Here is a 55,184-nt window from a genome sequence, read left to right as displayed (position 1 = left end):
CACGACGTCGCCGGCCGTCGGCATGCCGGCGCGCCGCAGGCCTTCGTACGCCGTCACGAACGGCACGCCGACGCCGGCCGCTTCGTCGAGCGTCAGCGCGGCGGGCTTGCGGCGCACCAGCGCGGCATCGAGCAGCAGCAGTTCCGCGTGCGAGCCGTCGCGGTGCACGCCGAGGTCGCCGCCCGACCCCCACACGTGCGCGCCGACCCAGTCGGCGGGGCCGCTGCGCACGACGCCGGCCCAGTCGCGTCCCGGCGTGCGCGGCCACACCGCGTGCGGCATGCGGCCGAGCGCGGCTTTCACGTCGCTCGGGTTCACGCCGGCCGCGCGTACTTCGATCAGCATTTGGCCATCGGTCGGCACGGGGTCGGCGATATCGCGGATGCGGGCATCGAGCGACTCGATGTCGGCGGCGGGGGCTTCCAGACGAAGGCTGCGCATGATCGGCTCCTGAGGCGGGGCGCCGGCCCGGCGGGCGGCGGCGCGTGAAAGGAATGCCTGCAGTCTAGTCGCGCGGGATTGACGCGGAAACATGCAAAGGCGCACGATTGTTTTGCAATCAACGCACAGGCAACCCCGCCCTCGCCGATGGACGACTTCCTTTCCCCGCATCTGGCGCTGTTCGTCGACGTGGTCGAACAGCAGAGCTTCTCGGCGGCCGCGCGCCGGCTCGGCGTCGCCGCGTCGTCGGTCACGCGGCGCATCGACCGGCTGGAGGCGCAACTCGGCCTGCGCCTGCTGCATCGCACGACGCACGCGCTACGGCCGACCGAGGCCGGGCAGCTGCTGTATGAGCGCGCGACGCGGATGCTCGCCGAACTGCGCGGGCTGCAGGAGGATCTGCACAGCCAGCACGACGAGCCGAGCGGGCTGCTGCGCGTCGACTGTCCGGCGCCGTTCGGCCGGCTGCACCTGATGGCCGCGCTGGTCGCATTCATGCAGCGTCATCCGGCGCTGCAGGTCGAGCTGGTGCTCACCGACAGCATGGTCGACCTGCAGGGCGCGCGGCTCGGCACCGACGTCGATCTCGCGGTGCGCATCGGCCCGCTCGAGGACACGCGTCTCGTCGCCACCGTGCTGGCGCCGCAGCGGCGCGTGCTGTGCGCGAGCCCGGCCTATCTTGCGCGGCGCGGCGAACCCGCGTCGCCCGATGCGCTGAGCGAACACGACTGCGTCGGGTGGCACGGCGCGCCGCCGCCGGGCGCGTGGCGCTTCGACGGCCGCCGCCTGATTCCCGCGCAGCCGCGGTTTCGCAGCAATCATTCGGAAGCGTTGCTGGAGGCGGCGATCGAGGGGCTCGGCATCGCGCACCTGCCGACCTGGCTCGTCGCGGATGCGCTGCGCGCGGGGCGGCTGCGCACGATCCTGCCGCGCTACGCGGCGGCGCCCGAAGCGGCGACGATCCACGTGCTGCGCCAGCAGGCGCGCGGCAGCGCACGCGCGTCGCGGCTGGTCGCGTTTCTCTCCACGTGGTTCGCGCAGCCGGCGTGGGACGCCGCGTGGGCGTGACGGCGCGACGCGGCATCGCGCCATACCGTGTCGTGCCAAAGAAAACGGGCCTCGCTCGCGAGGCCCGTCGAAGAATGAAGAAACCGTCCACCGGCCGGCCCGGCGCCGCGGTTGCGCGGCGTCGGCCGGCCGTACGCCGTTACTGCGCGACCGTCTTGCGCGGCTTGAACGCGCCCTGGTAGCGCAGCGCCGGGCGTTCCTTCGTGGTCGGCAGGATGCCGCCGAAGCTCGGCGTCTGGCGCAGCTTGATCGCGGCCGGCGAGGCGACCGAACCGATCGACGTCGAGCGCGAGGCCGGCGCGAGGTTGTTCGCGACCAGCAGCGCCGCCTCGCTCTTCAGGTTCGCGAGCAGCACCGGATCGGTCGAGCTGTTGATCTGCGTGAGCAGCCCGCTCCATGCCGCGTCGCTGTAGTTCACGACGTAGTAGTCGAGACCGGTCGGGTCCGCGACCACGCCCGTGCAGCCTTCGAGCCGAGTCTGCGTCTGCGTGTCCTTCAGCGCGAGCGTCGTGCGGTTCGCAAGGCCCTGGCCGTACGCGAGCGTGATCGGCACCGTCCATTGCAGACCCGGATACGCGTTCTTGTTCGGGAACGGCTGCTGTTTCAGCGTGACGACCGTCTGGTTCTTCGTCAGGTCGCACTGCGTGTCGAGCGAGATCAGCGGCACACCGGTCTGGCGCACGTAGCTGTCGCCGATCGGGCCGACCGGCTGGCCGCTCGCCTTCGACAGCGCGTCCCACAGGCGCTTCGGCGTGCCGTTGCCGAACGAGTAGTCGGTCAGGTACTGCTGCAGGCCCTTGCGCAGCGTCTGCTCGCCGAGATAGTTCTCGAGCGTCTTCAGCACATGACCGCCCTTGTCGTACGTAAACGCGCTCGCGCTCAGCACGAAGTCGTTCGATGCCCAGTCGTTGAAGTTCGGCGCGACCGGGAACGCGTTCGGGCCGATATCGCGATTGATCACGCGGTACTTGTTCGTCACCTGGTCGAGCCAGCTGAACTCGTCGGGGAAGAACTGGATCGTCGTCTTCGTCTCGAAGAAGGTCGCGAACGACTCGTTGAGCCACACGTCGTCCCACCAGTCGGTCGTCACGAGATCGCCGAACCACTGGTGCGCGACTTCATGCGTGAGCACCTCGTTGCCGTACTGCGACATCGGCTGGCCCGGCTGCGGCAGGATGTCGTCGGCGAATTCGAGGATCGAGCCCCAGTTCTCCATGCCGCCGAAGTTCAGGTCCTTCTCTTCCTTGAACGCGTCGTTCGCGGCGACCGTGTCGAACTTCTTCAGCGGCAGCGGGATGCCCGTGTAGCGGTAGTAGAAGTCGAGCGCCTGCTTGGTGCGGTCCATCGCCGGCTTCGCCCAGTCGCGCATGCCCGGCGGCGTGAACACGCGCAGGTGCAGGCCGCCCTTGCCGCCCGGCAGCGGGCTCGTGAAGTCGTCCTCGTAGGTGTCGAACAGGCCGCCGCCGAAGAACAGCAGGTACGACGGCATCGGCGGGGTCTTCTCGAACTGCACGAGCTTGTAGCCGCCGCCGACGTTGGTCGACGGCTTCTCGGCCGCGTTCGACACGACGCGCCAGTTCGACGGCACTTCGGCCGTCACTTCATAGGTCGGGCGGAATGCCGGCTCGTCCCAGCCGGGGAACCACTGGCGCGCGAGGTTGGTTTCGCCCTGCGTGAGAATCGCGCCGCTGGTCGTGCCGTCGGTGCTCTTCAGGTCCACGCGGAACACGCCTTCGGCGGCCGAGCAGCCCGGATACGGATCGTCGCCGCAGCTGCCGCCGGTCTTCTTGACCGGATCGTCGTACGACTTGAAGTTGATGATGCCCGACCACTCCATGTGCAGCGAATAGTTGCCCGGCGAGATCGAGCCGCTGACCGGGCGCAGCTGGTAGTAGTCGCCCTTGTCCTGCGGCGTCGCGATCAGTTGGATGTTGCCGGGCTGCAGCGTGATGCGGCCGTTGGTGAACTTGATCCGGTGGCCCGCGATCACGATGTTGTTGACCGGCTTCAGCACCTTGATCTCGACGTCGGCGCGGCCGTCGAACGCGTTCAGTGCTTCGTTCGGGCGGAACCACAGCCGGTAGTTCACCGGCACGACGGTGTCGGGCAGCTCGACGGGCGGCACGCTCTTGTCGACGTTGGAAGCGGCCGGCGGCGTGGTGACGGCGGGCGACGAGCCCGCGTTCGGTGCGGCGGCCGAGCTGAGCGCGGACGCGGAGCCGACGCCGCCGTCGTCGCCGCCGCAGCCGGCGAGCGCGAGTGCGGCGACGAGCGGCAGGTAACGCATCTTGCGAATCTGGATCGACATGACTGAAAACCTCGATTATTGAAAGAGTGGTCCAGTGCTGCGAAATCGCCGGCAAAAGCAGTCCCCCGCCGTTAATCAACAGCGACGAGAAATGCTAATGACGGATTATTCGAAAAGACGGTCGGCCGGCTACGTGAAGGTAATCATGGTGTGCTGCCCCCTCTCAATTTCCGGATATCGGTTGACTTGCCGGTTCAAAAGCGCCGGGCGCGGGTTGTACTGAGTGTGGATTTCGCGCGCACGACGGCAGGCGGCACGCCCGGCGCGGGCGCGCAACGCTTTGAACCAACGACCTACGGGGCTGGCCGGGCCAGGCCGCGGACGGAAGGACGGCGCGGGTGTCGCCGTTCCGTAAAAGCGCCGTCATGCGGCTTCAAGGTTTGTCGGCCTGCTCGAAGGATGCGTCAATATACTTGATGGTTTTGAGTAAAGGAAACGAAAAAATTAGAAAGTGCGTCTATTGAAGTTTTTGCGATTCATTGAATGACGGGAAGCATTAATTCGCGTTTTCGTCCGGCTGTGGAATTCGTAGTTTTAATCTATTAACGATCTCGGGGCGGCGCAAAAACTACGAAAGCCGGCGGGCGCGGGTGCGCTCTGTACAATGCATCGACTAACCGACCATCGATTGCCGCGAGGAGGCCTGCCCCATGTCACGTGCCCTGTTCCGTATCGCGCCGTTGCGCGCCGTGCTGCCGATGCTCGCCGCCGCGTTCCTGCTCGGCGGCTGCGCGGGCCTGACGCGCGACCCGGTGAGCGTGTCGGTCGCGGGGCTCGATCCGCTCGTCGGGCAGGGGCTCGAAATGCGTTTCAGCCTGAAGCTGCGCGTGCAGAACCCGAACGACACGCCGATCGAATACGACGGCGTGTCGGTCGCGCTCGACCTGAACGGCACGCCGTTCGCGAGCGGCGTCAGCGATCGCTCGGGCGTCGTGCCGCGCTTCGGCGAGACCGTGCTGGACGTGCCCGTGTCGGTGTCCGCGTTCGCCGCCGCGCGACAGGCGTGGAACCTGCCGGGCGCGGCTGCGAACGGCGAACTGCCGTATGCGCTGCGCGGTCGCCTCGCGGGCGGCGTGCTCGGCACCGTGCGCTTCAACGATGCGGGTACGCTGCGGATGCCGGCAATGCCGGGGTGGGGCGGGTGATGTTCGTGACGCACGCGAAAAATTCGTCCAAGTGTTGCCATTTTTCGTCACTTGACGCCGATTGACGGTTAATGCTCCGGATCGTCGATCTCGCACGATCGGCGAGTGCGCGGCGGCTTCCATTGCCGGGCGGGCGTCGCGGCGCCTGCTTTGCCGCGCCGGTCAAAGCGCGGTATGGTGTCGTCCGCGCGGCGAATTCCCGCCGCCTGTCGAAGCCAACCGTAGCCGAACTCGCGTGACCGATTTCCCCGTTTTCCACTGGACCGACGCCGACGGCGTCGATCATGCCGTGCGCTGGCGTTCCGAAGCCGGCATGCCGCCGCCGAAGCGCGCGGTGCCCGCCGACGACCGCCTGAATGCCGATGCGGCCTACCGCCTTGCATGCGAAGGCAGCGCGCTCGTGTGGCAGGGCGATTTCCAGAATGCCCGCCAGCTCGTGCAGGCGATCGCGCGCCGCGTCGACCGCAAGCCGAAGAAGGCGAAGGCCGCGGCCGGCGTCGACGCGTTCAACCTGCACCGGCTCGCGCAGTCGCAGCGCGCGCGCACGCTCGGCATGCTGCTGATCCCGCTCGACGCCGACTACACGATCCCGCTGCGCCGCGCACCCGACGTGCGCGCCGCGTGCGAGGAGGCGTACGGGCCGGGCGGCGAGCCGTCGGTCGTGTCGCTGCGCGAGCTGCTCGGCCTCGTCGGCGCGCACGAATGGCGCAAGAAAGGCGTGCCGATCCCCGCGCTCGGCGGCGCGGCGATTCATCCGCACTACGGCGTGTTTTCGCCGGTGCGCGGCGAATACGTCGAGCTCGTCGCGCGTGCGCCGCTGCCCGCGACGTCGCTCGCGTTCGATATCGGCACCGGTACCGGCGTGCTGGCGGCGGTGCTGGCGTCGCGCGGCGTCGAGCGCGTCGTCGCGACCGACCAGGATGCGCGGGCGCTCGCGTGCGCGCGCGCGAACCTCGAGCGGCTCGGTTACGCGCAGCGCGTCGACGTCGTCGAGGCCGACCTGTTTCCGGCCGGCCGCGCGCCGCTGATCGTCTGCAACCCGCCGTGGGTGCCGGCTCGGCCGAGCGCGCCGATCGAATATGCGGTCTACGATCCCGACAGCCGCATGCTGCGCGGTTTCCTCGACGGGCTCGCCGCGCATCTCGAACCGGGCGGCGAGGGCTGGCTGATCCTGTCCGATTTCGCCGAGCATCTCGGCCTGCGGCCGCGCGACACGCTGCTGCAGTGGATCGACGCAGCGGGCCTCGTCGTGCTCGGCCGCGACGACATCCGCCCCGCGCACCCGAAATCCGCCGACGCCGACGATCCGCTGCACGCGGCGCGCCGCGCCGAAGTCACGTCGCTGTGGCGGCTCGGCGCGCGCGCCTGAGCGCGCGTTTCGGTAAACTGTCGCCATTCCTCACGAATTCCCGCCGCCGGGCCGTGGTCGACCGACCGCGGCCCGGCCGCGCTTCACGATGTCGAACAAGACCTACGAAATCCGCCCGGAGCAGTCCGTCGAGCTGCTGAAGGAACTGCACATCCTCACCCGCGACGGCAAGATGAACCAGGACAGCCGCCGCAAGCTGAAGCAGGTCTATCACCTGTTCCAGTTCATCGAGCCGCTGCTCGCGAGCGTGCAGGCCGACCAGGGCAGCGTGACGCTGGTCGATCACGGTGCGGGCAAGTCGTACCTCGGTTTCATCCTGTACGACCTGTTCTTCAAGCAGCAGCCGGGGCACGGCACGCCGGCGTTCGCGTCGCACGTGTACGGGATCGAGACGCGCGAGGAGCTCGTCGCGCGCTCGACCGAGCTGGCCGCGCGGCTCGGCTTCGGCGGCATGTCGTTCCTGAACCTGTCGGTCGCCGATTCGATCACGTCGCCGAAACTGCCCGATGCGATCGACGTCGTGACCGCGCTGCACGCGTGCGACACGGCCACCGACGACGCGATCCGTTTCGCGCTCGCGAAGCGCGCGCGGCACATCGTGCTGGTGCCGTGCTGCCAGGCGGAAGTCGCGGGCGTGCTGCGCCGGAACAAGGGCAAGTCGCTCGCGAGTGCGCTGACCGAAGTGTGGCGGCATCCGCTGCATACGCGCGAATTCGGCAGCCAGATCACCAACGTGCTGCGCTGCCTGCAGCTCGAAGCGCATGGCTACCAGGTGAGCGTGACCGAGCTGGTCGGCTGGGAGCATTCGATGAAGAACGAGCTGATCGTCGCGCAGTACAAGAACCTGCCGCGCCGGCGGCCGAGCGAGCGGCTCAACGAGATTCTCGACATGTTCGGGCTGGCCGAGCTGCACGAGCGCTTCTTCGTGCCGACGCCTGCGGCAGCGGCCGGTGCGGCCGTCGAGGCGGACGCCGGCTGACGGGCGGCGCGCCCGGCGCCCCCGGCGCGGCGTTCAGACGTCGTCGCCCGGCCGGCGCATCCAGTCGCGCCAGCCGTCGTGGCCGAGGCGGCGCAGCGTTTCCTGGTTTTTCTCGTAGATCGCGGACGCGTCCGGGAACGCGTCGACCGCGCGCGCGATGCTGTCCTCGCGCAGCAGGTGCAGGATCGGGTACGGCGCGCGATTCGTGTAGTTCTCGATGTCGTCGGCTTCGCTGCCCTCGAACCGGTATTGCGGATGGAAGCTCGCGATCTGCAGCACGCCGTCGAGCTTCAGCTGATGCACGAGCCGGTCGGCGAAGAACAGCGCGTCGTTGTAGTCGATGAAGTCCGCGAACGCGCGCGGGTAGACCACCAGCGTCGTGTCGAGCTGCTGCGGATCGGCCGCTTCGAGCGTGCGCAGCTCGGTTTCGAGATCGGCGAGCGCGTCCTCGAGCGTCGTGGCGTCGCTGATCGCATAGCGCACCTGTTCCTTCACGTAGACGCTTTTCGCGAACGGGCACAGATTGAGCCCGATCACCGCGCGCGCGAGCCAGTGCCGCGTGGCGGCGAGAATGTCGTCGTGGGATTCGGGGCGGGTGTCGGTCATGGCGGAGCGGAACGGGCGAAGGCGCGGCAAGGGCCGCATTGTAGCGGCGCGCGGCCGGTCACGCGCACGCGGCGTCGACCAGCATCGTGACGAGCGCCGGCGCGGTGCCGATCGGCGTTTCGCCGTGCCGGTACGTCTGGCTCGCCGCGTAAATCCCTTCGATCACGAGCGCGAGCGAATCGGCGAGCGCCTGCGGCTCGCGCGCGCCGGCGCCTTCGCAGAGCTCGACCAGCCGTTTCATCAACTGCGCCTTGTTCCGCGCGACGCGTTCGCGGGCCGGATGCGTCGCGTCCGGGAATTCGGCGGCGACGTTGACGAACGGGCAGCCGCGGTAGTCCTTCTGCGTCGCGCGCTCGGCGAGGTCGACGAAATACTGGATCAGTTGCGCCCTCGGCTGGCCCGGATGCTTCGCGACGCTCGCATCGAAGCGCTCGAAGAAGCACGCATCCATCCGCTCCAGATACGCGAGAATCAGCTCGTCCTTCGACGAGAACTGGCGATACAGGCTCATCTTGTTGACGCCCGCCCGCTCCACGACCGCTTCGACGCCGACCGTGCGTACGCCTTCCTTGTAAAACAGCTCCTCGGCGGCGCGCAGCAGATGCTCGTGCGCGGTGGCGCCGGCGACCGGCCGGCGTGTGCGGCGTGCCGGCGGTTTGGCGACCTCGATCCCCGACATGATGACCCTCGACTGCGTGATGGAATGCTTGACATGTTACCGACTGGTCACTACGATCGCAACACCGTTGTGACCGATCGGTAACAATCGCGGCCGGTTCGACAGACAAATGCCATGCGTCGGCCCGGGTCAGCCGATGCGGTGTGCGGCGGAGGTGGCCTGGCGGGGCTGGGGCGGGCGCTGAAGCGCCGGGTCCGGCCGACAGCTTTGCATGGGGTGCGACTAGGCGCTGAAGCGCCCAGTCTCGCCGACAGGAGAACGACACATGAACTGGGCAGTGAGACGAATCGGCGGGCGCTTCCATTACGGGTGGCTCGCGGCAGCCGTGGTATTCCTGATCCTGCTCGCCGCGGCCGGCACGCGCGCGACGCCGAGCGTGCTGATGGTGCCGCTCGAACGCGAACTCGGCTGGAGCCGCGCGACGATCTCGCTGGCGATTTCGGTGAACATCGCGCTGTACGGGCTGACCGGGCCGTTCGCCGCCGCCGCGATGCAGCGCTTCGGGCTGCGGCCGACGATCCTCGTCGCGCTCGCGACGATGGGCGCGGGCGTCGCGCTGTCGTCGACGATGACGCAGAGCTGGCAGATGGTGCTGATCTGGGGCCTGATGGTCGGCTGCTCGACGGGCGTCGTCGCGCTGACGCTGTCCGCGACCTTCGTCACGCGCTGGTTCCATGCACGGCGCGGTCTCGTGATGGGCATCCTGACCGCCAGTACCGCCACCGGCCAGCTCGTGTTCCTGCCGATGCTCGCGGCGATCGCGCAGCGCCACGGCTGGCGCCCGGTCGTGCTGGTCGTCGCGCTGGCGGCGGCGATCGTGATTCCGCTGGTTGCGCTGCTGCTGCCCGAGCGGCCGTCCGACGTGCAGCTGCGCCCGTACGGCGAGCCGCACGATGCGCCGCCGGCCGCTGACGCGACGAAGGAGAATCCGCTCGCGGTCGCGTTCCGCACGCTGCTGACCGCGAGCCGTTCGCGCGACTTCTGGCTGCTGTTCTTCAGCTTCTTCATCTGCGGCGCGAGCACCAACGGCTACGTCGGCACGCACCTGATCGCGATGTGCAGCGATTACGGCATGACCGAAGTGCAGGGCGCGTCGCTGCTCGCCGCGATGGGCGTGTTCGACCTGTTCGGCACGACGCTGTCGGGCTGGCTGTCCGATCGCTACGACAACCGCGTGCTGCTGTTCTGGTACTACGGGCTGCGCGGGCTGTCGCTGATCTACCTGCCGCATGCGTTCGGGATCGATTTCTTCGGGCTGCCGCTGTTCGCGATGTTCTACGGACTCGACTGGATCGCGACCGTGCCGCCCACCGTGCGGCTCGCGACCGACGTGTTCGGCAAGGCGGCCGCGCCGGTCGTGTTCGGCTGGATCGTCGCCGGCCACCAGCTCGGCGCGGCGTTCGCGGCGCTCGGCGCCGGGATGCTGCGGGCGAGCCTCGGCACCTATACGGTCGCGTCGATGATCTCGGGCGGGCTGTGCATCGTCGGTGCGCTGATCGTGCTGCGCATCAACCGCGGCCCGTCCCGCGCCGCCGCGCAGGCGGCTTGAGCGCGCCGCCCGCCGCTGCCGCTCACCGGCGTCGGCCGGGCCGCCCATTGCAGGTTCCGCGATTTGCATTGGCGGGGATGGCCGGGCGCACGCGCGCGCAAGCGGTTATGCTTGCGTTTCGCCGGGCGTTCGCGCCCCTTCATCGATGTCAGCGAGGATCCGCATGTCCGTTAAACCTGCTCCCACCACTGTTTCGATTCACGACCTGATCGCGGGCCGCTGGAGCCCGCGCGCGTATTCGGATGCTCCCGTCGGCGCCGACGACCTGCACGCGGTACTCGAAGCCGCGCGCTGGGCGCCGTCCGCGTACAACGCGCAACCGTGGCGTTTCATCGTGTTCGACCGCGCGCAGGACGAAGCGGCGTTCAAGCGCGCGTTCGCGACGCTGGTGCCGTTCAACCAAGGCTGGAACGCGCCGGCGCCGGTACTGATCGCGGTGACCGCGCATACGCTCACGCCGAAGGGCGAACCGGCGCCGACCGCGCTGTACGATGCGGGCGCGGCCGCGATGTCGCTGGTGCTGCAGGCGCATGCGCTCGGCCTCGCCGCGCACCAGATGAGCGGCTTCGATGCGAACGCGTTCCGCGAAGCGTTCGAGATTCCGGCCGACGTCGCGATTCCGGCGATCATCTCGCTGGGCCACTACGGCAACGTCGACAAGCTCGACCCGGTGCTGCGCGATCGCGAGAAGGCGCCGCGCACGCGTCATGCGCTCGGCGAGGTCGTGTACGCAGGGGCGTGGAAGAAGAGCTTCGACGCGGCTGCGTAACGCGATACGTTGACGCGGGGTCGCGCGCGGCCCCGTCCCGAGGCGAGGTGCGGCCGCCGCACGGGTTGGCAGTCATCCGCAGCGTCGGCGGTGCCGCGCCATGCCGGATCGCGCTTCGCCGCAGGCTCGCCGGCCGCCGGCGCAGCCCGTCGACACCCGATTCACGCACACCGCCGAACCGGCACGGCCCGCTCGGCGGCCGCCCCGGTTGTGATCCCGCGGGCTTCATGTTAAAAAGCCCGTCCTTTCCGTTTTCGCGCCGGCCATGCGACGGCACCTTCCCATGACTTACTGCGCGATCGATTTCGGCACGTCCAATTCCGCCGTGGCCTTGCCCGACGGCGACGGCATGCGCCTCGCGCCCGTCGAGGGCGACCACCTGACGCTGCCCACCGCGATTTTCTTCAACAACGACGAGGAGACGGTCGAATACGGCCGCGCGGCGCTGGCGTCGTATATCGACGGCTTCGACGGCCGCCTGATGCGCTCGATGAAGAGCATCCTCGGCTCGCCGCTCGCCGAGACGACGACCGACCTCGGCGACGGCAGCGCGATCGCGTACACCGAGGTCATCGCGCGCTTCCTCACGCACCTGAAGCGCAAGGCCGAGGCGCGCGCGGGCGCACCGATCGGCCGCGCGGTGCTGGGCCGGCCGGTGTTCTTCGTCGACGACGACCCGCGCGCCGACCGCCTCGCGCAGGCTCAGCTCGAAGCGGCCGCACGCTCGGTCGGCTTCGCGGACGTGCAGTTCCAGTACGAGCCGATCGCGGCCGCGTTCGACTACGAGTCGCGCCAGCAGGCCGAGCGGCTCGTGCTCGTCGCCGACATCGGCGGCGGTACGTCGGACTTCTCGCTGGTGCGCGTCGGACCCGAGCGGATGGCGCGCCTCGAGCGCAAGGACGACGTGCTCGCGCATCACGGCGTGCACGTCGCGGGCACCGACTACGACCGGCGCGTCGAGCTGTCGGCGATCATGCCGGCGTTCGGCTACCGTTCGCTCGATCCCGAAGGCCGCGAACTGCCGAACCGCATCTACTTCGATCTGGCCACCTGGCACCTGATCAACACGGTCTACACGCCGAAGCGGCTCGGCGAACTGACGCTGATGAAGCACCTGTACCGGGACGCGCGGCAGCACGAGCGACTCGTGAGCGTGGTCGAGCGGCGGCTCGGGCATGCGCTGATGGCGCGCGCGGAAGAGGCGAAGATCGGCGTCGCGGCGGGCGGGGACACGGTGATCGACCTGAACGACGTCGAAGAGGATTTGCAGATCGCGTTCGACGCGCAGCGCCTGGTCGACGCGAGCCGCGACGACACCGCGCGCATCGTCGAGGCCGCGCGCGAAACGGTGCGGCTTGCCGGCATCGCACCGCGCGAGGTCGGCGCGCTGTACTTCACCGGCGGCTCGACCGGGCTCGCGTTCCTGTCGGGCGCGCTGGCCGATGCGTTTCCGGACGCACAGCCGGTGTTCGGCGACCGGCTCGCGAGCGTCGCGACCGGGCTCGGGATTCACGCGCAGCGGCTGTTCGGCTGAACGAAGGGGGCGGCCCGCCGGGCCGCGCCGCACCGAATTCGCCGGTCGAAAGCGGCCGAAAACAAAAAGCCCCGCCGAAGCGGGGCTTTTTTACACGAAATCTCGCGCAGTACTTACAGCGGGCGGATGTTCGCAGCTTGCAGACCCTTCGGGCCCGTCTTCACTTCGAATTCAACCTTCTGGTTTTCTTGCAGCGTCTTGAAGCCTTCGACGCGGATTTCCGAGAAGTGCGCGAACAGATCGTCGCCGCCGCCTTCCGGGGTGATGAAGCCGAAGCCCTTTGCGTCATTGAACCACTTGACGGTACCGGTTGCCATGTTACTTGTTCCTAAAAAGATAAAACGGGGCCGAAGCCCATGGGTGCGGAAGATCAAGGAAGGGGGTAATGGGACCAACCGGAGTACCGTTGATGGGCGAACTACGAAAGAACCAATTCACTCGCCGCTTGAAATCCTGCGAGGTTCTTTATACGGATAATTGGCCGCGCGGTCAACCGTATTTCCATGCACTCAGGGTTATTGCGTAGATTTGGCTTACAAATATTGCAGAAGCGTCCGATTTTTTGTAGGGGCTGATCGATTTTGGCGCCAACTTCAAGGTGCAACCGTTAAACTACGCGCCGCGTGGACCAGGTTGCCCCGATCGGGCGGCTTGTCCCCCCAAGAATGCGTGCGCGGCGCAGTCCGAGCCGATCCCGGGTTGCGGGCCGACCATGCTTTTTGAGACACAGGAGAGGATGTGAAGAGTTCTATTCAACGGAACATCGGCCCGTTTGCACTGATGCTGACGGGGCTGGGTTCGATTATCGGCTCGGGCTGGCTGTTCGGCGCCTGGAAAGCCGCGAAGATTGCCGGTCCGGCGGCGATCTGCGCATGGATTATCGGCGCCGTCGTGATTCTCGCGATTGCGCTGACGTATGCCGAACTGGGCGCGATGTTCCCCGAGTCGGGCGGCATGGTGCGCTACGCGCGCTATTCGCACGGTTCGCTGGTGGGCTTCATCAGCGCATGGGCGAACTGGATTGCGATCGTGTCGGTGATCCCGATCGAGGCCGAGGCGTCGATCCAGTACATGAGCACGTGGCCGTATCCGTGGGCGCACGCGCTGTTCGTCAACGGGGAACTGACCACGCCGGGCCTGTTGTTGTCGGCCGTGCTCGTGGTCATCTACTTCATGCTGAACTACTGGGGCGTGAAGGCGTTTGCCCGCGCGAACACCACGATCACGATCTTCAAGTTCCTGATCCCGGGCCTGACGATCCTCGGCCTGATGCTGACGAGCTTCCATTCGGAGAACCTCGGCACCGCATCGAACGCGAGCTTCGCGCCGTACGGCTGGTCGGCCGTGCTGACCGCGGTCGCGACGAGCGGCATCGTGTTCGCGTTCAACGGCTTCCAGAGCCCGGTGAACCTGGCCGGCGAGGCGCGCAACCCGTCGCGCAGCGTGCCGTTCGCGGTGATCACCTCGATCCTGCTCGCGCTGGTGATCTACGTGCTGCTGCAGATGGCGTACATCGGCGCGGTGAACCCGGCCGACATCGCCCAGGGCTGGTCGCACTTCAACTTCAAGTCGCCGTTCGCCGAGCTGGCGATCGCGCTGAACCTGAACTGGCTCGCGATCCTGCTGTACGTCGACGCGTTCGTCAGCCCGAGCGGCACCGGCACGACCTACATGGCGACGACGACGCGGATGATCTACGCGATGGAGCGCAACAACACGATGCCGAAGATGTTCGGCAACGTGCACCCGCTCTACGGCGTGCCGCGCCAGGCGATGTGGTTCAACCTGTTCGTGTCGTTCCTGTTCCTGTTCTTCTTCCGCGGCTGGAGCTCGCTCGCGGCGGTGATTTCGGTCGCGACCGTGATCTCGTACCTGACCGGCCCGATCAGCCTGATGGCGCTGCGCCGCGCGGCGACCGACATCGAGCGTCCGCTGTCGATTCCGCTGATGAAGCTGATCGCACCGTTCGCGTTCGTCTGCGCGTCGCTGATCCTGTACTGGGCGAAGTGGCCGCTGACCGGCGAAATCATCCTGCTGATGATCGTCGCGCTGCCGGTGTATTTCTACTTCCAGGGCAAGGCGGGCTGGAGCGGCTGGGGCGCCGACCTGAAGGCCGCGTGGTGGCTGGTCGCGTACCTGCCGACGATGGCCGTGCTGTCGCTGATCGGCAGCAAGGAGTTCGGCGGCTACGGCTACCTGCCGTACGGCTGGGACATGCTGGTCGTTGCCGCGATCTCGCTGGTGTTCTACTTCTGGGGCGTGAGCACCGGCTATCGCACCAAGTACCTCGACGAGCGCGAGACGCACGACGAGATCCTTGAAGGGATCGGTGCCTGACGTCGCCTGATCTGCCGCCGGAATCGGCGGCGGCAGCAGGCGCCAAAAACCCGCCCGGGCGATGTCCGGGCGGGTTTTTTATTGCGCGTTCGCCGGCCGCGGCTTCAGGCCGCCGCGCTCGCGAACACGTAGTTCGTCATCGCGAGCACGCGCTGGAAGGTGCCGAGCGACTGGATGCCGAGCCGATAGTCGTCGTCGGCCGCGCCGAGCGCCGCGAACACCGGCAGCAGATGCTCGTCGGTCGGGTGCATCAGCACCGCATGCGGCGCCTGGCGGCGGTAGTCGAGCAGCGCGTCGACGTCGCGCGCGGCGAGCTTCGCCTCGAACCAGTCGGTGAATTCCGCGACGCGCGGATCCGCATCCTCGGGCGCGGCGCCGAAATCGGCGGCACGCAGATTGTGCGTGATCTGGCCCGAGCCGATCACCATCACGCCTTCGTCGCGCAGCGGACGCAGCGCGCGGCCGAGCGCGAAGTGATGGGCCGCGTCCGCGCGCGGCTGGATCGACAATTGCGCGACCGGCACGTCGGCTTGCGGGAACATCAGCAGCATCGGCACCCATGCGCCGTGATCGAGGCCGTGCTCGTGCGTCGCGGTCGCGATGCCGGCCGCGTTCAGCAGCGCAGCCGCGCGTTCGGCGACGTCCGGCGCGCCCGGCGCCGGGTAGCGGAGCTCGTACAGCGCGCGCGGAAAGCCGTAGAAGTCGTGGATCGTTTCCGGCTGCGCGGCGATGCTCGCGACCGGCTGCTGCGTGCCCCAGTGCGCGGACAGCATCAGCACCGCGCGCGGGCGCGGCAGTTCGGCGCCGAGGTGCGTGAAGGCGCCGGACGGCATCGTCGGGTCGATCGGCAGCGTCGGCGCGCCGTGGGACAGGTAGAGCGAAGGCAAGCGGTTCATGAGGGTGGCCTGCGAAAGGGGTTGCCGACGACTATAAGCGCGCACCGGGAATTGATAAACGGGCACATGGGAATTTTATTGAAGCCTGTTTGTTGATAATGACGGCGGCGGCTTGCCGGGTGCGGCGCGACAGCGCTTGCCGGCGAGAAATCAGCTGAAAAAGACGGGAGATGCGCGAAGAACGGCGCCGTTGCGCCGTATCGCGAACGCTACTGCGCGTGCCGGATGCCGGCCCACGGCGTCGTCAGCGGCGCGCTGAGCGCGAACAGGTCGAGCACGCGCGTGACGGTCTGGTCGACCAGTTCCTCGATCGTCTTCGGCATCGCGTAGAACGCCGGCAGCGGCGGGAACACGATGCCGCCCATTTCGGTGACGGCCGTCATATTGCGCAGATGCGCGAGATTGAACGGCGTTTCGCGCACCATCAGCACCAGACGGCGGCGTTCCTTCAGCGTGACGTCGGCGGCGCGCGTGATCAGGTTGTCCGACAGCCCGTGCGCGACGCTCGCGAGTGTCTTCATCGAGCAGGGCGCGATCACCATCCCGTCGGTCGCGAACGAACCGGACGCGATCGTCGCGCCGACGTCGCGCACCGAGTGCACGACATCCGCGCGGCCTTCGACATCGGCCTTCGACAGCTTCAGTTCATGCTGGATGTTGAGCCAGCCGGCGTTCGAAATCAGCAGGTGCGTTTCGACGCCGCCGGCGGCGCGCAGCAGGTCGAGCAGCCGCACGCCGTAGATCGCGCCGGTGGCGCCGGTGATCGCGACGATCAGCCGGCGCGGCGGCGCGCTGGGAGGTGCCATCGGCAGTGAAGCGGGCAGCCGCGGGTTACGCGGCGGCGAACAGCTGCTGCAGTTCGCCCGACTGGTACATCTCCATCATGATGTCCGAGCCGCCGATGAATTCGCCCTTCACGTAGAGCTGCGGGATGGTCGGCCAGTTCGAGAAGGTCTTGATTCCCTGGCGGATCTCGTCGTCCTCGAGCACGTTGACCGTCTTGAACTGGTCGACGCCGCAGGCCTTCAGCACCTGCACCGCGCGGCCGGAGAAGCCGCACATCGGAAATTGCGCGTTGCCCTTCATGAAGAGCACGACCGGGTTTTCGTCGACGATTTGCTTGATACGTTGTTGGGTGTCCATGACTGACCTTGCGTTTGCGGGGCGTTAGATCGAAATGATAGCGGATTTCAACCGGCGGGGCCGGGCCTCAGCCCGGCAGGCGGCCGCCGGTGGTGCGCTCGATCGCGGCCAGGTCGGCCAGCGATTCGACCGCGACGAAACCGTGCGACGCGAGCAGCGCGCGCACGGCCTCGGCCTGGTCGTAGCCGTGCTCGATCCACAGCGTGCCGCCCGGCTTCAGGTGCGCGCGGGCGCCGGCGACGATCGTGCGGATCGCGTCGAGGCCGTCGGCATCGTCGGTGAGCGCGCCGCGCGGCTCGAAGCGCAGGTCGCCCTGCGACAGGTGCGGATCGTGCCGGGCGATGTACGGCGGGTTGCTGACGATCGCGTCGAACGCGAGCGCCGGGTCGAGCGCCGTGTACCAGTCGCTTTCGTGCCAGTGCAGCGGGCCGCCGGGGCGGCCCGCATCGAGCAGCTTGCCGGCGTTGCGCTGCGCGACCGCGAGCGCGGCCGGCGAGCGGTCGAGCGCCCAGACGCGCGCGTCGGGCCGCTCGGCCGCGATCGACACGGCGATCGCGCCGCTGCCCGTGCCGAGATCGAGCACGGCCGGATGCGGCAGCCCGTCGATCGCGTCGAGCGCGGCTTCGACCAGCAGTTCGGTTTCGGGGCGCGGGATCAGCACGTCGGGCGTCACGTCGAACGGCCGCCCGAAGAATTCGCGCACCCCGACCAGCTGCGCGACCGGCTCGCCGGCCGCGCGGCGCGCTTCGAGCGCGCGGTAGCGTTCGACCGCGGCCGCGTCGAGCGGCTGGTCGCCGCGCGTGATCAGCTGCGTGCGGGTCCAGCCGAGCGCATGCGCGAGCAGCACGCGCGCATCGACCGGGTCGAGCGCGGACGCGCGCAGCAGGGCGTCGGCGGTGAGCTCGGCCATGACGGGCCTCAGTCCGCGTCGCCCAGCGACGCGAGCAGTTCGGCCTGATGCTCGCTGACGAGCGCGCCGATCAGTTCGTCGAGATCGCCGTCCATGATCGCCTCGAGCCGATACAGCGTCAGGTTGATCCGGTGATCGGTCATCCGGCCCTGCGGGAAGTTGTACGTGCGGATTCGCTCGGAGCGGTCGCCCGAGCCGATCAGGCTCTTGCGCGTCGCGGCTTCCTTCGCGTGCTGTTCGTGATACTGCTTGTCCTTGATACGCGCGGCCAGCACCTTCAGCGCGCGATCCTTGTTCTTGTGCTGCGAACGGTCGTCCTGGCATTCGACGACGATCCCGGTCGGGATGTGCGTGACGCGCACCGCCGAATCGGTCTTGTTGATGTGCTGGCCGCCGGCGCCCGACGCGCGGAACGTGTCGATCCGCAGGTCGGCCGGATTGATCTCGACCTCGCCGATCTCGTCGGCTTCCGGCATCACCGCGACCGTGCACGCGGACGTATGGATGCGCCCCTGCGTCTCGGTGGCCGGCACGCGCTGCACGCGATGGCCGCCCGACTCGAACTTCAGCCGCGAATACGCGCCCTGGCCGGCGATCCGCACGATCACTTCCTTGTAGCCGCCGAGATCCGACGCGCTTTCCGACATCATCTCGACCTGCCAGCGCTGGCGCTCCGCGAAGCGCAGGTACATGCGCAGCAGATCGCCCGCGAACAGCGCCGATTCGTCGCCGCCGGTGCCCGCGCGGATTTCGAGGAAGATGTTGCGGTCGTCGTTCGGATCCTTCGGCAGCAGCATCTTCTGCAACTCGACCTCGAGGCGCGCCATCCGTTCGCGCGCGCTGCGGATCTCGTCTTCGGCGAAATCCCGCATCGACGGATCGCCGAGCAGCTCCTGCGCGGCCGTCTCGTCGCTGCGCGACTGGCGCCACAGCGCGTACTGCTCGACGACCGGGCCGAGTTCCGCGTGTTCGCGCGTCAGCTTGCGGTACTGGTCGAGGTCGGCCGTGACGTTTTCGCGGCTCAGCAGGTCGTTCAGTTCGGCCAGCCGGGTGGAAAGCTGGTCGAGCTTGCGTTGCATGCTCGTCTTCATGGTGTGGAGCGGCGCTCCCGGGCAAGGGTATTCGGAAAGGATAGGCCGGCTCGCGGCCGGCGTGGGACGGCCGGTCGGCGCTAGTGGCCGGACGGGTCGTTCGAGCGCGGCGCGTGCTGATAGAAGCCGCGCATCAGGTCGATCAGCGAATCGCGGTCGGCGCCGCTCACGCGGTTGAGCGCGCTCGTCGGGCCGTGGATCAGCTTGTTGGTCAGCGCCTGCGACAACGCTTCGAGCACGGCGGCCGGATCGTCGCCGCGCGCGAGCAGCTTCTGTGCCTTCTCGACTTCGGCGCGGCGCAGCGCGTCGGCCTGCGTATGCATGTGACGGATCACCGGCACGACGCTGCGCGTGTCGAGCCATTGCATGAAATTCTGCACGCGCGTCTCGATGATCGATTCGGCCTGCGCGACCGCGGCCTGCCGCGACGCGTTGCCTTCGCGCACGATCGCGCCGAGATCGTCGACGGTGTACAGGAACACATCCTTCAGCTTGCCGACTTCGGGCTCGATGTCGCGCGGCACCGCCAGGTCGACCATGAAGATCGGCCGGTGGCGGCGCGCCTTCACCGCGCGCTCGACCGCGCCGAGGCCGATGATCGGCAGCGTCGACGCGGTGCACGACACGATGATGTCGAACTCCTGCATGCGGGCCGGCAGATCCGACAGCGGCATCGCGCGGCCGTTGAAGCGCTCGGCGAGCCGCTGGCCGCGTTCGGCCGTGCGGTTCGCGACAACCAGCTCGCGCGGGCCTTGCGCAGCGAAGTGCGTCGCGCACAGCTCGATCATCTCGCCGGCGCCGATGAACAGCACGCGCTGATCCGACACCTTTTCGAAGATGCGCTGCGCGAGGCGGACCGCGGCGGCGGCCATCGACACCGACTGCGTGCCGATCTCGGTCGTGCCGCGCACTTCCTTCGCGACCGCGAAGGTGCGCTGGAACAGCTGGTTCAGATAGGTGCCGAGCGCGCCGGCTTCGGTCGCGGTGCGCACCGCGTCCTTCATCTGGCCGAGGATCTGCGTTTCGCCGAGCACCATCGAATCGAGGCCCGACGCGACGCGGAATGCGTGCCGGACCGCTTCCGACTGCGGCAGCGCGTACACGTGCGGCGCGAGTTCGTCGACCGGAATCCGGTGATACTCGGACAGCCAGCGGATCGACGCGTCGCGCGCCGCGCGATCGTCGGTCGCGCAGTACAGTTCGGTGCGGTTGCAGGTGGACAGGATCGCCGCTTCCGGCGTATTGGGCGCTTGCGGCCCGAGGAACACGTTCTTGAACGTGACGAGAGCCGGCTTGATCTGCTCGAGCGGAAACGCCACGCGTTCGCGCAAGGCGACTGGCGCAGTGTGGTGGTTGATTCCGATCGTGAGGAGTTGCATATCGAGGGCTATCGTTTAGCCGCATATTATAGCGTCTCGGCGATTTCCTCACTGCCGGCGTAACGGGCATCCCCGATCCGGGGGCGGCAATTTGGGGGCTCGATCGGCACGCGGTCGAGCTGGTAGCCATAGCCGTAGAGCGGCAGAAGCCGGTAGCCGCGCTCCGGCAGCAGCCGCAGCTTGCTGCGCAGCCGCGACGCGTGTGTGTCGAGCGTGCGCGACTTCATGTCGCGGTGGCGCCCCCAGACGGTTTCGAGGATGTGGGCGCGCGACACGGGCCGCGACAGGTTCGCGAGCAGCAGCCGCGCGAAGCGGAACTCCTTCGGCGTGAGCGCGATGATCTCGTTGTCGAAGCGCACGAGGCAGCGCGCCGCGTCGAACGCATATCCTTCATACGTGTCGCGCAAACGATCCGGCGGCCGGCGCACGCCCGCGCGCCGGCTCAGCGCATTGACGCGCGCGAGCAGTTCGGGCCCGCTCACCGGGCGCACGATGCAGTCGTCGGCGCCCGCGTGCAGGCACGACACGATCTCGCTTTCGCGCGGCCCCTGCATCACGGCGATCGCCGGCAAGCCGGGCAGGATCGCCTGCGCACGCGGAATGACTTCCTCGGCGGGGTGGTCGCCGGCCCAGCCGCCGGTGATCAGCATGTCGCAGGTTTCGGCGGCAAGCCAGTCGAAGAACGCCGCGCTGGACGGGAACAGGTGGCAGACATGGCCGCCCGCAAAGAGCAGCCGATTCAGGAGTGCGGCGTGACGTGCCTCCGGATCGATCAGAGCGATTCGCATGAGCATTTCTTCAATACGGCAGCCGGTGCGCGCTTGCCATAACGTCGAGTCGGCCCCTAAACTCGAATGTTCGCGGCGCCCGGCTGATGTCGGGTTCGATGGATGAATCGATGCTAGCCGCTGGCAACGTTCACGCCTATGGGACGAATCCGAATTTATAGAGGGCGTCGAATGAACTGGTTTGGAATCATGGTCCTGGGAGCGGCCGTCGGGCTATTCGGCCGATGGCTGCACCCGATGCGGCGCACGGCCCGGCCCGCGTGGTGGATGGCGGTGCTCGTCGGCATCGTGGGCGCGGCCGCCGCGCGGATGGCCGGCAATTTCTCGGGACTGTTTTACGATGGCGAGACGCTCGAATGGCCGGTCTGCACCGGCGTCGCGTTCCTTGCCGTAGCCGTGACGGTCGCACTGTCGGCCCGTCGCTGATTGCCCTCAGGTGAAATCATGAATGCCCGTCTCCCCGAAGTCTCGCCGGTGCCGGCCCGCCTCGCACTGCTGCGCGGCGCGATGGTCCGCGAGGACCTGGCCGCCTATCTCGTGCCGTCCGCCGATCCGCATCTTTCCGAATACCTGCCCGAGCGCTGGCAGGCGCGTCGCTGGCTGTCCGGCTTCACGGGCTCGGTCGGCACGCTCGTCGTGACCGCGGATTTCGCGGGGCTGTGGGTCGACAGCCGCTACTGGGTGCAGGCCGAGGCCGAACTGGCCGGCACCGGCGTGCAGCTGATGAAGATGACGGGCGGCCAGCAGAGCGCGCCGCACGTCGACTGGCTCGCGCAGAACGTGCCGGCGGGTGCGACGGTCGGCGTCGACGGCGCGGTGCTCGGCGTCGCGGCCGCGCGCGGGCTGACGGCCGCGCTGAGCGCGCGCGGCATCGCGCTGCGCACCGATCTCGACCTGCTCGACGCGATCTGGCCCGAGCGGCCGGGGCTGCCCGGCGACGCGGTGTTCGAGCATGCGGCGCCGCAGGCCGACACGACGCGCGCGAGCAAGCTCGCCGAAGTGCGCCGCGCGATGCACGCGCAGGGCGCGCAGTGGCATTTCGTGTCGACGCTCGACGATCTCGCGTGGCTGTTCAATCTGCGCGGCGCCGACGTCAACTTCAACCCGGTGTTCGTTGCGCACGCAATGATCGGCGCCGATCGCGCGACGCTGTTCGTCGCCGACGGCAAGGTGTCGCCGGCGCTGGCCGCGTCGCTCGCGCAGGACGGCGTCGACGTGCGCGCGTACGACGCCGCGCGGGCATCGCTCGCGGCGCTGCCCGCCGGCGCGACGCTGTTGATCGATCCGCGCCGCGTGACGTTCGGTACGCTCGAGGCGGTGCCGGCCGGCGTGAAGCTGATCGAGGCCGTGAATCCGTCGACCTTCGCGAAGTCGCGCAAGACGGCCGCCGAGATCGAGCACGTGCGCGTGACGATGGAGCACGACGGCGCCGCGCTCGCGGAATTCTTCGCGTGGTTCGAGCAGGCCGTGAACCGCGAGACGATCACCGAGCTGACCATCGACGAACAGCTCACGGCCGCGCGCGCGCGTCGCCCCGGCTATGTGTCGCCGAGCTTCGCGACGATCGCCGGCTTCAACGCGAACGGCGCGATGCCGCATTACCACGCGACGCCGGAGTCGCACGCGACGATCGCCGGCGACGGCCTGCTGCTGATCGACTCGGGCGGCCAGTACGTGACGGGCACCACCGACATCACGCGCGTCGTGCCGGTCGGCACCGTCAGCGACCTGCAGCGGCGCGACTTCACGATCGTGCTGAAGGCGATGATGGCGCTGTCGCGCGCGCGCTTTCCGCGCGGCATCCGCTCGCCGATGCTCGACGCGATCGCGCGTGCGCCGATGTGGGCGGCCGGGCTCGATTACGGGCACGGCACGGGCCACGGCGTCGGCTATTTCCTGAACGTGCACGAAGGGCCGCAGGTGATCTCGCACTACGCACCGGCCGAGCCGTACACGGCGATGGAAGAGGGGATGATCACGTCGATCGAGCCGGGCGTGTACCGGCCCGGCCAGTGGGGCATCCGGATCGAGAACCTGGTCGTCAACCGCGCGGCCGGGCAGACCGAGTTCGGCGACTTCCTCGCGTTCGAGACGCTGACGCTGTGCCCGATCGACACGCGCTGCGTGCTGATCGAGATGCTGCATGAAGAAGAGCGCGCGTGGCTGAACGCGTATCACGCGACGGTGCGCGAACGCGTCGGCCGGCATGTGAGCGGCGCTGCGAAGGCGTGGCTCGACGCGCGCACGCAGCCGATCTGACGCAAGGCCCGGGTTCCGGCCGGACTCGGGCTGAGCGATAACGACAACGAGGGCAAGCGATGGCGGATACGGCGGTGATCGTGATCGACATGCAGCGCGGGCTGGTGCAGCGGGCGCGGCCCGCGTACCGGCTCGACGACGTGGTGTCGGGCATCAACCGGCTGACGGCGGCGGCGCGCGCTGCGCAGGCGCCCGTGTGCTTCGTGCAGCACGACGGCGACGCGGACGACGATATCGTGCCCGGCACGCCGGGCTGGGAACTGCATGCGGCGCTGGCCGTCGACGCACGCGACTGGCGCGTACGCAAGCGGATGAGCGATGCGTTCCACGACACACCGCTCGCCGCGCAACTCGATGGCCACGGCATCCGGTCGGTGCTGATCTGCGGCTACGCGACGGAGTTCTGCGTCGATTCGGCTGCGCGCCGCGCGGCGCTGCTCGGCTATCGCACGACCGTCGTGTCCGACCTGCATACGACGAACGAGCGCCCGCATCTGTCGGCCGCGCAGATCGTCGCGCATCACCACTACGTATGGGAAAACAATTCGCTGTCGGGCAACGCGGTGACGCCGCGCCCGCTCGCCGATGTGCTCGCGACGGAGTTCGCATGACGATCAAGGCGGTGGTGTTCGATTTCGGCGGCGTGCTGATCGACTGGAGCCCCGACTATCTGTACCGCAAGCTGATTCCCGACGAGGCCGAGCGCCGCTGGTTCCTCACGCATGTCTGCGCGATGGACTGGGTGGTGCGCCAGGACGGCGGGCAGACGATCGAGGACGGCACGAACGAACGGGTCGCGAAGTTTCCCGAGCACGAGGCGCTGATTCGCGCGTTCTATGCGCGCTGGCACGAGATGATCGGCGGCGAGCTCGCGGAGGGCGTCGCGCTCGTCGAGCGGCTCGACGCGCAGCGGATGCCGCTGTTCGGGCTGACCAACTGGTCCGCGCAGACGTTTCCGTATGCGTGGGAGAACTTCCCGGTGCTGCGGCGCTTCAAGGACATCGTCGTGTCGGGCCGCGTGAAGCTCGTGAAGCCCGATCCGGCGATCTACCGCGAGATGCATGCGCGGATCGATCCGCATCTGCCGGGCGTCGCGCCGCACGAACTCGTATTCATCGACGACAACGCGCACAACGCCGCGGCCGCAACGGCGCTCGGCTGGCACGGCATTCATCATACGAGCGCGGCGTCGACCGAGGCGCGCCTGCGCGAGTTGGGGGCGCTCGCCTGAGCGGGGCGTCGGGAGCCGGCCGTCAAAAAGAAAACCCCGCGTGGTGTTACCGACACACGCGGGGTTTTTTGTCGTCAGGCCGGCGAGCCGCCGGCCCGCGTATCGTTACGCCCGTACGGGCGCTGCCGGTCAGCGGCTGATCGGCTTGTAGCGCAGGCGCTTCGGCTTCGCGGCTTCCTCGCCGAGGCGGGCACGCTTGTCGGCTTCGTACTCCTGGTAGTTGCCGTCGAAGAACGTGACCTGCGAATCGCCTTCGAACGCGAGGATGTGCGTCGCGATCCGGTCGAGGAACCAGCGATCGTGCGAGATCACCAGCACCGAGCCCGCGAATTCGAGCAGCGCATCTTCCAGCGCGCGCAGCGTTTCGACGTCGAGGTCGTTCGACGGTTCGTCGAGCAGCAGCACGTTGCCGCCCGAGATCAGCGTCTTCGCGAGGTGCAGGCGGCCGCGTTCGCCGCCGGACAGGTTGCCGACGATCTTCTGCTGGTCGCCGCCCTTGAAGTTGAAGCGGCCGATATACGCGCGCGACGGCGTTTCGTACTTGCCGACCGTCAGCACGTCGGCGCCGCCCGAGATTTCCTCGAACACCGTCTTCGAGCCGTCGAGCGCGTCGCGGCTCTGGTCGACGTACGCGAGCTTCACGGTCGGCCCCAGCACGACTTCGCCCGAGTCCGGCTGCTCCTTGCCCGTCAGCATCTTGAACAGCGTCGACTTGCCGGCGCCGTTCGGGCCGATGATGCCGACAATCGCGCCGGCCGGGATCTTGAAGTTCAGGTTGTCGATCAGCAGGCGGTCGCCGAACGACTTGCTGACGTTCTTGAACTCGATCACTTCATTGCCGAGGCGGTCGCCGACCGGAATGAAGATTTCCTGCGTTTCGTTGCGCTTCTGGTATTCCTGGCTGTTCAGCTCCTCGAAGCGCGCGATACGCGCCTTCGACTTCGCCTGGCGGCCCTTCGGGTTCTGGCGCACCCACTCCAGTTCCTTCTTGATCGCCTTCTGGCGCGCCGATTCCGACGCTTCTTCCTGCTTCAGCCGCTCTTCCTTCTGGTCGAGCCAGCTGCTGTAGTTGCCCTTCCACGGAATGCCGTGGCCGCGGTCGAGTTCGAGAATCCACTCGGCGGCGTTGTCGAGGAAGTAGCGATCGTGCGTGACCGCGACGACGGTGCCCGGGAAGCGCACCAGGAACTGCTCGAGCCAGTCGACCGATTCGGCGTCCAGGTGGTTGGTCGGCTCGTCGAGCAGCAGCATGTCGGGCTTTTCGAGCAGCAGCTTGCACAGCGCGACGCGGCGCTTTTCGCCGCCCGACAGGTGCTCGATCTTCGCGTCCCACGGCGGCAGGCGCAGCGCGTCGGCGGCCACCTCGAGCTGCTGCTCGGGACTGCCGCCGTCGCTCGACGCGAGGATCGCCTCGTACTTCGCCTGCTCGGCCGCGAGCGCGTCGAAGTCGGCGTCCGGCTCGGCGTACGCTGCGTAGATTTCCTCGAGCTTCTTGTTGGCCTGGAACAGGTCGCCGAGGCCTTCCTCGACCGCCTCGCGCACCGTCTTGGTCGGGTCGAGCTGCGGTTCCTGCGGTAGGTAGCCGATGTTCAGGTTCGGCATCGGCGTCGCTTCGCCTTCGATGTCCTTGTCGACGCCCGCCATGATGCGGATCAGCGTCGACTTGCCCGAGCCGTTCAGGCCGAGCACGCCGATCTTCGCGCCGGGAAAGAACGACAGCGAGATGTCCTTCAGGATCTGGCGCTTGGGCGGCACGATCTTGCCGACCCGGTTCATCGTGAAAACGTATTGGGCCATTTGGGTGTGAAAGTCAGAAGTTGAGACTGCCGCGCAGCGTGCTGGCGTGGCGGCGTCGGGTGATTCGGTCCGGAGTGTGCCGCGCGAGGCGCGGCGGTGTCGCCGCGTGTCGGCGGCGCGAGCGGCTATTGTACTTCGCCGCCGGCTGGCGCTGGCAGCCGCGCGTGGCCGCTGCGGTTCGTATCGGCCGTTCGGCCGGGGCTACAGCCACGCGGCGACGCCGCCGTGGCCCGAACAGGTGCCGCGCCGGTGGCGGCTGAAGCTGTACGTGCCGTCGCGGCAGTGCGCACTCGCGCCTTCGGGCACGCGGCCCGATCTGGAACGGGCCGGCGCGTGCACGGTGTCGCCGTCGCGGTTGCGATAGGTGTCGTGGCGGTCGAGATCGGTTTCGTTGCCATAGCCGGGCGATGTGCGGTACGCGTGCGCGGCTGGCGCAAGGGCGGCGCCCGCGACGAACAGCGCGACGGACAGGGTCGCGCCGCGCATCGCGCGCCGGAGCAGGGTTCGCATGGTCTCTCGCTGCATGTCGTGATGGTTGACGGACCGGCAGGCGGCCTGGGCCGCATGTTAGCGGACGGCTTTCGTTCCGGCCATCGATGCCGCGCCGTTCGCCTGCGCGGCATCGAGAATCCAGCGGCGGAACGCGGCAACTTTCGGGCGCTCCGCATGATGCGGCGGATAGACGAGGTAGTACGCAAAATCGTCGAGCCACGCGGTGTCGGCGAGCTGCACGAGCCGGCCGCTCGCGAGTTCGTCGCGCACCATCGCGGCCGGCAGCAGTCCGGCGCCCTGGCCGGCGACGATCGCCTGCATCAGCAGTCCCGCATCGTCGAACGCGGGGCCGCGCGGCGGGCCGAAATCGTCGATCCGCTGCGCATCGAACCAGATGTGCCAGCCCTTGCGTTCGGCATCGTGCAATTGGGGCCAGCCGACCAGGTCGGCCGGCGTCGCGGGCATGCCGAGCCGCGCGACCAGCGCAGGCGATGCGAGCGCGACGATCTCGACCGTCAGCAGGCGCTCGCTGCACAGCCCGACGTAACGTCCGAGGCCGTGGCGGATCGCGACATCGATGCCGTCGCGCGAGAAATCCGCGAGCGCGTGGCTCGCGACGATCTGCAGGTCGACCTCCGGGCATGCGTGCCGGAACTGCGCGAGGCGCGGCACGAGCCACGCGGATGCGAAGAACGGCGTGACGCTCACCGTCAGCACGCCGCTGTCGGCCGCGCCGGAGACGCGCTGCGACGCGTCGGCGATCTGCCGGAACGCGTTGCGCACGGGCGGCAGGTAATCGCGGCCCGCCGCCGTGAGCAGGATGCCGCGGTTCACGCGTTCGAACAGCTGCACGCCGAGGTGGGTTTCGAGCGTGCGGATCATCTGACTCACCGCGCCGGGCGTCACCGACAGTTCCTCGGCCGCGGATTTCACCGACAGGTGACGGGCGGCTGCTTCGAACGCGCGGAGTGCATTGAGCGGTGGCAGGCGGGAACGATTCATTCAGTTTTTCTAAAGCGAAACATCGACGAAATATCGTTTGAGGCGACGTACATGCGCGAGTAACGTTGCTGCCGTGGATTGCATGAACGCGGGCATCCGGCGGCGATCGTTGCAGTCAACATAGTTCAACTATATCCACGAGGCAATCCGGAGGCCGGCCGGCGTCGCGGAACCCGACAGGAGCATCGTCATGAACCGTGCGCGCGCACCGCGCTTCTTCTACGGCTGGTACGTGGTCGCGGCCGCCTTCGCCGTGACCTTCGTCGGATTCGGCAGCGCTTATACGTTCAGCGCGTTCGTCGAGCCGCTGCAGCGCGATTTCGCGGCGTCGCGCGGCCAGATCTCGCTGGTGTTCTCGCTCGCCGGCTTCCTGTATTTCGGCTTCGGGATCGTCAGCGGGCCGCTCGCCGATCGATTCGGCTCGCGACGGCTCGCCGTCGCCGGCATGTTGCTGACGGCCGCCGGGCTCGCGGCCGCCGGCGCCGCGCATACGCTGCTGCAGGTCTATGCGGCATACGGGCTCGGGGTCGGCTTCGGCGTCGGCTGCGCATACGTGCCGGCCGTCGGCGCCGTGCAGCGCTGGTTCGTGCGGCGCCGCGGCTTCGCGTCGGGGCTCGCGGTCGCGGGGATCGGCGTCGGCACGCTCGTGATGCCGCCGCTCGCATCCGTGCTGATCGGGCAGGTCGGCTGGCGCAGCGCGTATTTCGCGCTGGCGGTGCTTGCGGTCGTACTCGGCGCCGGGATGTCGCTGCTGATCGAGAACGACCCGCGCGGGCGCGGGCTGCTGCCGGATGGCGATGTCGAGGACCGGGCCGCCGCCGACGCGCTGCCGTCGGCGGGCGATCACGCGCGCGCCGCGCGTGTGGCGTCCGACGACGACGTGCCGTCGCGCCGTCCGACGGCCGCGCAGGCCGCCGACGCGACCGTGCGCGAAGCCGTCATGTCGCGGCCGTTCGCGAGCCTTTACGCGGCCTGCCTCGTCTGCTCGTTCGGCGTGTTCGTGCCGTTCGTGCACCTCGTGCCGTACGCGCTCGATCACGGCGTCGCGCCGGCCGCGGCCGTGCTGCTGCTCGGCGCGATCGGCGTCGGCAGCACGGCCGGGCGCTTCTTCCTCGGCGGCCTCGCGGACCGCTTCGGCCGCCGCGCGTCGCTGCTCGCGATGTTCGCCGGGATGGCCGTCGCGCTCGTCGCGTGGGCGGGCGCCGGCACCGTTGCAACGCTCGCCGCGTTCGCGCTCGTGTTCGGCGTGTTCTACGGCGGCTGGGTCGCCGTGCTGCCCGCGGTCGTGATGGACGCCTTCGGCGGGCGCAACGTGAGTGCGATCATCGGCGTGCTCTATACGAGCGTCGCATTCGGCACGCTGGTCGGGCCGGCCGCGGCCGGCTTCGTCTACGACGCGGGCGGCGGCTATCTGGTGCCGATCCTGGCCAGCGCCGCCGCCAACGCGATCGCGTTCGCGATCGTCGCGACGACCGGCCGCGCGCCGTCGGCGGCGCGTGCGGCCGGCGGATAGGCGCGCCGCGCGATTTCCGGTAGGGTGGCCGGATCGCGAACCGGCGACGAAACGCGGAGGAGGCGTCATGACGTTCGACGAAGTTCGGCAAATCGCGCTTGCGTGGCGGGGCGTCGAGGAAGGCACGTCATACGGCACGCCCGCGCTGAAGGTGAGGCGCAAGATGCTCGCGCGGCTGCGCGAGGACGGCGACACGCTCGTCGTAAAGGGCGTGGGCCCCGACGAGCGCGCGTGGCTGATCGAATCGGAACCCGACGTGTATTACGTGACCGATCACTACGTCGGCTGGCCGATCGTGCTGGTGCGCCTGTCGGCCGCGGATCCCGACGCGGTGAGAAACCTGCTTCGGCGGGAATGGGAGGCGATCGTGCCGGCCAAATGGCGGGAAGCGGGCGACGCGCGCTGACGCGTCGATCGTTGTTGGGCCGCCCCGCCGAACCGGATCACGCGTTGCATCGATTCGCATCGATGCAACAAGTGGTTCCATCGAAATTATTCAATTGGTTCTTAGTGAAGAACCGTTTGATGCTTACACTGCATCGCTTCGAAGGCGGCTGACCGAAAGCCGACGGAATGGGCGCTCGCGATGCGCCAGCGCGTTGCGCGCCGCATCGCACCCGCAGCCTCGCAGACTGCGCGGGCGCGCCGTCCCGGAATGGCCCGCCGGATTCGCATGCGCAGCACGCGTGATTCCGAACCCGGCTCAACAACGACAATCCCCAACACCGCCTTCACGCGACACCCGGTCGTACCGGAACCGTTTTTTGGAGAGAGACAGATGAAGGAAAGCAAGACAGGCCTTGGCACCGGCCTGAAGCAGCGCCACGTGACGATGATGTCCATTGCGGGCGTGATCGGCGCGGGCTTGTTCGTCGGTTCGGGCCACGCGATCGCGGAAGCCGGCCCGGCATCGATCCTCGCGTACGCGATCGCGGGCGTGCTGGTCGTGCTGGTGATGCGCATGCTCGGCGAAATGGCCGTCGCGCATCCGGACAGCGGCTCGTTTTCCACCTATGCCGACCGCGCGATCGGTCACTGGGCCGGCTTCACGATCGGCTGGCTGTACTGGTGGTTCTGGGTGCTCGTGATCCCGATCGAGGCGACCGCCGCCGCGACCATCCTCAATGCGTGGTTCCCCGGCATCGCGACCTGGATGTTCGCGCTCGGCATCACGCTGCTGCTGACCGTCACCAACTTGTTCTCGGTCAAGAACTACGGCGAATTCGAATTCTGGTTCGCGCTGATCAAGGTCGTCGCGATCGTCGTGTTCCTGTGCATCGGCGGGGCGGCGATCGTCGGCATCGTGCCCGCGCCGGCCGTATCGGGCGTATCGAACCTGTTCGCGCACCATGGCTTCATGCCGAACGGCGCCGGCGCGGTGCTCGCGGCGATGCTGACCACGATGTTCTCGTTCCTCGGCACCGAGATCGTGACGATCGCGGCCGCCGAATCCGACAACCCGCAACGCCAGATCGTGCGTGCGACCAATTCGGTGATCTGGCGCATTACGCTGTTCTATCTCGGCTCGATCCTCGTCGTGGCGGCCATCGTGCCGTGGAACGACCCGCTGCTGCCGGCGCACGGCTCGTATCAGCGCGCGATGGAACTGATCGGCGTGCCGAATGCGAAGGCGATCATCGACGTGATCGTGCTCGTGTCGGTCGCGAGCTGCCTGAATTCGGCGCTGTACACCGCGTCGCGGATGCTGTTCTCGCTGTCCAAGCGCAAGGATGCGCCCGCGTTCCTGCACCGCACCGATTCGACCGGCACGCCACGTGCGGCCGTGCTCGCATCGACCGCGTTCGGCTTCGTGACCGTGATCGCGAACTACCTGATGCCGGAGCAGGTGTTCGGCTTCCTGCTCGCGACGTCGGGTGCGATCGCGCTGCTCGTGTATCTCGTGATCGCGATCTCGCAGCTGCGGATGCGCAGGACGCTCGAAGCGACCGGCGCGGACCTGACGCTGCGGATGTGGATGTTCCCGTGGCTCACCTGGGCGGTGATTCTGTTCATCTGCGGCACGCTGACCGTGATGCTGGTGAGCGAGGAGCACCGGATGGAAGTCGGTGCGACGGCCGTGCTGGCGCTGCTCGTGCTGCTCGCGTCGTGGCTGAACAAGCGTGGTCGCGATGCGCAGGCGAGCGACGGGCGGCGCGTGTCGGCGACGTAACGAGCGCGAGCGGGACGGGCGCGGTTGCGCCCGGTGTTCGCTGCCCGGCGCAGGTCGGGGAAAATCGAGGCCCGATCGGCATGTGCCGGTCGGGTTTCTTTTTGGGGTGGGCTTCCAGCGCGATCGCAACGATATTCGGCCGAAAAATCGAACCCGTCTGATTTCATCGGCGGCGACAACTCCCTACATTGATCGCTTCGACAATCGGGGTGAATCGATGGGCGAATCGACTGGGTGTCTGCTGTTACGCCTCGGCATTTCCGAGCGGGCCTGTTTATTCGGGCGTGAAGCGCCGTTGAAGCGATGAGCGGGCGACCGGCTTCCCGCCTGCGCATCGAATTTTGCACCAGCGACGGGTTTCCGTTGACCGGCACCTATTTCCCCGCGATCCCTGACACCACCGGGGCGAGTACGCCGGTGCTTCTCTGTCCAGCAACCGGACTTCGTCAGACTTTCTACTTCCCGTTCGCCGACTGGCTGCGCGACAACGGTCATTCGACGTTCGTATTCGATTACCGGGGTATCGGCGCGTCTCTCGACGTGCGTCATGTTCGTCAGTCACGCGCCCGCAAGCAGGACTGGGGGCAACTCGACATGCCGGCCGCACTCGACTGGCTGCTCGGCCGGACCGGCGCGCGCGATGTGCATCTGATCGGCCATAGCGCCGGAGCGCAACTGGCCGGCCTGATGCCGAACCACGCGGCGGTTCGCTCGCTCAGCGCGATCTCCGCATCGTCGGGATATGTCGGCAATATCCGCTGGCCGACGCGTTTTGCCGCGTCGTTGCTGGCCAATGTCTACGTGCCGGTTGCAGCACGGCTGCTCGGGTACGTGCCGGCGAAGGCGCTCGGCCGGGGCGACGATTTGCCCGCGCAAGTCGGGCATCAGTGGGCGCAGTGGTGTCGCCGTCCCGGATACGTCGCGAATGAGTTCGGGGTCGGGGTCTCGCGCCACTACTACAACGAATTCTCGGCTCCCGTGACCGTGGTCGCCGCAACCGACGATCCGCTTGCGACGCCAGCCAATATCGAGGACTGGCTGCGATTGCTGCCGCGCGCCCGAAGCCGCATCCATTTCGTCAGTCCGCAAAGCTGCGGCGGACGAGCCATCGGCCACGTCGGGATGTTCCGGCGAGAACATGCGTCGTTGTGGCCGGAACTCATCGGAGGAGGGTGACAACGCCAACGCCCAAAAAAGAAAAAGCCCGCATCGAGCGGGCTTTCTCACACCAGCATCGCAACGACGCTCACACGTTGAACAGGAAGTTCATCACATCGCCGTCGTGCACGACATATTCCTTCCCTTCCGCGCGCATCTTGCCGGCTTCCTTCGCACCTTGCTCACCCTTGTACGCGATGAAATCGTCGAACGCGATCGTCTGCGCGCGAATGAAGCCGCGCTCGAAGTCGGTGTGGATCACGCCGGCCGCCTGCGGCGCGGTGTCGCCGATACGGATCGTCCACGCGCGCACTTCCTTCACGCCCGCAGTGAAGTAGGTCTGCAGCCCGAGCAGCTTGAAGCCCGCGCGAATCACGCGGTCGAGGCCCGGCTCCGCCATGCCCATGTCGGCGAGGAACGCTTCCTTGTCTGCGTCGTCGAGATCGGCGATTTCGGCTTCGATCGCCGCGCACACCGCGACCACCGGCGAGTTCTCGCTTTCCGCGTACTTGCGCACCGCGTCGAGGTGCGGATTGTTCTCGAAGCCGTCGTCCTTCACGTTCGCGACGTACATCGCCGGCTTCGCGGTGATCAGGCAGAACGGCTTGAGCAGCGCCTGCTCGTCGTCCGACAGCGCGAGACCGCGCACCGCCTTGCCCTGGTCGAGGTGCGCGCGCACCTTCTCGAGCACCGCGGCCAGCTTCACCGCTTCCTTGTCGTTGCCCGACTTCGCGGCCTTCGAGTAGCGCGTGAGCGCCTTCTCGACGGTGCCGAGGTCGGCGAGCGCGAGCTCGGTGTTGATCACCTCGATGTCGTCGATCGGGCTGACCTTGCCCGCGACGTGGATCACGTTGTCATCCTCGAAGCAGCGCACGACGTGCGTGATCGCATCGGTTTCGCGGATGTTCGCGAGGAACTGGTTGCCGAGGCCTTCGCCCTTGCTCGCGCCCGCGACGAGGCCCGCGATGTCGACGAACTCGACGACCGCCGGCACGATGCGCTCGGGCTTCACGATTTCGGCGAGCGCCTTCAGGCGCGTATCAGGCACTTCGACGATGCCGACGTTCGGCTCGATCGTGCAGAACGGATAGTTCTCGGCGGCGATGCCGGCCTTGGTCAGCGCATTGAACAGGGTGGACTTGCCGACGTTGGGCAAGCCGACGATGCCGCATTTGAGACTCATGGAATCCTTCGGACGGGTGAAGCGGCGCGGCCGGGCAGGGCGCGGCGGCGCGGGACAAAGAGGGCGGCCGGCGCTGGGGCAGCGCAACGGGCCGGTGTGCAAAGACGCTATTGTACCGTGCCGACGCGCCGGTTTCCGGCCGCCGGCCGAACGCGCGCGCGCGCGCCGCTTCGCGCGGGCGGCAGCGCGCGCAGACGGGCGCCGCCGATCGGGCCACGAGCTCCGTGCGGCGAGCGGCCGCACCCGGATCCGCGCGCCTTCGCGATTCCGCTGATTTCCCGCAAAGTCCGGCCGCGTAAGGGTTTGGCGCCGCGGCTATAATGCCCGCCATGACTGCCCATCACACCTTCGACGTCGCCGTGGTCGGCGGCGGGCTCGTCGGCAAGACGGCCGCGCTCGCGCTGACCCAGTCCGGCTACAAGACCGCGTTGCTCGCGCAGCCGGCCACGCCGCGTCCCGCCGATCTCGCGTTCGACACGCGCATCTACGCGCTGTCGTCCAGCTCGCAGGCGCTGCTCGAGCGGCTGCGGGTCTGGCAGGCGCTCGACCACGGCCGGCTCGCGCCCGTCTACGACATGCGCGTGTACGGCGATGCACACGCGGAGCTGCATTTCTCCGCGTACCAGGCGTCGGTGCCGCAGCTCGCGTGGATCGCCGAATCGTCGCTGATCGAGGCATCGCTCGACGCCGCGCTGCGTTTCCAGCCCAATCTCACGTGGTTCGACGCGCGCGCGCAGGGTTTCGACGTGCGCGCCGATGCGGCCGTGCTGACGTTGTCGTCGGGACAGGTGCTCGAAGCCGATCTGGTGGTCGGCGCGGACGGCGCGCATTCGTGGGTCCGTTCGCAAATGGGGGCCAGGGTCGAGCGGCGCGACTACCGGCAAACCGGCGTGGTCGCGAACTTCAAGGCGTCGCTGCCGCATCGCGAGACCGCATATCAGTGGTTCCGCGACGGCGAGATCGTCGCGCTGCTGCCGCTGCCCGACGGCCACGTGTCGCTCGTCTGGTCCGCGCACACCGCGCATGCGGACGAACTGCTCGCGCTCGATCCGGCGCAGCTCGCGGCCGAAGTCGAGCGCGTGTCGCACGGTCAGGTCGGCGCGCTCGAATGCGTGACGCCGGCAGCCGGCTTCCCGCTCGCGCTGCAGACGGTCGACAAGCTGATCGCGCCGCGCGTCGCGCTGGTCGGCGATGCCGCGCATCTGATCCACCCGCTCGCGGGGCAGGGGATGAACCTCGGGCTGCGCGACGTCGCGGCGCTCGCCGATGCGATCGCGAACAAGGAAAGCTTCCGCAACCTCGGCGATACGGTGCTGCTGCGCCGCTACGAGCGCTCGCGCCGCGAGGACATCCGTGCGCTGATGGTCGCGACCGACGGGCTGCAGCGCCTGTTCGCGGTGCCGGGCTCGCTCGCGAAGGCGGTGCGCAACGCGGGCATGGCGTTCGTCGGCGCACAGCCGCTCGTGAAACGCTGGCTGGTATCCGCGGCGCTCGGTTGAGCGAACCTTCGGCCGCATCGCCGGTCGGACTCGGTTCCGTTACGGCGTACACTGTGCCGTGCATTCCGATAGAGCTGAAGGAACAACTCGATGAAAAAAACGATCCGCATCGCCTCGCTGGCGCTGGCCGTCACGATGGCGACGCTCGGCTGCACCGCGCAGGCCGATCAGACCACCGACAAGCTGAAAGCCACGCTGCAAGCCCGTCTCGGCAACGACGCACCGATCAAGAGCGTGTCGAAATCGCCGGTCGCGGGGCTGTATGAAGTGAACCTCGGCTCGCAGATCATCTATAGCGATGCGGCCGGCGACTACGTGCTGCTCGGCGATCTCGTCGACGCGAAGACGCACAAGAACCTGACCGACGCACGCCTGTCCGAGCTCAACAAGATCGACTTCGCGAGCCTGCCGTTCGCGAATGCGATCAAGGTCGTGAAGGGCAACGGCGCGCGCAAGATCGCGGTGTTCTCCGATCCGAACTGTCCGTACTGCAAGCGTCTCGAAACCACGCTGCAGTCGGTCGACAACGTCACCGTCTACACGTTCCTGTATCCGGTGCTGTCGCCCGATTCGAACGCGAAGTCGAAGGCGATCTGGTGTGCGACCGACCGTGCGAAGACGTGGCAGAGCTGGATGCTCGACCATCGCGCACCGTCCGGCGCCGGCAACTGCGACACCACCGCACTCGACAAGAACCTCGCGCTCGGCCGCGGCATGAACGTCACCGGCACGCCGACGATCTTCCTGCCCGACGGCCGCCGCCTGCCGGGCGCGGTGTCCGCCGAGCAGCTGAACGAAGCGCTCGCGTCGAGCAAGTAACCGACCGCACGCCGGGCCGCGCCCGGCCAGCGAGGGGCGCCCGCGATTTCCGCCGGCGCCTCTCTTCGTTTCCGCGGTCGCATTCCGACCGATTTTCGACCGATTGCCACGATGACCCAGCCGATCCGCTATTCGATTGTCCCGAAAGATCTTGCCGCGCACCTGTTCGAAGTATCGGTGACGGTTGCCGATCCCGATCCCGACGGCCAGCGCTTCTCGCTGCCGGTGTGGATTCCGGGCAGCTATCTGGTGCGCGAGTTCGCGCGCAACATCGTCACGCTCGCCGCGTTCAACGAAGCGGGCCGCAAGGTGCGGATCGCGAAGACCGACAAGCACACGTGGCAGGCCGCGCCCGTGAACGGCGCGCTGACGCTGCGCTACGACGTGTATGCGTGGGATCTGTCGGTACGTTCCGCGTATCTCGACGAATCGGGCGGTTTCTTCAACGGCACGGCCGTGTTCCTGAGCGTCGCCGGCCGCGAGGATGCGCCGTGCGACGTCGAAATCGCGAAACCGTCGGGCGCGGCGTTCCGCGCATGGCGCGTGGCCACCGCGCTGCCCGAGGCGCGCGGCACGAAGCGCTACGGGTTCGGCGCATATCGCGCGTCGAACTACGACGAGCTGAGCGACCATCCGGTGACGATCGGCGAATTCGCGCTCGCGACGTTCGACGCGCACGGCGTGCCGCACGACATCGCGATCGCCGGGCGCGTGACGCAGCTCGACATGGAACGGCTGCGTACGGACCTGAAGCGCGTATGCGAAGCGCAGATCGCGCTGTTCGAGCCGAAGTCGAAGAAGGCGCCGATGGATCGCTACGTGTTCATGACGCTCGCGGTCAGCGACGGCTACGGCGGCCTCGAGCACCGCGCTTCGACCGCGCTGATCTGCAACCGCACCGATCTGCCGGTGAAGGGCCGTCCCGAGACGTCCGAAGGCTATCGCACGTATCTCGGCCTGTGCAGCCACGAATACTTCCACACGTGGAACGTGAAGCGCATCAAGCCGGCGGCGTTCGTGCCGTACGACCTGACGCAGGAAAACTACACATCGCTGCTGTGGCTGTTCGAGGGCTTCACGTCCTATTACGACGACCTGATGCTCGTGCGCAGCGGGCTGATGTCGCAAGACGAATACTTCGCGGCGCTCGGCCGCACGATCGGCGGCGTGCTGCGCGGCACGGGCCGTCTGAAGCAGAGCGTCGCGGAAAGCTCGTTCGACGCGTGGATCAAGTACTACCGTCAGGACGAGAACGCGACCAACGCGATCGTCAGCTACTACACGAAGGGCTCGCTCGTCGCGCTCGCGTTCGATCTCGCGATTCGCGCGCAGACGCGCCACCGTAAGTCGCTCGACGACGTGATGCGGCTGCTGTGGCAACGCTACGGCCGCGATTTCTATCGCGGCGGCAAGCAGGCGGGCGTCGAGGAAAACGAAGTCGAAGCGCTGATCGAGGAAGCGACGGGCGTCGCGCTCGGCCGGCTGTTCGCCGATGCGGTGCACGGCACGCGCGACCTGCCGCTCGCCGAGCTGCTCGCGCCGTTCGGCGTGACGCTCGCGCCCGAGCTGGCCGCGAATGGCGCGGCCGCGAAGCCGACGATCGGCGCGCGTCTGCGCGGCGGTGCGGACTGCACGCTCGCGGCCGTCTACGAAGGCGGCGCCGCGCATCGCGCGGGGCTGTCGGCGGGCGATACGCTGATCGCACTCGACGGGCTGCGCGTGACGGGCACGAACCTCGATGCGCTGCTCGCGCGCTACCGGCCGGGCGACAAGGTCGAGATCCACGCGTTCCGCCGCGACGAACTGCGCACCGCGAAACTGAAGCTCGACGGCCCGGAGGTGTCGCGCTACCGGCTGACGGCCGCCGCGAAACCGGCCGCGCTGCCGAAGGCGCGCGAAGCCTGGCTGAAGGGTTGAGCGTGACGAAGCGGGAATCGGGGCACGATCTGTAATTGTTCTGCTACTGCAACAATCCGTCGCCCTGAGCCCGCTTTTTCACGCAAATGCGGCCACGCACAATGGCGTCACTCGCGCTACCGAAGCGCAACCCAACCGGAGCCTGACATGACGACCATTCTGCAAATCAATTCCGCGGCGCGTTCGCAAGGCGCGCAATCCACGCTGCTGGCCAACGAACTGACGGCAAAGCTGCAACAATCGAATCCCGGCGCGAAGGTCGTGGTCCGCGACCTTCTGACCGACGGACTGCCGCATCTCGACGAGTCGGTGCTCGGCGCGTTCTTCACGCCGGCCGAGAATCGCAGCGCGGAGCAGAATGCGATCGTCGCGAAGAGCGATGCGCTGATCGCCGAACTGCAAGCCGCCGACATCGTCGTGATCGGCGCGCCGATGTACAACTTCGGCATCTCGTCGCAACTGAAGACGTACTTCGACTGGATCGCCCGCGCCGGCGTCACGTTCCGCTACACCGAGAACGGCCCGGAAGGCCTGCTGAAGGGCAAGAAGGTGCACGTGGTGACGGCACGCGGCGGCAAGTACGCCGGTACGCCGAACGACAGCCAGACGCCGTACCTGCGCACGTTCCTCGGCTTCGTCGGCATGACCGATGTGAGCTTCATCTATGCGGAAGGCCTGAACATGGGGCCTGAATCGCAAAGCGCAGCGCTGGCCGGCGCGCGCGAGGCGATCGCCGCTGTGTGAGGTTGGACGCGGGCGTCGCGCGCCCGCGGCTCGATCTAAAAACAAAAAACGCCGCGTCCCGACAGGGGCGCGGCGTTTTGCATTTCGGCCGACGCAGGAGGCGGCGTCGTTACGCGAGCGTCTCGGCGACCTCCGGCAGGCGCCAGTCGATCGGCTCGCGGTGCTGTTCGGCGAGATAGTCGTTCGCGAGCGCGAAATGACGGCAGCCGAGGAAGCCGCGATGCGCGGACAGCGGCGAAGGATGCGGCGCTTCGAGCACGCAGTGCGCGCTCGCGTCGAACAGCGCACGCTTCGCCTGCGCATGCGCGCCCCACAGCATGAACACGAGCCCGCGATGGCGGCTGGCGAGTTCGCGGATCAGCGTGTCCGTGCATTGTTCCCAGCCGCGCTTCGCGTGGCTCGCGGCCGCGCCGCGCTCGACCGTCAGCACGGTGTTGAGCAGCAGCACGCCCTGGCGCGCCCAGGTGTCGAGACAGCCGTGGCGCGGCGTGTCGTGACCGAAGTTCGCGGCGATTTCCTTGAAGATGTTGCGCAGCGACGGCGGCGTGCGGACCGCCGGCGGCACCGAGAACGCGAGGCCGTGCGCCTGCGGCGTGCCGCGGTCGTCGCCGTGGTACGGGTCCTGGCCGAGGATCACGACCTTCACGTCGTCGGGGCTCGTCAGTCGCAGCGCGCGGAATACGTCGGTCGGGTAGACGGTCTTGCCGGCCGCGCGCTCGTCGTCGACGAAGCGGCACAGCGGCGCGTACGCGTCGCTGTCGGTGAACGGCTTCAGCACGTCGCGCCAGGCGGCCGGCAGCGCGTCGAATTGTGCGGCGAGGTGCGGGATGTCGGCCGCGGTCGGCTGCGGTTCGGACGGGGTGGAAGCCGAGGCGGCGGTCTGCTTCGCGGCTTTGCGTCCGGCCGCGGGCGATGCCGGAGCCGGGTCGGCCGACGTGTCGGCCGGTGCCGTGTCCGGCACGGGATCATCGAATAGCGACGCCTGTTGCGGCGCGCGGGAAGTCTTGCGGGTTGCCATGCGTGATGCGTGTTTATTGCGCGCGCAGCCGGTAGCCGCGCTGCGCCTTGCTGATGTTTTCGGGAGCGAGACCCGGCAGCGCCTGCTGCAGTTCGGCGGCGAGCGTCGCGAGCGCCGCTTCCGGGCCGTCGATCAATTCGAGTTCGATCTCGCTGATCGGTTCGCGGCGCGTTTCATGCTCCGCCTGCACGACGATCTCGCCGAGATCCACCGCGGCTTCGACAGTCGCGCCGCCGATCGCGATGCGCCACAGCGTACGCGAAAAATCCGTGCGGAACAGCGCATGCAGCGTCTGCGCCGCGTCGCGCAGCGCGGCGGCGGCGTCCGGCACGTCGCAGGCGGCGACGAGCGCATCGACTTCCAGCGCGTCGCCGGCGACCGGCAGTTCCCATTCATGCCGACGATGCAGGCCGCCTTCGGCGCTGCCGACCGTCTTGAACGTCTGCAGCCAGCCCTGCGGCGTGCGGCGCACGCGCACCGCGCTCTTCGAGCGGGCCAGCGCGAGTTCGGGCGTGTCGTAATAGACGTTTGCGAGCGCGATCTCGCGGCCGGGCTCGCCGGTCAGCGTCTCGAAGAAGCGGCGCGCGGCGTCGGCCTGGCCGTCCGGCAGCGCGAGCTTGATTTCCTTTTCGATCGCCATCAGAAGAACATCCGTGCGAGTTCCTCGCCCGGCTGGTCGGCGCGCATGAACGCCTCGCCGACGAGGAACGTGTTGACGTTCGCCGCGCGCATCGTGTCGACGTCGGTGCGCGACAGGATGCCCGATTCGGTCACGACGATGCGGTCCTGCGGAATCATGTCGAGCATGTCGAGCGTCGTCTGGATCGACGTCTCGAAGGTGCGCAGGTTGCGGTTGTTGATGCCGAGCAGCGGCGTCTTGAGCGTCAGCGCCTGTTCCATTTCGTTGCGGTCGTGCACTTCGACCAGCACCGCGAGGCCGAGCGAGTGCGCGTATGCCTCGAGATCCTGCATCAGCGGCGTGTCGAGCGCGGCCGCGATCAGCAGGATCGCGTCGGCGCCCATCGCGCGCGCTTCGACGATCTGGTACGCGTCGACGATGAAGTCCTTGCGCAGCACCGGCAGCGCGCAGGCCGCGCGCGCTTCCTCGAGATAACGCACGCCGCCCTGGAAGAACTGCTCGTCGGTCAGCACCGACAGGCACGCGGCGCCGTGCGCCGCATACGAGCGCGCGATGTCGGCCGGCACGAAATGCTCGCGCAGCACGCCCTTCGACGGGCTCGCCTTCTTGATTTCGGCGATCACGGCCGCGTCGCCGGCCGCGTGCTTTGCGCGCAGCGCGCCGACGAAGTCGCGCCGGTCGCGCGCGGACGCTTCCAGCTTCAGTGCCTCGAGCGGCGTGCTGCGCATGGCCGCCGCGACTTCTTCGCGCTTGACGGCGATGATTCGGTCGAGAATGTCGCTCATGTGGTTTCCTGCTTGATTCGTAAGGGGAGTCAGCGCTTGAACTGCTGCGTGAAGCGCACGAGTTCGTCGACTTTCGCGCGCGCCTTGCCGCTTGCGATTGCCTCGCGGGCCAGCTGGATGCCGTCCGCGATCGACGCGGCGACGTTCGCCGCGTACAGCGCGGTGCCCGCGTTCAGCGTGACGATCTCGCGTGCGACGCCCGGCTGGTTGTCGAGCGCGCCGAGCAGCATCGCGCGCGATTCCTCGGCATTTTCCACCTTCAGCGTGCGGTTTGACACCATCTGCAGCCCGAAGTCTTCCGGATGGATCTCGTATTCGTGCACCTGGCCGTCGCGCAGTTCGCCGACGAGCGTCGCGGCGCCGAGCGACACCTCGTCCATCCCGTCCTTGCCGTATACGACCAGCACGTGCTGCGCGCCGAGGCGCTGCATCACGCGCACCTGGATGCCGACGAGGTCCGGGTGGAACACGCCCATCAGCTGGTTCGGCGCGCCGGCCGGGTTGGTCAGCGGACCGAGGATGTTGAAGATCGTGCGCACGCCGAGTTCGCGGCGCACGGCCGCGATGTTCTTCATCGCCGGATGATGGTTCGGCGCGAACATGAAGCCCATGCCGGTTTCGGCGATCGACGCCGCGACCTGGTCGGGCTGCAGGTCGATATTCACGCCGAGCGCCTCGAGCACGTCGGCGCTGCCGGACTTGCTCGACACGCCGCGGTTGCCGTGCTTCGCGACCTTCGCGCCGGCCGCGGCCGTGATGAACATCGACGCGGTCGAGATGTTGAACGTATGCGAGCCGTCGCCGCCGGTGCCGACGATGTCGACGAAGTTCGAGTTGTCCTGCACCTCGACGTGGTTCGCGAATTCGCGCATCACGGTCGCGGCGGCGGCGATCTCGCCGATCGTCTCCTTCTTCACGCGCAGCCCGGTGATGATCGCGGCCGCCATTACCGGCGACATGTCGCCGCGCATGATGAGCCGCATCAGGTGCAGCATCTCGTCGTGGAAGATTTCGCGGTGCTCGATCGTGCGCTGCAATGCTTCCTGCGGGGTAATCGTCATCGTCGGGCTCCGTCAGGCGGCATGCGCGGCCGCGCGGGCCTGCTTGAGGAAATTCTCGAGCAGCGCATGGCCATGCTCGGACAGGATCGATTCCGGATGGAATTGCACGCCTTCGATCGGCAGCGTCTTGTGGCGCAGGCCCATGATCTCGCCGTCGTCGGTCCACGCGGACACCTCGAGGCAGTCGGGCAGCGATTCGCGCTCGACCGCGAGCGAGTGATAGCGCGTGACGTCGAAGTGCTTCGGCAGGTCGGCGAACACGCCGCGGCAGTCGGTTTCGATTCTGCTCACCTTGCCGTGCATGATGGTTTTCGCGCGCACGACGCGGCCGCCGAACGCCTCGCCGATCGCCTGGTGGCCGAGGCACACGCCCAGGATCGGCTTCTTGCCCGCGAATTCGCGCAGCACGTCGAGCGTGATGCCCGCGTGCTGCGGGTTGCTCGGACCCGGCGACAGGCAGATCGCGTCGGGATTCAGGCGTGCGATGTCGTCGAGCGTGATTTCGTCGTTGCGGTAGGTGTGCACGTCCTCGCCCAGTTCGCCGAAGTACTGGACCAGGTTGTAGGTGAACGAGTCGTAGTTGTCGATCATGAGCAGCATGGTCAGTCTCCGTCAGAAGTCGCTATCGAGGCCGTCCTGGACCTGTTCGGCCGCACGCAGCACCGCGCGCGCCTTGTTCTCGGTCTCTTGCCATTCGGATTCGGGCACCGAATCCGCGACGACGCCTGCCGCCGCTTGCACATACAGGTTGCCGTTGTGGATCAGGCCGGTGCGGATCGCGATCGCGAGATCCATCTCGCCGGAGAACGACAGGTAGCCGACCGCGCCGCCGTACAGCCCGCGCTTGACCGGCTCGAGCTCGTCGATCAGCTCCATCGCGCGCACCTTCGGCGCGCCGGACAGCGTGCCGGCCGGGAACGTCGCGCGCAGCACGTCGTAGTTCGTCATGCCGGGCTTCAGCTTGCCTTCGACCGAGCTGACGATGTGCTGCACGTGCGAGTACTTCTCGATCACCATCTGGTCGGTGACCTGCACCGAGCCGATTTCCGCGATGCGGCCGACGTCGTTGCGCGCGAGGTCGATCAGCATCACGTGCTCGGCGATTTCCTTCGGATCGTTCAGCAGCTCGGTCGCGAGTTCGGCGTCGCGCTCGGGCGTGTTGCCGCGCGGGCGCGTGCCGGCGAGCGGGCGGATCGTGACGATCTGGTCGTCGCCGCGCTTTTCCTGGCGCACGAGGATTTCCGGCGACGCGCCGACCACGTGGAAATCGCCGAAGTTGTAGTAGTACATGTACGGCGACGGATTCAGCGAGCGCAGCGCGCGGTATAGCGACAGCGGGTTGTCGCGGTACGGCTTCGTCAGGCGCTGGCCGACCTGGATCTGCATCAGCTCGCCGGCCGCGATGTATTCCTTCGCCTGGCGCACGGCAGCCAGATAATCTTCCTTCTTGAACTCGCGGAACGTCTCGGTGCGCACGCTCGCCGACGTGACGGGCGGCTGCACGGTCGTGCGCAACCGCTGCTTGAGTTCGCGCAGCCGCTGCTTGGCCTTCGTGTACGCCTCGGACTGGCTCGGGTCCGCGTAGATGATCAGGTACAGCTTGCCGGCGAGGTTGTCGATCACCGCGACTTCCTCGGTCAGCAGCAGCTGGATGTCGGGCAGGCCGAGATCGTCGCGCGGCGCGGTGTGCGCGAGCTTCTTCTCGATGTAGCGCACCGCGTCGTAGCCGAAGTATCCGGCGAGGCCGCCGCAGAAGCGCGGCAGGCCCGGGCGCTGCGCGACCTTGAAGCGGGCCTGGAACGACGCGATGAATTCGAACGGGTCGCCGTCGTGCGTCTCGACGACTTGGCCGTCCCGCACCACTTCGGAGACGCCGTTGCGGGTGCGCACGAGCGTGCGCGCCGGCAGGCCGATGAACGAGTAGCGGCCGAAGCGTTCGCCGCCGACCACCGATTCGAGCAGGAACGAGTTGGCGCCCGCGCGTTCGGGCTGGGCCAGCTTCAGGTAGAGGGACAGCGGCGTTTCGAGGTCGGCGAGGGCTTCGGCGATCAGCGGGATGCGGTTGTAGCCTTCGTTCGCAAGCGATTGGAATTCGAGTTCGGTCATGTTCCGGTCCTGTTCGGGACGAGCGGCGCGTGCGCCAGGGATCACTTGACGCTGCGCGGGTGGCCGTCGGCGAAGGGGCGGTCGATCGAGAAGTGCCTGTTGCCGGCCGGCGCTCCGGGCGTGAACGTCACAAGCCTGCGGCCGCCCCTGAACGCAGGCGTTCGGGCGCGGTGAAACTCAGGATGGTGCGACGATCGGCGCGCGGATGCGCAGCGAGATAAAAAACGGCGCTGAAGACGTGCTTCAGCGTACCTCATCGAAGAGGTTAGCGCGACCAGCGACGCCAGGGCCAGGCTCCCCGGTCGATGCTGCTCAGACTCCGTTTTTTATTCAGAAACATGCGGATGGAAGAAATAATCAGACGGTTGGCCGGCCGGCGTTGTGCGCGACGATCGCGCGAGCTGCGACCAGCAACGAATCGACTATACCATCCGAATTTATCGTTTGTATAGCTTTGCCGTGGTTGTAGCCGTACGGCACCGTCAGCGTCGCCATCCCGGCCGCGCGGCCCGCGAGCGCATCGTTTTCCGAGTCGCCGATCGCCACGGCCGCGTCCGGCGCGACGCCGAGCGCGTCGCAGGCCGTCAGCATCGGCAGCGGGTCGGGCTTCTTGCGCGCGACGCTGTCGCCGCCGAGCACGATGCCGAAGCGATCGATCAGCCCGTATTGCTCGAGCAACTCGACCGCGAAGCGGTGCGGCTTGTTGGTCACGCACGCGAGCCGGATGCCGGCCGCACGCAGCGCATCGAGACCGGCTGCGACGTCGGGGTAGAGGCGCGTGTGGCGGCCGTTGATCTTCGCGTATTCGGCCTGGTAGATCGCGAGCGCCTCGTCGAAGCGCGCGTGTGCGTCGTCGGCCGCGAAGCGCGGCTTCAGCACGCTGTGGATCAGGTGCTCGGAGCCCTTGCCGACATAGCCGATCACCTCGTCGCGCGAGGTGATCGGCGCGTCGAGCTGCGCGAGCATGCCGTTCAGGCCGGCCGTGAAATCGTCGGCCGTGTCGACCATCGTGCCGTCGAGATCGATCAGCGCCGCGTCGATGCGCGGCGCGGCGAAGCGGATCGGGCCTTCGGCCGCGGCGGCGGCCGGCGCCTGCGCGGCGAGCGGCGAGTCGGACATGGCGTCAGCTCCGCTCGACGGTGGCGAGCGCGGCACGCATGTCGTCGATCACCTTGCGGTAGTCGGGCTTGCCGAAGATCGCCGAGCCTGCGACGAAGGTGTCCGCGCCGGCTGCCGCGATTTCCGCGATGTTGTCGGTCTTCACGCCGCCGTCGACCTCGAGCAGGATCTCGCGGCCGGTGCGCTCGGCGTACGCGTCGAGGCGCGCGCGCGTTTCGCGCAGCTTGTTCAGCGTTTCCGGAATGAACGACTGGCCGCCGAAGCCCGGGTTCACCGACATCAGCAGCACGTAGTCGAGCCGGTCCATCACGTGGTCGAGGTAGTTCAGCGGCGTGGCCGGGTTGAACACGAGGCCGGCCTTGCAGCCGTGATCGCGGATCAGCGTCAGCGTGCGGTCGATGTGATCGGAGCCTTCCGGATGGAAGCTGATCAGGTTCGCGCCGGCTTTCGCGAAATCGGGGACGATCCGGTCGACCGGGCGTACCATCAGGTGCACGTCGATCGGCACCTGCACGTGCGGGCGGATCGCCTCGCACACGAGCGGGCCGATCGTCAGGTTCGGCACGTAATGGTTGTCCATCACGTCGAAGTGGATCCAGTCGGCGCCGGCGGCGACCACGTTGCGGACTTCTTCGCCGAGCCGCGCGAAGTCGGCCGACAGGATGCTGGGAGCGATGCGGAATTGAGTCATGACAGGGGAGCGGGGACGCTGCGGCGCAAAACCGCCATTCTACCGTCCGCCGGCCGGCGCGCGGCGGCGGCCCGCGCGGTTGCAGCCCGATTCCGCATCAAGCAGAATGCCGAACCAAAGCGGCGCGTCCGCGGCCCCGTCGTCCGCATTGCCGGCGCGGGCGATCACCCTCCAGCGGAAACACCATGAGTCAGTATCAGTTCACCGTTTCGGTGAAAACCGGTTACCTGCCGGAACAATCCGACCCCGAACGCCGTCAATACGCATTCGCGTACACGCTGACGATCCGCAACACCGGACAGGTCGCGGCGCAGCTGATCGCGCGTCACTGGATCATCACGGACAGCGAAAGCCACGTGCAGGAAGTGAAGGGGCTCGGCGTCGTCGGGCACCAGCCGCTGCTGCAGCCGGGCGAACAGTTCGAGTACACGAGCTGGGCGGTGATCGCGACGCCGGTCGGCACGATGCGCGGCGCGTATTTCTGCGTGGCGGAGGACGGCGAGCGTTTCGAGGCGCCGGTCGACGAGTTCGCGCTGCACATGCCGCGCACGCTGCATTGAGCGTGCGGGGCGGTCAGCGCGGCTGACGGTCGTTGTTGCGGGCGTGTTTCTTCCGGCCCGAGGCGGTCCACACGACGATGAAGATCAGCAGGGCGAGCGCGAGAAAGGCTTCCAGCGCGAAGATGAGCATCGGATATTGGTCGAGAAAATCTGACATGGCGGTTTCCATCAAGAACGGACATTGTATGTGGTTTGGGCCCCGGGTGGCCGGCTGGGCGGCGGCGGTCGCGACGGCCGCGCTGCTTGCCGCGTGCGGCGGCGCGCCGACGCGCACTTCGTCGCTGAAGCCGCCGACCGGCGCGGCGATCGTGCCGGGGCAGGTTGCCGCGAAGCGGCTCACGCCGGTTGCGTGGCAGCAGGTGCCGGGCTGGCAGGACGATTCGCTGATCGGCGCGACCGCCGCGCTGCGGCAGAACTGCGTGCGGCTCGCGCGTCAGCCGGCGTGGCAGCGCGCGTGCGCGGCCGCCGACCGGCTCGACGAACTCGACGCCAGCAGCGCGCGCGCGTTCTTCGAAACCTATTTCACGCCGTTCCAGCTCGCCAACACCGACGGCACGCTCGACGGGCTCGTGACCGGCTATTACGAGCCGCTGCTGCACGGCTCGCGCGTGCGGCGCGGCCCCTATCAATATGCGCTGTACCGCTGGCCGGCCGGCTATCGCGCCGGCGCCGCGCTGCCCGCGCGCGCGCAACTCGAGCGCAGCGGCGTGCTGAACGGCAACGAACTCGTGTGGGTCGACGATCCGATCGAAGCGTTCTTCCTGCAGGTGCAGGGCTCGGGGCGCGTGCTGCTCGACGACGGCTCGGTGATGCGGGTCGGCTTCGGCGGCACCAACAACCAGCCGTACCGATCGATCGGCAAGTGGCTGCTCGATCGCGGCGAGCTGACGCCGGCGCAGGCGACGATGCAGGGCATCAAGGCCTGGGCGAAGGCGAATCCGGGCCGCGTCGATGCGCTGCTCGACACGAATCCGCGCTTCGTGTTCTTCCGCGAGATGCCGTCGAAGGAAGAGGCGCCGCACGGCGGCGCGGACGGCCCGATCGGCGCGCTCGGCGTGCCACTGACGCCGGAGCGCTCGATCGCGGTCGATCCGTCGTCGATCCCGCTCGGCACGCCGGTGTTCCTGCAGACGACGCGCCCGCTGACGAACACGCCGATGAACCGGCTGGTGTTCGCGCAGGATACGGGCACCGCGATCAAGGGCGGCGTGCGGGCCGACTATTTCTGGGGGCTCGGCGACGACGCCGGCGATCAGGCCGGGCGCATGAAGCAGGTCGGCCGGATGTGGCTGCTGTTTCCGAACTCGTGAGGTGAGCCGGGGAGGCCGGTGCGGTTCGCTGCGCCGGATGACCGGACCGTTCGACCGACAGGAACACCTCGGCATCCCGAAAAGAAGACAGCTCGACAGGCGCAGGCCCGTCGAGCTGTTTTTCGTTGAGCGGCCGCGCGGTTTGGTGCGCCGCGCTGCCGGGCGCTGCGCGCGTCAGCCCTTGCGCTTGTCGATCACGCGCCGCGCCTTGCCGACCGAGCGCTCGATCCCGTTGACGGGCAGCACGTTGATGACGGCCGTCACGCCGATCAGCGACTTGATGTCGTGCGCGAGCGCCTGCCCGGCCGCCTGGATCGTCGCGGTGTCCGGCGCCGTCTCGGGGCACGGTTCGACGTTGAGCGTCAGCACGTCGAGCGGACCTTCCTTGGTCAGCACGATCTGGTAGTGCGGCGCGAGCGCGCGCTGCTTCAGCAGTTGTTCCTCGATCTGCGTCGGAAACACGTTGACGCCGCGCACGATCATCATGTCGTCCGAGCGGCCGGTGATCTTTTCCATCCGCCGCATCGTGCGCGCGGTGCCGGGCAGCAGGCGCGTCAGGTCGCGCGTCCGGTAGCGGATGATCGGCAGCGCTTCCTTCGTCAGCGACGTGAACACGAGTTCGCCGAACTCGCCGTCCGGGAGCACCTCGCCGGTTTCGGGATCGATGATCTCGGGATAGAAGTGATCCTCCCAGATCGTCGGGCCGTCCTTGGTCTCGACGCATTCGGACGCGACGCCCGGGCCCATCACCTCCGACAGCCCGTAGATGTCGACCGCGTCGATCCCGATCCGCTGCTCGATCGCCACGCGCATGTCGTTGGTCCACGGCTCGGCGCCGAAGATGCCGATGCGCAGCGAACTCTGCGCGGGATCGAGGCCCTGCCGCTCGAACTCGTCGGCGATCGACAGCATGTAGCTCGGCGTGACCATGATGATGTCGGGCCGGAAATCCTGGATCAGCTGCACCTGCTTCTCGGTCTGGCCGCCGCCGAACGGGATCACGGTCAGCCCCGCGCGCTCCGCGCCGTAGTGCGCGCCGAGGCCGCCCGTAAACAGCCCGTAGCCGTAGCTGACATGCACCTTGTCGCCCGGGCGCGCGCCGGCCGCGCGGATCGAGCGCGCGACGAGGTTGGCCCAGGTATCGATGTCGCTCGCCGTGTAGCCGACCACCGTCGGCTTGCCGGTCGTGCCGGACGACGCATGAATGCGCGAGACGCGCTCCTGCGGCACCGCGAACATCCCGAACGGATAGCTGTCGCGCAGGTCGCTCTTGGTCGTGAACGGGAAGCGCGACAGGTCGGCGAGCGTCGTCAGGTCGTCGGGATGCACACCCGCGTCGTCGAACTTGCGCCGGTAGACCGGGGAATTGTCATACGCATGCCGGAGCGACCACTTGAGGCGTTCGAGCTGCAGCGCGGTCAGCTCGTCGCGGGAGGCGGTCTCGATCGGCTCGAGCGGTAGCGGGGGTGTCATGCCTGTCTCCAGTGTTTGTTATGTGCGATGCGAGCCGTCGACGTCAGCGGTCTTCGGGAATGACCGTGCCCTTGATCTGGGCGGATTTGCCGCGGAACATCGCGACCGTTTCGCCGGCGCGGTTCGTGACTCGGATGTCGTAGATGCCCTGCCGGCCATGGCGCGTCTGTTCGGTCGCCTCGGCGGTCAGCACGTCGTCGCCGTGCACGGGGCGCAGGTACTCGATCGAGCAGCCGGCCGCGACCGTGTTGACGTTGTACGAGTTGCACGCGAACGCGAAGGTCGAATCGGCGAGCGTGAAGATCAGCCCGCCGTGGCAAATCTGGTGGCCGTTCAGGAAATCGGGGCGCACGGGCATGCGCAGGCGCGCATAGCCGGCGCGCACTTCGGCGATTTCGATGCCGAGCGCGCGGCTGCAGGCATCGGCGTCGTACATCGCCTGCGCGGTGGCGCGGGCGAGCGCATCGGGATCGAGCGTGTCGGTGGCGATCGTCATCTCAACGCCCCTCGAAGCGCGGCGCGCGCTTCTCGATGAAGGCCTTCACGCCTTCCGCATAGTCGTGCGACTGGCCGAGCTTGCGCTGCAGGTCGCGTTCCAGGTCGAGCTGCTGGTCGAGCGTGCGCGTGACGCTTTCGCGCATCGACTGCTTGATCGACGCGATCGCGAGCGTCGGCTGCTGCGCAAGTTGCGTAGCGAGTTGGCGGGCCGTCGCGGCGAGCGCGTCGTCGTCGATCGCGCGCCAGATCAGGCCCCACTGCTCGGCCTGTTCCGCGCCGAGCTTGTCGCCGGTCAGCGCGAGCCCCAGCGCGCGCGCCATGCCGACGCGCTGCGGCAGGAACCACGTGCCGCCCGAATCGGGCACGAGCCCGATCTTGACGAACGCCTGGATGAAACTGCTCGATCGCGCGGCGAGCACGAGATCGCAGGCGAGCGCGAGATTCGCGCCCGCGCCGGCTGCCGTGCCGTTGACGGCGGCGATCACCGGGAGCGGCAGGCGTTGCAGGCGGCGGATCAGCGGATTGAAATGCTCGTCGATCAGCGTGCCGAGGTCGGTGGCCGCGCCCGGCGTGAAGTCGAGGTCGGCGAGATCCTGCCCCGCGCAGAAGCCGCGTCCGGCGCCGGTCAGGATCAGCGCGCGCGCGCCGGCCGCTTCGACTTCATCGAGCGCGGACTGCAGCTCGCGATGCATCGCCCGCGTGAAGCTGTTCAGCTTGTCGGGACGGCTGAGGGTGATCGTCGCCACGCGGGCGTCCCGATCGATATCCAGCTGAATCGCCTGATAGGACATGCAGTGTCTCCTTGATGAATTCGTTATAGGCGGCGCGCGCGTCGATTGGCTATATGCGCTCGATGGCCAGCGCGATGCCCTGGCCGACGCCGATGCACATCGTGCAGAGCGCGAAGCGGCCGCCGGTGCGTTCGAGCTGGTGCAGGGCCGTGGTCACGAGCCGTGCGCCCGATGCGCCGAGCGGGTGGCCGAGCGCGATCGCACCGCCGTTCGGATTCACGCGCGGATCGTCGTCGGCGATGCCGAGCATGCGCAGCACCGCGAGGCCCTGCGATGCGAACGCCTCGTTCAGTTCGATCACGTCGAACTGGTCGATCGTCATGCCGAGCTGGCGCAGCAGCTTCTGCGTGGCCGGCGCAGGGCCGATGCCCATCACGCGCGGCTCGACGCCGGCGGTCGCCATGCCGACCACGCGCGCGCGGCGGCGCAGGCCGTACTGGTCGGCCGCTTCCGCATTGGCGAGCAGCAGCGCGCATGCGCCGTCGTTGACGCCCGACGCGTTGCCGGCTGTCACCGAGCCGTCCGCGCGCACGACGCCCTTCAGCTTCGCCAATGCCTCGAGCGACGTCTCGCGCGGATGCTCGTCGCGCGACACGACGACCGGGTCGCCTTTCTTCTGCGCAATCGTGACCGGGACGATTTCCGCGGCGAGCGTGCCGTCCTGCTGCGCGCGCGCCGCCTTCTGCTGGCTGCGCAGCGCGAACAGATCCTGGTCGGCGCGGCTGATGTCGTAGTCGACCGCGACGTTCTCGGCCGTCTCGGGCATCGAGTCGACGCCGTACTGCTGTTTCATCAGCGGATTGACGAAGCGCCAGCCGATCGTCGTGTCGAAGATGTCGGCCTGGCGTGCAAACGCGCTCGCGGCCTTGCCCATCACGAACGGCGCCCGCGTCATGCTCTCGACGCCGCCGGCGATCATCAGGCGCGCTTCGCCTGCCTTGATCGCACGCGCGGCGGTGCCGACCGCGTCCATGCCCGAGCCGCACAGCCGGTTCAGCGTCGTGCCCGGCACGGTGGTCGGCAGGCCGGCCAGCAGCGCGGACATGCGCGCGACGTTGCGGTTGTCTTCGCCGGCCTGGTTCGCGCAGCCGTAGATCACGTCGTCGACGGCCGTCCAGTCGACGTCGCGGTTGCGCTCGACGAGCGCCTTGAGCGGCACCGCGCCGAGGTCGTCGGCGCGAACGTCTTTCAGGGCGCCGCCGTAGCGGCCGATGGGGGTGCGAATGGCGTCGCAGATATAGGCGTCAGTCATGGGCGTATCGGTAGGCAGCGAACCCGCCGGGTGGCGGATTCGTTCATGGTAGAGAACCTGGCGGCGTTTGCACGTCGGCCGTTCGGGTTATGCCGCTTGGCCAGCTTCCGCCGGGACGGCCTTCGGCGCAACATGGACGCGGCTTTGCACCACGCGGAACCGGTTGGCGACGAAGGCGGCGTCGGCCAGCGCCGCATTGGCAGCCGGGTTGGCGCCGGTGCCGTGGAAGTCGGAGAACGCAGCCGACTGGTTGACGAACACGCCGCCCGTCAGGTTGATCGACAGCGCGACGCCGCCGCGCACCGCAGCTTCGTGTGCGGCGTCGATCACGGCATCGTCGGTGCTGTAGACGGAGAGCGTCAGCGCGCCGTGTTCCGCCGCGATTTCGCCGGCGAGATCGAGCGACTGGGCAGTCGAGTCGGTCGCGATCACGAACGAGATCGGGCCGAACCACTCCTGCGTGTATTTCTCGCGGTCGGCCACGTCGAGCTGCAGCACGAGCGGTGTGCGTACACGGGCATCGGGGAACGCGGGGTGCTGGAGCGTCGCGCTGTCGGCGAGCACGCGGCCGAGCTGGCGGGCGGCGTCGATGCGCGCGGTCACGCCGTCGTTCTGGATCGCGCCGATCAGTTCGACCGAGCGTGCGGGGTCGCCGGTGAGCTTCTGCACGGCGCTTGCGACTGCCTGGGCGACTTCGTCGAAGCTCGCATGGCCGTCCGCCGTGCGGATGCCGTCGCGCGGCACGTAGATGTTCTGCGGCGCCGTGCACATCTGGCCCGAGTACAGCGCCAGCGAGAACGCGATGTTCTTGGCCGCAGCCTTCAGGTCGTCGGTCGAGTCGATGACGATCTGGTTGACGCCGGCCTTTTCGGTATAGACCTGTGCCTGGTGCGCATGTCGTTCGAGCCACGTGCCGTTCTGCGTGCTGCCGGTGAAGTCGATCAGCTTGATCTCGGGGCGCAGTGCGAGGTCCTGCACAAGTGCGCCGTCGTTCGGCTCGGTCGCGAGCAGCGTGACGACGTTCGGGTCGAAGCCGGCTTCGCGCAGCACGTCGCGGGCAATCCGGACGGTGATCGCGAGCGGCAGAATCGCGCCCGGATGGGGTTTGACGATGACCGTATTGCCGGTCGCCAGGTCCGCGAACAGGCCCGGGTAGCCGTTCCAGGTCGGGAACGTGCAGCAGCCGAGCACGAGCCCGGTGCCGCGCGGGGCGATTGTGTAGCGCTTGTGCATCGCGAGCGGCGGGTTCTTGCCCTGCGGCTTTTCCCAGTGCGCATCGGCCGGGATGCGGCGCAGTTCGTCCCAGGCATAGGCGACCGCTTCGAGCGCGCGGTCCTGCGCGTGCGGGCCGCCGGCCTGGAACGCCATCATGAAGGCCTGGCCCGTGGTGTGCATCACGCTGTACGCGATCTCGAAGCTCGCGCGATTCAGGCGCGCGAGGATTTCGAGGCTGACGCCGATCCATGCGCTCGGGCCGGCTTCGCGCCACGACCGCTGCGCGGCGGCGGCCGCCGCGATCAACGCGTCGGGCGTCGATTTCGGGTAGCGGATGCCCAGTGCGATGCCATACGGTGACTGCTCCGCGCCGACCGTCTCGCCGGTCGCAGGCTGATCGAGCGCGAAAGTCTGCCCGAGGTGCGATTTGAACGCGGCTTCGCCGTCTGCACTGGCGCTTTCCCCGTACACTTTGGGGCTCGGCATTTCCGCGAACGGGCTCCAGTACCCGCGGCTCTCGATGGCGGCGAGTGCGTGTTTCAGCGTGTCTTCGTGCTTCGTGAACAGTGCATGGGTCATGACGGCGGCCTGATGGGAGAGGGGTTGGATCGATTAATTAACCGACCGGTTGGTCGGAGAATGGTAGCATCAAACTATTCGCATGTGCGAGGCGTTTCTCAATTCATTGATCGAGGAGAAATAGATGGCTTACGAGAACATCCTGGTGGAGACCCGGGGGCGTGTCGGGCTGGTGACGCTGAACCGTCCGAAGGCGCTGAATGCGTTGAACGACGCGCTGATGGATGAACTGGGCGCCGCGCTGAAGGCATTCGACGCGGACGACGCGATCGGGGCGATCGTCGTGACGGGCAGCGAGAAGGCGTTCGCGGCGGGCGCCGACATCGGCATGATGGCGACCTATTCCTATATGGATGTCTACCGTGGCGACTACATCACGCGCAACTGGGAGACGGTTCGCCAGATCCGAAAGCCGATCATTGCCGCGGTGTCGGGCTTTGCGTTGGGCGGCGGCTGCGAGCTCGCAATGATGTGCGACATCGTCTTCGCGGCGGATACTGCCAAGTTCGGTCAGCCCGAGATCAAGCTGGGCATCATGCCGGGCGCGGGGGGCACGCAGCGTTTGCCGCGTGCGGTGTCGAAGGCGAAGGCGATGGACATGTGCCTGACTGCGCGCTTCATGGATGCGGACGAGGCGGAGCGTGCGGGGCTCGTCTCGCGCGTGCTGCCGGCGGACAAGCTGCTCGACGAGGCGCTGGCGGCTGCGGCGACGATCGCCGAGTTTTCGCTGCCGGCGGTCATGATGGTCAAGGAGTCGGTGAATCGCGCGTACGAGACGACGCTGGCCGAGGGTATTCACTTCGAGCGCCGGTTGTTCCATTCGCTGTTCGCGACCGAGGATCAGAAGGAAGGGATGGCGGCGTTCGTCGAAAAGCGGAAGCCTGAGTTCAAGAACCGTTGAGGTTGCGGGAGCAGGGCGGCCACCTGTCGACGATCTGTCGGTACAGCGCGTTGACGCGGCCGTCCGAGCCGCCTGCCCGGGCAAGAGCCGCCGTGCGCGACAGCGCACGGCGGCTTTTTCAAAATATTTTCACAAAGCGCTTGCGTGTTGGGCGGCGGGTGCCTAGAATCACGCCTCTTTCGCGCTAACGGCAACGCGGCGCGGAAGGGGGGAGCGGAGTCGGTGGTGTGCTGCAGGTTGAGCACGCGGCCGGCGAAGGAAGAAGAACCCCGCAGTCGCAACGATGTAGCAAAAAATTGTTGACGACTTGCGAAACACGGTTCATAATCTCGTTTCTCTGCTGCTGAAAACGCAGCGCTGCTACGAAGCCAAGTGCTTGGTGCAGAATGCTCTTTAAAAACTAACAGCCG

53 protein-coding genes (1 of these 53 running past the window's edge) are annotated in these 55,184 nt (G+C 67.9%); 23 read left to right on the top strand and 30 right to left on the bottom strand.

Annotated elements, in window-relative coordinates; genetic code table 11:
* A protein-coding gene (locus BST28156_RS26440) for a quinone oxidoreductase family protein (protein WP_174903746.1) crosses the window boundary here: on the bottom strand, window positions 1-441 show its 5' end (the start). The gene continues 537 nt to the left of window position 1, outside the view; 441 of the gene's 978 nt are visible here — the first part of the coding sequence; it begins with the start codon at window positions 439-441; its stop codon lies beyond the left edge, outside the window.
* Between the two features lie 147 nt (window positions 442-588).
* Here BST28156_RS26440 and BST28156_RS26435 point away from each other — a divergent pair, with 147 nt between their 5' ends.
* Entirely contained in the window at window positions 589-1,509 is a 921-nt protein-coding gene (locus tag BST28156_RS26435) for a LysR family transcriptional regulator (RefSeq protein ID WP_174903745.1), read from the top strand.
* A 139-nt stretch (window positions 1,510-1,648) separates the two neighbouring features.
* On the opposite strand, the gene BST28156_RS26430 is transcribed toward BST28156_RS26435, so the two are convergent.
* Window positions 1,649-3,817 carry a M1 family metallopeptidase gene (locus BST28156_RS26430; RefSeq protein WP_174903744.1) on the bottom strand — a complete coding sequence of 723 codons (2,169 nt, stop codon included), beginning with the start codon at window positions 3,815-3,817 and terminating at the stop codon, window positions 1,649-1,651.
* 650 nt (window positions 3,818-4,467) lie between these two features.
* Between BST28156_RS26430 and BST28156_RS26425 the strand changes: the two genes are divergently transcribed.
* The 3 genes from BST28156_RS26425 to BST28156_RS26415 all read left to right on the top strand — a co-directional run bounded on the left by BST28156_RS26425 (window position 4,468) and on the right by BST28156_RS26415 (window position 7,310).
* A complete protein-coding gene (locus BST28156_RS26425) occupies window positions 4,468-4,962 on the top strand; it encodes an LEA/WHy family protein (RefSeq protein WP_174903743.1) in 495 nt (164 codons plus the stop codon).
* A gap of 235 nt (window positions 4,963-5,197) precedes the next feature.
* Window positions 5,198-6,331, top strand: coding sequence for a methyltransferase (locus BST28156_RS26420; RefSeq protein ID WP_174903742.1), 1,134 nt, complete (start codon window positions 5,198-5,200; stop codon window positions 6,329-6,331).
* A gap of 88 nt (window positions 6,332-6,419) precedes the next feature.
* Complete coding sequence (locus BST28156_RS26415; RefSeq protein WP_060246192.1) at window positions 6,420-7,310, top strand: class I SAM-dependent methyltransferase; 891 nt, start codon at window positions 6,420-6,422, stop codon at window positions 7,308-7,310.
* 33 nt (window positions 7,311-7,343) lie between these two features.
* On the opposite strand, the gene BST28156_RS26410 is transcribed toward BST28156_RS26415, so the two are convergent.
* On the bottom strand, window positions 7,344-7,916 hold the full coding sequence (locus BST28156_RS26410; protein WP_060246191.1) for a DUF1415 domain-containing protein: 573 nt from the start codon (window positions 7,914-7,916) through the stop codon (window positions 7,344-7,346).
* A 58-nt stretch (window positions 7,917-7,974) separates the two neighbouring features.
* Window positions 7,975-8,595 (bottom strand): TetR/AcrR family transcriptional regulator, encoded by a 621-nt coding sequence (locus tag BST28156_RS26405; protein WP_174903741.1) that lies wholly within the window; start codon window positions 8,593-8,595, stop codon window positions 7,975-7,977.
* Window positions 8,596-8,860: 265 nt separating this feature from the next.
* Between BST28156_RS26405 and BST28156_RS26400 the strand changes: the two genes are divergently transcribed.
* The 3 genes from BST28156_RS26400 (at window position 8,861) to BST28156_RS26390 (ending at window position 12,447) form a co-directional block, all read left to right on the top strand.
* Complete coding sequence (locus BST28156_RS26400) at window positions 8,861-10,144, top strand: MFS transporter (RefSeq protein WP_060246189.1); 1,284 nt, start codon at window positions 8,861-8,863, stop codon at window positions 10,142-10,144.
* A 163-nt stretch (window positions 10,145-10,307) separates the two neighbouring features.
* Entirely contained in the window at window positions 10,308-10,913 is a 606-nt protein-coding gene (locus tag BST28156_RS26395) for a nitroreductase family protein (protein ID WP_060246188.1), read from the top strand.
* A gap of 283 nt (window positions 10,914-11,196) precedes the next feature.
* The gene (locus BST28156_RS26390; protein WP_174903740.1) at window positions 11,197-12,447 is read left to right on the top strand and encodes an Hsp70 family protein; all 1,251 of its coding nucleotides are present in this window, start codon (window positions 11,197-11,199) and stop codon (window positions 12,445-12,447) included.
* Between the two features lie 113 nt (window positions 12,448-12,560).
* Here the strand turns inward: BST28156_RS26390 and BST28156_RS26385 are convergent, their stop codons facing one another.
* Complete coding sequence (locus BST28156_RS26385; RefSeq protein WP_006400508.1) at window positions 12,561-12,764, bottom strand: cold-shock protein; 204 nt, start codon at window positions 12,762-12,764, stop codon at window positions 12,561-12,563.
* A 421-nt stretch (window positions 12,765-13,185) separates the two neighbouring features.
* On the opposite strand from BST28156_RS26385, the gene BST28156_RS26380 reads away from it, so the two are divergent.
* Window positions 13,186-14,784: an APC family permease gene (locus tag BST28156_RS26380; protein WP_060246186.1), complete on the top strand. Its 1,599-nt coding sequence runs from the start codon at window positions 13,186-13,188 to the stop codon at window positions 14,782-14,784.
* Window positions 14,785-14,888: 104 nt separating this feature from the next.
* Here the strand turns inward: BST28156_RS26380 and BST28156_RS26375 are convergent, their stop codons facing one another.
* The 7 genes from BST28156_RS26375 to BST28156_RS26345 form a co-directional block, all read right to left on the bottom strand.
* Window positions 14,889-15,680: a DODA-type extradiol aromatic ring-opening family dioxygenase gene (locus BST28156_RS26375; protein WP_174903739.1), complete on the bottom strand. Its 792-nt coding sequence runs from the start codon at window positions 15,678-15,680 to the stop codon at window positions 14,889-14,891.
* 209 nt (window positions 15,681-15,889) lie between these two features.
* Window positions 15,890-16,486, bottom strand: a complete 597-nt coding sequence (locus tag BST28156_RS26370) for a UbiX family flavin prenyltransferase (protein WP_174903738.1) — start codon at window positions 16,484-16,486, stop codon at window positions 15,890-15,892.
* A gap of 25 nt (window positions 16,487-16,511) precedes the next feature.
* Window positions 16,512-16,823: a Grx4 family monothiol glutaredoxin gene (gene grxD, locus BST28156_RS26365; protein ID WP_009689052.1), complete on the bottom strand. Its 312-nt coding sequence runs from the start codon at window positions 16,821-16,823 to the stop codon at window positions 16,512-16,514.
* A gap of 67 nt (window positions 16,824-16,890) precedes the next feature.
* Entirely contained in the window at window positions 16,891-17,733 is an 843-nt protein-coding gene (gene prmC / locus BST28156_RS26360) for a peptide chain release factor N(5)-glutamine methyltransferase (RefSeq protein ID WP_174903737.1), read from the bottom strand.
* Window positions 17,734-17,741: 8 nt separating this feature from the next.
* Window positions 17,742-18,824: a peptide chain release factor 1 gene (gene prfA, locus BST28156_RS26355; RefSeq protein WP_060246182.1), complete on the bottom strand. Its 1,083-nt coding sequence runs from the start codon at window positions 18,822-18,824 to the stop codon at window positions 17,742-17,744.
* Window positions 18,825-18,904: 80 nt separating this feature from the next.
* Entirely contained in the window at window positions 18,905-20,203 is a 1,299-nt protein-coding gene (gene hemA / locus BST28156_RS26350; protein ID WP_060246181.1) for a glutamyl-tRNA reductase, read from the bottom strand.
* A gap of 26 nt (window positions 20,204-20,229) precedes the next feature.
* Window positions 20,230-20,991: a response regulator transcription factor gene (locus BST28156_RS26345; protein WP_174903736.1), complete on the bottom strand. Its 762-nt coding sequence runs from the start codon at window positions 20,989-20,991 to the stop codon at window positions 20,230-20,232.
* Window positions 20,992-21,162: 171 nt separating this feature from the next.
* Here BST28156_RS26345 and BST28156_RS26340 point away from each other — a divergent pair, with 171 nt between their 5' ends.
* The 4 genes from BST28156_RS26340 to BST28156_RS26325 are packed head-to-tail and all read left to right on the top strand — an operon-like array spanning window position 21,163 to window position 24,481.
* Window positions 21,163-21,417 (top strand): DUF1129 domain-containing protein, encoded by a 255-nt coding sequence (locus BST28156_RS26340; protein ID WP_174903735.1) that lies wholly within the window; start codon window positions 21,163-21,165, stop codon window positions 21,415-21,417.
* An 18-nt stretch (window positions 21,418-21,435) separates the two neighbouring features.
* Entirely contained in the window at window positions 21,436-23,250 is a 1,815-nt protein-coding gene (locus BST28156_RS26335) for an aminopeptidase P family protein (protein ID WP_174903734.1), read from the top strand.
* A 59-nt stretch (window positions 23,251-23,309) separates the two neighbouring features.
* A complete protein-coding gene (locus tag BST28156_RS26330; RefSeq protein ID WP_174903733.1) occupies window positions 23,310-23,861 on the top strand; it encodes a cysteine hydrolase family protein in 552 nt (183 codons plus the stop codon).
* A complete protein-coding gene (locus BST28156_RS26325; protein WP_060246177.1) occupies window positions 23,858-24,481 on the top strand; it encodes an HAD family hydrolase in 624 nt (207 codons plus the stop codon). Before BST28156_RS26330 ends, BST28156_RS26325 begins: the two co-directional genes overlap by 4 nt.
* Window positions 24,482-24,610: 129 nt before the next feature.
* Here the strand turns inward: BST28156_RS26325 and ettA are convergent, their stop codons facing one another.
* The 3 genes from ettA to gcvA all read right to left on the bottom strand — a co-directional run bounded on the left by ettA (window position 24,611) and on the right by gcvA (window position 27,772).
* Entirely contained in the window at window positions 24,611-26,278 is a 1,668-nt protein-coding gene (gene ettA, locus BST28156_RS26320) for an energy-dependent translational throttle protein EttA (protein WP_009692752.1), read from the bottom strand.
* 201 nt (window positions 26,279-26,479) lie between these two features.
* A complete protein-coding gene (locus tag BST28156_RS26315) occupies window positions 26,480-26,788 on the bottom strand; it encodes a DUF3761 domain-containing protein (protein ID WP_174903732.1) in 309 nt (102 codons plus the stop codon).
* Between the two features lie 57 nt (window positions 26,789-26,845).
* Window positions 26,846-27,772, bottom strand: coding sequence for a transcriptional regulator GcvA (gene gcvA, locus BST28156_RS26310; protein ID WP_174903731.1), 927 nt, complete (start codon window positions 27,770-27,772; stop codon window positions 26,846-26,848).
* Between the two features lie 190 nt (window positions 27,773-27,962).
* Between gcvA and BST28156_RS26305 the strand changes: the two genes are divergently transcribed.
* From BST28156_RS26305 to BST28156_RS26290, 4 genes are all read left to right on the top strand, one after another.
* Complete coding sequence (locus tag BST28156_RS26305) at window positions 27,963-29,285, top strand: MFS transporter (protein ID WP_060246173.1); 1,323 nt, start codon at window positions 27,963-27,965, stop codon at window positions 29,283-29,285.
* A gap of 67 nt (window positions 29,286-29,352) precedes the next feature.
* Entirely contained in the window at window positions 29,353-29,691 is a 339-nt protein-coding gene (locus BST28156_RS26300) for an MmcQ/YjbR family DNA-binding protein (protein WP_060246172.1), read from the top strand.
* Between the two features lie 372 nt (window positions 29,692-30,063).
* Complete coding sequence (gabP, locus tag BST28156_RS26295) at window positions 30,064-31,455, top strand: GABA permease (protein WP_060246171.1); 1,392 nt, start codon at window positions 30,064-30,066, stop codon at window positions 31,453-31,455.
* Between the two features lie 363 nt (window positions 31,456-31,818).
* Window positions 31,819-32,631 (top strand): alpha/beta hydrolase family protein, encoded by an 813-nt coding sequence (locus BST28156_RS26290; RefSeq protein ID WP_254596425.1) that lies wholly within the window; start codon window positions 31,819-31,821, stop codon window positions 32,629-32,631.
* 70 nt (window positions 32,632-32,701) lie between these two features.
* Here BST28156_RS26290 and ychF read toward each other — a convergent pair whose 3' ends face one another.
* Window positions 32,702-33,796: a redox-regulated ATPase YchF gene (gene ychF / locus BST28156_RS26285; protein ID WP_174903729.1), complete on the bottom strand. Its 1,095-nt coding sequence runs from the start codon at window positions 33,794-33,796 to the stop codon at window positions 32,702-32,704.
* 320 nt (window positions 33,797-34,116) lie between these two features.
* Here ychF and BST28156_RS26280 point away from each other — a divergent pair, with 320 nt between their 5' ends.
* The 4 genes from BST28156_RS26280 to BST28156_RS26265 all read left to right on the top strand — a co-directional run bounded on the left by BST28156_RS26280 (window position 34,117) and on the right by BST28156_RS26265 (window position 38,775).
* Window positions 34,117-35,295, top strand: coding sequence for a UbiH/UbiF family hydroxylase (locus tag BST28156_RS26280; RefSeq protein WP_060239878.1), 1,179 nt, complete (start codon window positions 34,117-34,119; stop codon window positions 35,293-35,295).
* A 90-nt stretch (window positions 35,296-35,385) separates the two neighbouring features.
* The gene (locus BST28156_RS26275) at window positions 35,386-36,114 is read left to right on the top strand and encodes a DsbC family protein (protein ID WP_174903728.1); all 729 of its coding nucleotides are present in this window, start codon (window positions 35,386-35,388) and stop codon (window positions 36,112-36,114) included.
* A gap of 111 nt (window positions 36,115-36,225) precedes the next feature.
* Window positions 36,226-38,031, top strand: a complete 1,806-nt coding sequence (locus BST28156_RS26270) for a M61 family metallopeptidase (protein ID WP_174903727.1) — start codon at window positions 36,226-36,228, stop codon at window positions 38,029-38,031.
* A 147-nt stretch (window positions 38,032-38,178) separates the two neighbouring features.
* Window positions 38,179-38,775, top strand: coding sequence for an FMN-dependent NADH-azoreductase (locus BST28156_RS26265; RefSeq protein ID WP_060239884.1), 597 nt, complete (start codon window positions 38,179-38,181; stop codon window positions 38,773-38,775).
* Window positions 38,776-38,884: 109 nt separating this feature from the next.
* Here the strand turns inward: BST28156_RS26265 and BST28156_RS26260 are convergent, their stop codons facing one another.
* From BST28156_RS26260 to rpe, 8 genes are all read right to left on the bottom strand, one after another.
* The gene (locus BST28156_RS26260) at window positions 38,885-39,793 is read right to left on the bottom strand and encodes a uracil-DNA glycosylase (RefSeq protein WP_060239885.1); all 909 of its coding nucleotides are present in this window, start codon (window positions 39,791-39,793) and stop codon (window positions 38,885-38,887) included.
* A gap of 13 nt (window positions 39,794-39,806) precedes the next feature.
* On the bottom strand, window positions 39,807-40,433 hold the full coding sequence (locus BST28156_RS26255; RefSeq protein ID WP_174903726.1) for a CYTH domain-containing protein: 627 nt from the start codon (window positions 40,431-40,433) through the stop codon (window positions 39,807-39,809).
* Window positions 40,433-41,218: an indole-3-glycerol phosphate synthase TrpC gene (gene trpC / locus BST28156_RS26250; RefSeq protein ID WP_060239890.1), complete on the bottom strand. Its 786-nt coding sequence runs from the start codon at window positions 41,216-41,218 to the stop codon at window positions 40,433-40,435. The genes BST28156_RS26255 and trpC overlap by 1 nt, the downstream gene beginning before the upstream one ends.
* A 29-nt stretch (window positions 41,219-41,247) precedes the next feature.
* The gene (gene trpD / locus BST28156_RS26245; RefSeq protein WP_060239892.1) at window positions 41,248-42,279 is read right to left on the bottom strand and encodes an anthranilate phosphoribosyltransferase; all 1,032 of its coding nucleotides are present in this window, start codon (window positions 42,277-42,279) and stop codon (window positions 41,248-41,250) included.
* A gap of 12 nt (window positions 42,280-42,291) precedes the next feature.
* On the bottom strand, window positions 42,292-42,879 hold the full coding sequence (locus BST28156_RS26240) for an aminodeoxychorismate/anthranilate synthase component II (protein WP_059603898.1): 588 nt from the start codon (window positions 42,877-42,879) through the stop codon (window positions 42,292-42,294).
* 12 nt (window positions 42,880-42,891) lie between these two features.
* On the bottom strand, window positions 42,892-44,385 hold the full coding sequence (gene trpE, locus BST28156_RS26235) for an anthranilate synthase component I (RefSeq protein WP_174903725.1): 1,494 nt from the start codon (window positions 44,383-44,385) through the stop codon (window positions 42,892-42,894).
* Window positions 44,386-44,742: 357 nt separating this feature from the next.
* Window positions 44,743-45,504, bottom strand: a complete 762-nt coding sequence (locus tag BST28156_RS26230) for a phosphoglycolate phosphatase (RefSeq protein WP_060239896.1) — start codon at window positions 45,502-45,504, stop codon at window positions 44,743-44,745.
* A 4-nt stretch (window positions 45,505-45,508) separates the two neighbouring features.
* Window positions 45,509-46,195 carry a ribulose-phosphate 3-epimerase gene (rpe, locus tag BST28156_RS26225; protein WP_059514680.1) on the bottom strand — a complete coding sequence of 229 codons (687 nt, stop codon included), beginning with the start codon at window positions 46,193-46,195 and terminating at the stop codon, window positions 45,509-45,511.
* Window positions 46,196-46,380: 185 nt separating this feature from the next.
* Between rpe and apaG the strand changes: the two genes are divergently transcribed.
* Window positions 46,381-46,755, top strand: a complete 375-nt coding sequence (apaG, locus tag BST28156_RS26220; protein WP_059514683.1) for a Co2+/Mg2+ efflux facilitator ApaG/CorD — start codon at window positions 46,381-46,383, stop codon at window positions 46,753-46,755.
* A 13-nt stretch (window positions 46,756-46,768) separates the two neighbouring features.
* On the opposite strand, the gene BST28156_RS34865 is transcribed toward apaG, so the two are convergent.
* Window positions 46,769-46,912, bottom strand: a complete 144-nt coding sequence (locus BST28156_RS34865) for a hypothetical protein (RefSeq protein WP_230945549.1) — start codon at window positions 46,910-46,912, stop codon at window positions 46,769-46,771.
* Between the two features lie 28 nt (window positions 46,913-46,940).
* On the opposite strand from BST28156_RS34865, the gene mltA reads away from it, so the two are divergent.
* A complete protein-coding gene (gene mltA / locus BST28156_RS26215; protein ID WP_040126571.1) occupies window positions 46,941-48,065 on the top strand; it encodes a murein transglycosylase A in 1,125 nt (374 codons plus the stop codon).
* A gap of 174 nt (window positions 48,066-48,239) precedes the next feature.
* Here the strand turns inward: mltA and paaK are convergent, their stop codons facing one another.
* The 5 genes from paaK to paaN all read right to left on the bottom strand — a co-directional run bounded on the left by paaK (window position 48,240) and on the right by paaN (window position 53,873).
* Entirely contained in the window at window positions 48,240-49,538 is a 1,299-nt protein-coding gene (paaK, locus tag BST28156_RS26210) for a phenylacetate--CoA ligase PaaK (RefSeq protein ID WP_174903724.1), read from the bottom strand.
* 43 nt (window positions 49,539-49,581) lie between these two features.
* On the bottom strand, window positions 49,582-50,034 hold the full coding sequence (paaI, locus tag BST28156_RS26205) for a hydroxyphenylacetyl-CoA thioesterase PaaI (protein WP_060239901.1): 453 nt from the start codon (window positions 50,032-50,034) through the stop codon (window positions 49,582-49,584).
* Window position 50,035: 1 nt separating this feature from the next.
* A complete protein-coding gene (gene paaG, locus BST28156_RS26200) occupies window positions 50,036-50,827 on the bottom strand; it encodes a 2-(1,2-epoxy-1,2-dihydrophenyl)acetyl-CoA isomerase PaaG (RefSeq protein ID WP_174903723.1) in 792 nt (263 codons plus the stop codon).
* A gap of 49 nt (window positions 50,828-50,876) precedes the next feature.
* On the bottom strand, window positions 50,877-52,079 hold the full coding sequence (pcaF, locus tag BST28156_RS26195; RefSeq protein ID WP_174903722.1) for a 3-oxoadipyl-CoA thiolase: 1,203 nt from the start codon (window positions 52,077-52,079) through the stop codon (window positions 50,877-50,879).
* A gap of 87 nt (window positions 52,080-52,166) precedes the next feature.
* Window positions 52,167-53,873 carry a phenylacetic acid degradation protein PaaN gene (gene paaN / locus BST28156_RS26190; protein WP_174903721.1) on the bottom strand — a complete coding sequence of 569 codons (1,707 nt, stop codon included), beginning with the start codon at window positions 53,871-53,873 and terminating at the stop codon, window positions 52,167-52,169.
* Between the two features lie 124 nt (window positions 53,874-53,997).
* Between paaN and BST28156_RS26185 the strand changes: the two genes are divergently transcribed.
* Window positions 53,998-54,774 (top strand): enoyl-CoA hydratase, encoded by a 777-nt coding sequence (locus tag BST28156_RS26185; RefSeq protein ID WP_174903720.1) that lies wholly within the window; start codon window positions 53,998-54,000, stop codon window positions 54,772-54,774.
* The last annotated feature ends 410 nt before the right edge of the window (window positions 54,775-55,184 follow it).

The organism is Burkholderia pseudomultivorans, from assembly GCF_902499075.1.
GTDB lineage: Bacteria > Pseudomonadota > Gammaproteobacteria > Burkholderiales > Burkholderiaceae > Burkholderia > Burkholderia pseudomultivorans.
The sequence above is the reverse complement of the archived record's forward strand: the minus strand, read 5'-3'. Positions and strand labels throughout refer to the sequence as shown.

Excerpts from the sequence above, each read along its gene's own strand:
- BST28156_RS26435 (WP_174903745.1), top strand. The coding sequence starts at position 589 with ATGGACGACTTCCTTTCCCCGCATCTGGCGCTGTTCGTCGACGTGGTC.
- BST28156_RS26430 (WP_174903744.1), bottom strand. The coding sequence starts at position 3,817 with ATGTCGATCCAGATTCGCAAGATGCGTTACCTGCCGCTCGTCGCCGCA.
- BST28156_RS26425 (WP_174903743.1), top strand. The coding sequence starts at position 4,468 with ATGTCACGTGCCCTGTTCCGTATCGCGCCGTTGCGCGCCGTGCTGCCG.
- BST28156_RS26415 (WP_060246192.1), top strand. The coding sequence starts at position 6,420 with ATGTCGAACAAGACCTACGAAATCCGCCCGGAGCAGTCCGTCGAGCTG.
- BST28156_RS26410 (WP_060246191.1), bottom strand. The coding sequence starts at position 7,916 with ATGACCGACACCCGCCCCGAATCCCACGACGACATTCTCGCCGCCACG.
- BST28156_RS26405 (WP_174903741.1), bottom strand. The coding sequence starts at position 8,595 with ATGTCGGGGATCGAGGTCGCCAAACCGCCGGCACGCCGCACACGCCGG.
- BST28156_RS26400 (WP_060246189.1), top strand. The coding sequence starts at position 8,861 with ATGAACTGGGCAGTGAGACGAATCGGCGGGCGCTTCCATTACGGGTGG.
- BST28156_RS26395 (WP_060246188.1), top strand. The coding sequence starts at position 10,308 with ATGTCCGTTAAACCTGCTCCCACCACTGTTTCGATTCACGACCTGATC.
- BST28156_RS26390 (WP_174903740.1), top strand. The coding sequence starts at position 11,197 with ATGACTTACTGCGCGATCGATTTCGGCACGTCCAATTCCGCCGTGGCC.
- BST28156_RS26385 (WP_006400508.1), bottom strand. The coding sequence starts at position 12,764 with ATGGCAACCGGTACCGTCAAGTGGTTCAATGACGCAAAGGGCTTCGGC.
- BST28156_RS26375 (WP_174903739.1), bottom strand. The coding sequence starts at position 15,680 with ATGAACCGCTTGCCTTCGCTCTACCTGTCCCACGGCGCGCCGACGCTG.
- BST28156_RS26370 (WP_174903738.1), bottom strand. The coding sequence starts at position 16,486 with ATGGCACCTCCCAGCGCGCCGCCGCGCCGGCTGATCGTCGCGATCACC.
- grxD (WP_009689052.1), bottom strand. The coding sequence starts at position 16,823 with ATGGACACCCAACAACGTATCAAGCAAATCGTCGACGAAAACCCGGTC.
- prmC (WP_174903737.1), bottom strand. The coding sequence starts at position 17,733 with ATGGCCGAGCTCACCGCCGACGCCCTGCTGCGCGCGTCCGCGCTCGAC.
- prfA (WP_060246182.1), bottom strand. The coding sequence starts at position 18,824 with ATGAAGACGAGCATGCAACGCAAGCTCGACCAGCTTTCCACCCGGCTG.
- hemA (WP_060246181.1), bottom strand. The coding sequence starts at position 20,203 with ATGCAACTCCTCACGATCGGAATCAACCACCACACTGCGCCAGTCGCC.
- BST28156_RS26345 (WP_174903736.1), bottom strand. The coding sequence starts at position 20,991 with ATGCGAATCGCTCTGATCGATCCGGAGGCACGTCACGCCGCACTCCTG.
- BST28156_RS26340 (WP_174903735.1), top strand. The coding sequence starts at position 21,163 with ATGAACTGGTTTGGAATCATGGTCCTGGGAGCGGCCGTCGGGCTATTC.
- BST28156_RS26335 (WP_174903734.1), top strand. The coding sequence starts at position 21,436 with ATGAATGCCCGTCTCCCCGAAGTCTCGCCGGTGCCGGCCCGCCTCGCA.
- BST28156_RS26330 (WP_174903733.1), top strand. The coding sequence starts at position 23,310 with ATGGCGGATACGGCGGTGATCGTGATCGACATGCAGCGCGGGCTGGTG.
- BST28156_RS26325 (WP_060246177.1), top strand. The coding sequence starts at position 23,858 with ATGACGATCAAGGCGGTGGTGTTCGATTTCGGCGGCGTGCTGATCGAC.
- ettA (WP_009692752.1), bottom strand. The coding sequence starts at position 26,278 with ATGGCCCAATACGTTTTCACGATGAACCGGGTCGGCAAGATCGTGCCG.
- BST28156_RS26315 (WP_174903732.1), bottom strand. The coding sequence starts at position 26,788 with ATGCGAACCCTGCTCCGGCGCGCGATGCGCGGCGCGACCCTGTCCGTC.
- gcvA (WP_174903731.1), bottom strand. The coding sequence starts at position 27,772 with ATGAATCGTTCCCGCCTGCCACCGCTCAATGCACTCCGCGCGTTCGAA.
- BST28156_RS26305 (WP_060246173.1), top strand. The coding sequence starts at position 27,963 with ATGAACCGTGCGCGCGCACCGCGCTTCTTCTACGGCTGGTACGTGGTC.
- BST28156_RS26300 (WP_060246172.1), top strand. The coding sequence starts at position 29,353 with ATGACGTTCGACGAAGTTCGGCAAATCGCGCTTGCGTGGCGGGGCGTC.
- gabP (WP_060246171.1), top strand. The coding sequence starts at position 30,064 with ATGAAGGAAAGCAAGACAGGCCTTGGCACCGGCCTGAAGCAGCGCCAC.
- ychF (WP_174903729.1), bottom strand. The coding sequence starts at position 33,796 with ATGAGTCTCAAATGCGGCATCGTCGGCTTGCCCAACGTCGGCAAGTCC.
- BST28156_RS26280 (WP_060239878.1), top strand. The coding sequence starts at position 34,117 with ATGCCCGCCATGACTGCCCATCACACCTTCGACGTCGCCGTGGTCGGC.
- BST28156_RS26275 (WP_174903728.1), top strand. The coding sequence starts at position 35,386 with ATGAAAAAAACGATCCGCATCGCCTCGCTGGCGCTGGCCGTCACGATG.
- BST28156_RS26270 (WP_174903727.1), top strand. The coding sequence starts at position 36,226 with ATGACCCAGCCGATCCGCTATTCGATTGTCCCGAAAGATCTTGCCGCG.
- BST28156_RS26265 (WP_060239884.1), top strand. The coding sequence starts at position 38,179 with ATGACGACCATTCTGCAAATCAATTCCGCGGCGCGTTCGCAAGGCGCG.
- BST28156_RS26260 (WP_060239885.1), bottom strand. The coding sequence starts at position 39,793 with ATGGCAACCCGCAAGACTTCCCGCGCGCCGCAACAGGCGTCGCTATTC.
- BST28156_RS26255 (WP_174903726.1), bottom strand. The coding sequence starts at position 40,433 with ATGGCGATCGAAAAGGAAATCAAGCTCGCGCTGCCGGACGGCCAGGCC.
- trpC (WP_060239890.1), bottom strand. The coding sequence starts at position 41,218 with ATGAGCGACATTCTCGACCGAATCATCGCCGTCAAGCGCGAAGAAGTC.
- trpD (WP_060239892.1), bottom strand. The coding sequence starts at position 42,279 with ATGACGATTACCCCGCAGGAAGCATTGCAGCGCACGATCGAGCACCGC.
- BST28156_RS26240 (WP_059603898.1), bottom strand. The coding sequence starts at position 42,879 with ATGCTGCTCATGATCGACAACTACGACTCGTTCACCTACAACCTGGTC.
- trpE (WP_174903725.1), bottom strand. The coding sequence starts at position 44,385 with ATGACCGAACTCGAATTCCAATCGCTTGCGAACGAAGGCTACAACCGC.
- BST28156_RS26230 (WP_060239896.1), bottom strand. The coding sequence starts at position 45,504 with ATGTCCGACTCGCCGCTCGCCGCGCAGGCGCCGGCCGCCGCCGCGGCC.
- rpe (WP_059514680.1), bottom strand. The coding sequence starts at position 46,195 with ATGACTCAATTCCGCATCGCTCCCAGCATCCTGTCGGCCGACTTCGCG.
- apaG (WP_059514683.1), top strand. The coding sequence starts at position 46,381 with ATGAGTCAGTATCAGTTCACCGTTTCGGTGAAAACCGGTTACCTGCCG.
- BST28156_RS34865 (WP_230945549.1), bottom strand. The coding sequence starts at position 46,912 with ATGTCAGATTTTCTCGACCAATATCCGATGCTCATCTTCGCGCTGGAA.
- mltA (WP_040126571.1), top strand. The coding sequence starts at position 46,941 with ATGTGGTTTGGGCCCCGGGTGGCCGGCTGGGCGGCGGCGGTCGCGACG.
- paaK (WP_174903724.1), bottom strand. The coding sequence starts at position 49,538 with ATGACACCCCCGCTACCGCTCGAGCCGATCGAGACCGCCTCCCGCGAC.
- paaI (WP_060239901.1), bottom strand. The coding sequence starts at position 50,034 with ATGACGATCGCCACCGACACGCTCGATCCCGATGCGCTCGCCCGCGCC.
- paaG (WP_174903723.1), bottom strand. The coding sequence starts at position 50,827 with ATGTCCTATCAGGCGATTCAGCTGGATATCGATCGGGACGCCCGCGTG.
- pcaF (WP_174903722.1), bottom strand. The coding sequence starts at position 52,079 with ATGACTGACGCCTATATCTGCGACGCCATTCGCACCCCCATCGGCCGC.
- paaN (WP_174903721.1), bottom strand. The coding sequence starts at position 53,873 with ATGACCCATGCACTGTTCACGAAGCACGAAGACACGCTGAAACACGCA.
- BST28156_RS26185 (WP_174903720.1), top strand. The coding sequence starts at position 53,998 with ATGGCTTACGAGAACATCCTGGTGGAGACCCGGGGGCGTGTCGGGCTG.